Annotated in this window: 62 protein-coding genes (1 of these 62 only partly in view); 35 read left to right on the top strand and 27 right to left on the bottom strand. The window is 37.5% G+C overall.

Going from position 1 to position 57,458, the window contains the following annotated elements:
* Nucleotides 1-137: 137 nt before the first annotated feature.
* The 5 genes from modA (at nucleotide 138) to OC457_RS16075 (ending at nucleotide 4,247) form a co-directional block, all read left to right on the top strand.
* A complete protein-coding gene (modA, locus tag OC457_RS16095; RefSeq protein ID WP_080175634.1) occupies nucleotides 138-911 on the top strand; it encodes a molybdate ABC transporter substrate-binding protein in 774 nt (257 codons plus the stop codon).
* Nucleotides 912-1,116: 205 nt separating this feature from the next.
* The gene (gene modB / locus OC457_RS16090) at nucleotides 1,117-1,806 is read left to right on the top strand and encodes a molybdate ABC transporter permease subunit (RefSeq protein ID WP_080175665.1); all 690 of its coding nucleotides are present in this window, start codon (nucleotides 1,117-1,119) and stop codon (nucleotides 1,804-1,806) included.
* Nucleotides 1,806-2,906, top strand: coding sequence for a molybdenum ABC transporter ATP-binding protein ModC (modC, locus tag OC457_RS16085; RefSeq protein WP_080175635.1), 1,101 nt, complete (start codon nucleotides 1,806-1,808; stop codon nucleotides 2,904-2,906). The genes modB and modC overlap by 1 nt, the downstream gene beginning before the upstream one ends.
* Nucleotides 2,907-3,396: 490 nt before the next feature.
* Complete coding sequence (locus OC457_RS16080; protein WP_080175636.1) at nucleotides 3,397-3,753, top strand: type II toxin-antitoxin system HigB family toxin; 357 nt, start codon at nucleotides 3,397-3,399, stop codon at nucleotides 3,751-3,753.
* 26 nt (nucleotides 3,754-3,779) lie between these two features.
* A complete protein-coding gene (locus OC457_RS16075; protein ID WP_096777858.1) occupies nucleotides 3,780-4,247 on the top strand; it encodes a helix-turn-helix domain-containing protein in 468 nt (155 codons plus the stop codon).
* A 565-nt stretch (nucleotides 4,248-4,812) separates the two neighbouring features.
* On the opposite strand, the gene OC457_RS16070 is transcribed toward OC457_RS16075, so the two are convergent.
* The 4 genes from OC457_RS16070 to OC457_RS16055 form a co-directional block, all read right to left on the bottom strand.
* Complete coding sequence (locus OC457_RS16070) at nucleotides 4,813-5,568, bottom strand: hypothetical protein (protein WP_080175637.1); 756 nt, start codon at nucleotides 5,566-5,568, stop codon at nucleotides 4,813-4,815.
* Nucleotides 5,568-6,134, bottom strand: coding sequence for a ComF family protein (locus OC457_RS16065; RefSeq protein WP_080175638.1), 567 nt, complete (start codon nucleotides 6,132-6,134; stop codon nucleotides 5,568-5,570). The genes OC457_RS16070 and OC457_RS16065 overlap by 1 nt, the downstream gene beginning before the upstream one ends.
* Before the next feature lie 369 nt (nucleotides 6,135-6,503).
* Nucleotides 6,504-7,532: a DUF2955 domain-containing protein gene (locus tag OC457_RS16060; RefSeq protein ID WP_080175639.1), complete on the bottom strand. Its 1,029-nt coding sequence runs from the start codon at nucleotides 7,530-7,532 to the stop codon at nucleotides 6,504-6,506.
* A gap of 51 nt (nucleotides 7,533-7,583) precedes the next feature.
* A complete protein-coding gene (locus OC457_RS16055) occupies nucleotides 7,584-8,651 on the bottom strand; it encodes an HlyD family secretion protein (RefSeq protein WP_080175640.1) in 1,068 nt (355 codons plus the stop codon).
* A gap of 115 nt (nucleotides 8,652-8,766) precedes the next feature.
* On the opposite strand from OC457_RS16055, the gene OC457_RS16050 reads away from it, so the two are divergent.
* Nucleotides 8,767-9,636: a LysR family transcriptional regulator gene (locus OC457_RS16050; protein ID WP_080175641.1), complete on the top strand. Its 870-nt coding sequence runs from the start codon at nucleotides 8,767-8,769 to the stop codon at nucleotides 9,634-9,636.
* Between the two features lie 83 nt (nucleotides 9,637-9,719).
* Here OC457_RS16050 and OC457_RS16045 read toward each other — a convergent pair whose 3' ends face one another.
* The 4 genes from OC457_RS16045 to OC457_RS16030 form a co-directional block, all read right to left on the bottom strand.
* The gene (locus tag OC457_RS16045) at nucleotides 9,720-9,986 is read right to left on the bottom strand and encodes a hypothetical protein (RefSeq protein ID WP_080175642.1); all 267 of its coding nucleotides are present in this window, start codon (nucleotides 9,984-9,986) and stop codon (nucleotides 9,720-9,722) included.
* A gap of 166 nt (nucleotides 9,987-10,152) precedes the next feature.
* The gene (locus OC457_RS16040; protein ID WP_080175667.1) at nucleotides 10,153-10,878 is read right to left on the bottom strand and encodes a DUF4336 domain-containing protein; all 726 of its coding nucleotides are present in this window, start codon (nucleotides 10,876-10,878) and stop codon (nucleotides 10,153-10,155) included.
* Nucleotides 10,879-11,048: 170 nt separating this feature from the next.
* Entirely contained in the window at nucleotides 11,049-12,374 is a 1,326-nt protein-coding gene (locus OC457_RS16035; RefSeq protein ID WP_080175643.1) for a cation:proton antiporter, read from the bottom strand.
* Nucleotides 12,375-12,721: 347 nt separating this feature from the next.
* Nucleotides 12,722-13,444, bottom strand: coding sequence for a glycerophosphodiester phosphodiesterase family protein (locus OC457_RS16030; protein WP_080175668.1), 723 nt, complete (start codon nucleotides 13,442-13,444; stop codon nucleotides 12,722-12,724).
* A 304-nt stretch (nucleotides 13,445-13,748) separates the two neighbouring features.
* Between OC457_RS16030 and OC457_RS16025 the strand changes: the two genes are divergently transcribed.
* The 3 genes from OC457_RS16025 (at nucleotide 13,749) to OC457_RS16015 (ending at nucleotide 16,733) form a co-directional block, all read left to right on the top strand.
* Nucleotides 13,749-14,327, top strand: coding sequence for a nucleoside triphosphate pyrophosphohydrolase family protein (locus OC457_RS16025; protein WP_080175644.1), 579 nt, complete (start codon nucleotides 13,749-13,751; stop codon nucleotides 14,325-14,327).
* 113 nt (nucleotides 14,328-14,440) lie between these two features.
* Complete coding sequence (locus tag OC457_RS16020; protein ID WP_080175645.1) at nucleotides 14,441-15,793, top strand: MATE family efflux transporter; 1,353 nt, start codon at nucleotides 14,441-14,443, stop codon at nucleotides 15,791-15,793.
* Between the two features lie 121 nt (nucleotides 15,794-15,914).
* Nucleotides 15,915-16,733, top strand: a complete 819-nt coding sequence (locus tag OC457_RS16015) for an alpha/beta fold hydrolase (RefSeq protein ID WP_080175646.1) — start codon at nucleotides 15,915-15,917, stop codon at nucleotides 16,731-16,733.
* Between the two features lie 83 nt (nucleotides 16,734-16,816).
* Here OC457_RS16015 and OC457_RS16010 read toward each other — a convergent pair whose 3' ends face one another.
* The 3 genes from OC457_RS16010 to OC457_RS16000 form a co-directional block, all read right to left on the bottom strand.
* Entirely contained in the window at nucleotides 16,817-17,617 is an 801-nt protein-coding gene (locus tag OC457_RS16010; protein WP_096777859.1) for an alpha/beta fold hydrolase, read from the bottom strand.
* A 114-nt stretch (nucleotides 17,618-17,731) separates the two neighbouring features.
* A complete protein-coding gene (locus tag OC457_RS16005) occupies nucleotides 17,732-18,823 on the bottom strand; it encodes a nucleotidyltransferase family protein (RefSeq protein ID WP_080175648.1) in 1,092 nt (363 codons plus the stop codon).
* A 90-nt stretch (nucleotides 18,824-18,913) separates the two neighbouring features.
* Nucleotides 18,914-19,753 carry a CPBP family intramembrane glutamic endopeptidase gene (locus OC457_RS16000; RefSeq protein ID WP_235866974.1) on the bottom strand — a complete coding sequence of 280 codons (840 nt, stop codon included), beginning with the start codon at nucleotides 19,751-19,753 and terminating at the stop codon, nucleotides 18,914-18,916.
* Between the two features lie 187 nt (nucleotides 19,754-19,940).
* On the opposite strand from OC457_RS16000, the gene OC457_RS15995 reads away from it, so the two are divergent.
* On the top strand, nucleotides 19,941-21,449 hold the full coding sequence (locus OC457_RS15995) for a cobyric acid synthase (RefSeq protein WP_080175650.1): 1,509 nt from the start codon (nucleotides 19,941-19,943) through the stop codon (nucleotides 21,447-21,449).
* 180 nt (nucleotides 21,450-21,629) lie between these two features.
* On the opposite strand, the gene OC457_RS15990 is transcribed toward OC457_RS15995, so the two are convergent.
* From OC457_RS15990 to OC457_RS15980, 3 genes are all read right to left on the bottom strand, one after another.
* Nucleotides 21,630-22,322 carry a DUF305 domain-containing protein gene (locus tag OC457_RS15990; protein ID WP_159447866.1) on the bottom strand — a complete coding sequence of 231 codons (693 nt, stop codon included), beginning with the start codon at nucleotides 22,320-22,322 and terminating at the stop codon, nucleotides 21,630-21,632.
* A 181-nt stretch (nucleotides 22,323-22,503) separates the two neighbouring features.
* Entirely contained in the window at nucleotides 22,504-23,043 is a 540-nt protein-coding gene (locus OC457_RS15985) for a GNAT family N-acetyltransferase (RefSeq protein WP_080175652.1), read from the bottom strand.
* A gap of 10 nt (nucleotides 23,044-23,053) precedes the next feature.
* Nucleotides 23,054-24,232 carry a MerR family transcriptional regulator gene (locus tag OC457_RS15980; protein ID WP_080175653.1) on the bottom strand — a complete coding sequence of 393 codons (1,179 nt, stop codon included), beginning with the start codon at nucleotides 24,230-24,232 and terminating at the stop codon, nucleotides 23,054-23,056.
* Between the two features lie 233 nt (nucleotides 24,233-24,465).
* Between OC457_RS15980 and OC457_RS15975 the strand changes: the two genes are divergently transcribed.
* A complete protein-coding gene (locus OC457_RS15975; RefSeq protein ID WP_080175654.1) occupies nucleotides 24,466-25,497 on the top strand; it encodes a cytosolic protein in 1,032 nt (343 codons plus the stop codon).
* Between the two features lie 108 nt (nucleotides 25,498-25,605).
* Here the strand turns inward: OC457_RS15975 and OC457_RS15970 are convergent, their stop codons facing one another.
* On the bottom strand, nucleotides 25,606-26,220 hold the full coding sequence (locus tag OC457_RS15970) for a hypothetical protein (protein WP_144379600.1): 615 nt from the start codon (nucleotides 26,218-26,220) through the stop codon (nucleotides 25,606-25,608).
* A gap of 935 nt (nucleotides 26,221-27,155) precedes the next feature.
* Nucleotides 27,156-27,806, bottom strand: a complete 651-nt coding sequence (locus OC457_RS15965) for an HAD-IA family hydrolase (protein WP_080175657.1) — start codon at nucleotides 27,804-27,806, stop codon at nucleotides 27,156-27,158.
* A gap of 473 nt (nucleotides 27,807-28,279) precedes the next feature.
* On the opposite strand from OC457_RS15965, the gene OC457_RS15960 reads away from it, so the two are divergent.
* The 5 genes from OC457_RS15960 (at nucleotide 28,280) to OC457_RS15940 (ending at nucleotide 31,290) form a co-directional block, all read left to right on the top strand.
* On the top strand, nucleotides 28,280-28,966 hold the full coding sequence (locus tag OC457_RS15960; RefSeq protein ID WP_080175658.1) for a hypothetical protein: 687 nt from the start codon (nucleotides 28,280-28,282) through the stop codon (nucleotides 28,964-28,966).
* Nucleotides 28,967-29,299: 333 nt separating this feature from the next.
* On the top strand, nucleotides 29,300-29,794 hold the full coding sequence (msrA, locus tag OC457_RS15955) for a peptide-methionine (S)-S-oxide reductase MsrA (protein ID WP_080175659.1): 495 nt from the start codon (nucleotides 29,300-29,302) through the stop codon (nucleotides 29,792-29,794).
* Between the two features lie 148 nt (nucleotides 29,795-29,942).
* Nucleotides 29,943-30,254 carry a type II toxin-antitoxin system RelE/ParE family toxin gene (locus OC457_RS15950; RefSeq protein ID WP_235866975.1) on the top strand — a complete coding sequence of 104 codons (312 nt, stop codon included), beginning with the start codon at nucleotides 29,943-29,945 and terminating at the stop codon, nucleotides 30,252-30,254.
* Nucleotides 30,255-30,341: 87 nt separating this feature from the next.
* The gene (locus OC457_RS15945; RefSeq protein ID WP_080175660.1) at nucleotides 30,342-30,908 is read left to right on the top strand and encodes a sugar O-acetyltransferase; all 567 of its coding nucleotides are present in this window, start codon (nucleotides 30,342-30,344) and stop codon (nucleotides 30,906-30,908) included.
* A gap of 133 nt (nucleotides 30,909-31,041) precedes the next feature.
* On the top strand, nucleotides 31,042-31,290 hold the full coding sequence (locus OC457_RS15940; protein WP_080175661.1) for a DUF3297 family protein: 249 nt from the start codon (nucleotides 31,042-31,044) through the stop codon (nucleotides 31,288-31,290).
* Between the two features lie 155 nt (nucleotides 31,291-31,445).
* Here the strand turns inward: OC457_RS15940 and OC457_RS15935 are convergent, their stop codons facing one another.
* Complete coding sequence (locus OC457_RS15935; protein WP_080176628.1) at nucleotides 31,446-32,390, bottom strand: IS1595-like element ISPma1 family transposase; 945 nt, start codon at nucleotides 32,388-32,390, stop codon at nucleotides 31,446-31,448.
* Nucleotides 32,391-32,620: 230 nt separating this feature from the next.
* Between OC457_RS15935 and OC457_RS15930 the strand changes: the two genes are divergently transcribed.
* The 4 genes from OC457_RS15930 to OC457_RS15915 all read left to right on the top strand — a co-directional run bounded on the left by OC457_RS15930 (nucleotide 32,621) and on the right by OC457_RS15915 (nucleotide 35,338).
* Nucleotides 32,621-33,097 (top strand): prolyl-tRNA synthetase associated domain-containing protein, encoded by a 477-nt coding sequence (locus tag OC457_RS15930; protein ID WP_080176542.1) that lies wholly within the window; start codon nucleotides 32,621-32,623, stop codon nucleotides 33,095-33,097.
* A gap of 61 nt (nucleotides 33,098-33,158) precedes the next feature.
* Nucleotides 33,159-33,629, top strand: a complete 471-nt coding sequence (locus OC457_RS15925) for a pyrimidine dimer DNA glycosylase/endonuclease V (protein ID WP_080176543.1) — start codon at nucleotides 33,159-33,161, stop codon at nucleotides 33,627-33,629.
* Between the two features lie 89 nt (nucleotides 33,630-33,718).
* On the top strand, nucleotides 33,719-34,000 hold the full coding sequence (locus OC457_RS15920; protein WP_080176548.1) for a hypothetical protein: 282 nt from the start codon (nucleotides 33,719-33,721) through the stop codon (nucleotides 33,998-34,000).
* 225 nt (nucleotides 34,001-34,225) lie between these two features.
* Nucleotides 34,226-35,338: an NADH:flavin oxidoreductase gene (locus OC457_RS15915; protein ID WP_080176544.1), complete on the top strand. Its 1,113-nt coding sequence runs from the start codon at nucleotides 34,226-34,228 to the stop codon at nucleotides 35,336-35,338.
* Between the two features lie 64 nt (nucleotides 35,339-35,402).
* Here OC457_RS15915 and OC457_RS15910 read toward each other — a convergent pair whose 3' ends face one another.
* The gene (locus OC457_RS15910; RefSeq protein WP_080176545.1) at nucleotides 35,403-36,536 is read right to left on the bottom strand and encodes a ribosomal protein uL16 3-hydroxylase; all 1,134 of its coding nucleotides are present in this window, start codon (nucleotides 36,534-36,536) and stop codon (nucleotides 35,403-35,405) included.
* A gap of 223 nt (nucleotides 36,537-36,759) precedes the next feature.
* On the opposite strand from OC457_RS15910, the gene OC457_RS15905 reads away from it, so the two are divergent.
* Nucleotides 36,760-37,659, top strand: coding sequence for a DMT family transporter (locus tag OC457_RS15905; RefSeq protein WP_080176546.1), 900 nt, complete (start codon nucleotides 36,760-36,762; stop codon nucleotides 37,657-37,659).
* Nucleotides 37,660-37,720: 61 nt separating this feature from the next.
* Here OC457_RS15905 and OC457_RS15900 read toward each other — a convergent pair whose 3' ends face one another.
* On the bottom strand, nucleotides 37,721-38,842 hold the full coding sequence (locus OC457_RS15900) for a TDT family transporter (RefSeq protein WP_080176547.1): 1,122 nt from the start codon (nucleotides 38,840-38,842) through the stop codon (nucleotides 37,721-37,723).
* A 239-nt stretch (nucleotides 38,843-39,081) separates the two neighbouring features.
* Here OC457_RS15900 and OC457_RS15895 point away from each other — a divergent pair, with 239 nt between their 5' ends.
* The 5 genes from OC457_RS15895 (at nucleotide 39,082) to OC457_RS15875 (ending at nucleotide 41,818) form a co-directional block, all read left to right on the top strand.
* Nucleotides 39,082-40,026 carry an IS1595-like element ISPma1 family transposase gene (locus OC457_RS15895; protein ID WP_262054059.1) on the top strand — a complete coding sequence of 315 codons (945 nt, stop codon included), beginning with the start codon at nucleotides 39,082-39,084 and terminating at the stop codon, nucleotides 40,024-40,026.
* A gap of 200 nt (nucleotides 40,027-40,226) precedes the next feature.
* Complete coding sequence (locus OC457_RS15890; RefSeq protein ID WP_080176565.1) at nucleotides 40,227-40,547, top strand: hypothetical protein; 321 nt, start codon at nucleotides 40,227-40,229, stop codon at nucleotides 40,545-40,547.
* A 136-nt stretch (nucleotides 40,548-40,683) separates the two neighbouring features.
* A complete protein-coding gene (locus tag OC457_RS15885) occupies nucleotides 40,684-40,965 on the top strand; it encodes a hypothetical protein (RefSeq protein ID WP_080176566.1) in 282 nt (93 codons plus the stop codon).
* 91 nt (nucleotides 40,966-41,056) lie between these two features.
* Nucleotides 41,057-41,395, top strand: coding sequence for a heavy metal-binding domain-containing protein (locus OC457_RS15880; protein WP_080176567.1), 339 nt, complete (start codon nucleotides 41,057-41,059; stop codon nucleotides 41,393-41,395).
* Nucleotides 41,396-41,446: 51 nt separating this feature from the next.
* Nucleotides 41,447-41,818: a DUF3703 domain-containing protein gene (locus tag OC457_RS15875; RefSeq protein ID WP_080176572.1), complete on the top strand. Its 372-nt coding sequence runs from the start codon at nucleotides 41,447-41,449 to the stop codon at nucleotides 41,816-41,818.
* A gap of 85 nt (nucleotides 41,819-41,903) precedes the next feature.
* Here the strand turns inward: OC457_RS15875 and OC457_RS15870 are convergent, their stop codons facing one another.
* From OC457_RS15870 to OC457_RS15860, 3 genes are all read right to left on the bottom strand, one after another.
* Entirely contained in the window at nucleotides 41,904-42,404 is a 501-nt protein-coding gene (locus OC457_RS15870) for a peptidylprolyl isomerase (protein WP_080176568.1), read from the bottom strand.
* Nucleotides 42,405-42,489: 85 nt separating this feature from the next.
* Nucleotides 42,490-44,094 carry an ABC-F family ATPase gene (locus tag OC457_RS15865; protein WP_080176569.1) on the bottom strand — a complete coding sequence of 535 codons (1,605 nt, stop codon included), beginning with the start codon at nucleotides 44,092-44,094 and terminating at the stop codon, nucleotides 42,490-42,492.
* Between the two features lie 208 nt (nucleotides 44,095-44,302).
* The gene (locus tag OC457_RS15860) at nucleotides 44,303-44,950 is read right to left on the bottom strand and encodes a MarC family protein (protein WP_080176570.1); all 648 of its coding nucleotides are present in this window, start codon (nucleotides 44,948-44,950) and stop codon (nucleotides 44,303-44,305) included.
* A 240-nt stretch (nucleotides 44,951-45,190) separates the two neighbouring features.
* Between OC457_RS15860 and OC457_RS15855 the strand changes: the two genes are divergently transcribed.
* The 4 genes from OC457_RS15855 to OC457_RS15840 all read left to right on the top strand — a co-directional run bounded on the left by OC457_RS15855 (nucleotide 45,191) and on the right by OC457_RS15840 (nucleotide 48,510).
* Nucleotides 45,191-45,499: a YkgJ family cysteine cluster protein gene (locus OC457_RS15855; protein ID WP_080176571.1), complete on the top strand. Its 309-nt coding sequence runs from the start codon at nucleotides 45,191-45,193 to the stop codon at nucleotides 45,497-45,499.
* 149 nt (nucleotides 45,500-45,648) lie between these two features.
* The gene (locus tag OC457_RS15850; protein ID WP_080176628.1) at nucleotides 45,649-46,593 is read left to right on the top strand and encodes an IS1595-like element ISPma1 family transposase; all 945 of its coding nucleotides are present in this window, start codon (nucleotides 45,649-45,651) and stop codon (nucleotides 46,591-46,593) included.
* Complete coding sequence (locus OC457_RS15845; protein WP_306341392.1) at nucleotides 46,577-47,350, top strand: transposase; 774 nt, start codon at nucleotides 46,577-46,579, stop codon at nucleotides 47,348-47,350. Before OC457_RS15850 ends, OC457_RS15845 begins: the two co-directional genes overlap by 17 nt.
* 113 nt (nucleotides 47,351-47,463) lie before the next feature.
* Nucleotides 47,464-48,510, top strand: a complete 1,047-nt coding sequence (locus tag OC457_RS15840; RefSeq protein WP_080175328.1) for an FUSC family protein — start codon at nucleotides 47,464-47,466, stop codon at nucleotides 48,508-48,510.
* A gap of 16 nt (nucleotides 48,511-48,526) precedes the next feature.
* On the opposite strand, the gene OC457_RS15835 is transcribed toward OC457_RS15840, so the two are convergent.
* Nucleotides 48,527-48,805: a c-type cytochrome gene (locus tag OC457_RS15835; RefSeq protein WP_370737971.1), complete on the bottom strand. Its 279-nt coding sequence runs from the start codon at nucleotides 48,803-48,805 to the stop codon at nucleotides 48,527-48,529.
* Between the two features lie 198 nt (nucleotides 48,806-49,003).
* Complete coding sequence (locus OC457_RS15830; RefSeq protein WP_096777854.1) at nucleotides 49,004-49,975, bottom strand: DNA ligase; 972 nt, start codon at nucleotides 49,973-49,975, stop codon at nucleotides 49,004-49,006.
* Between the two features lie 287 nt (nucleotides 49,976-50,262).
* On the opposite strand from OC457_RS15830, the gene OC457_RS15825 reads away from it, so the two are divergent.
* The gene (locus OC457_RS15825; RefSeq protein WP_080175326.1) at nucleotides 50,263-51,321 is read left to right on the top strand and encodes a PTS transporter subunit IIC; all 1,059 of its coding nucleotides are present in this window, start codon (nucleotides 50,263-50,265) and stop codon (nucleotides 51,319-51,321) included.
* Nucleotides 51,322-51,366: 45 nt separating this feature from the next.
* Here the strand turns inward: OC457_RS15825 and OC457_RS15820 are convergent, their stop codons facing one another.
* The gene (locus OC457_RS15820; protein WP_080175325.1) at nucleotides 51,367-51,879 is read right to left on the bottom strand and encodes a hypothetical protein; all 513 of its coding nucleotides are present in this window, start codon (nucleotides 51,877-51,879) and stop codon (nucleotides 51,367-51,369) included.
* A 288-nt stretch (nucleotides 51,880-52,167) separates the two neighbouring features.
* Here OC457_RS15820 and OC457_RS15815 point away from each other — a divergent pair, with 288 nt between their 5' ends.
* Complete coding sequence (locus tag OC457_RS15815; RefSeq protein ID WP_080175324.1) at nucleotides 52,168-52,866, top strand: hypothetical protein; 699 nt, start codon at nucleotides 52,168-52,170, stop codon at nucleotides 52,864-52,866.
* A gap of 84 nt (nucleotides 52,867-52,950) precedes the next feature.
* On the opposite strand, the gene OC457_RS15810 is transcribed toward OC457_RS15815, so the two are convergent.
* Nucleotides 52,951-54,438, bottom strand: a complete 1,488-nt coding sequence (locus OC457_RS15810) for an NAD(P)-binding protein (protein WP_080175343.1) — start codon at nucleotides 54,436-54,438, stop codon at nucleotides 52,951-52,953.
* Between the two features lie 178 nt (nucleotides 54,439-54,616).
* Between OC457_RS15810 and OC457_RS15805 the strand changes: the two genes are divergently transcribed.
* The 3 genes from OC457_RS15805 to OC457_RS15795 all read left to right on the top strand — a co-directional run bounded on the left by OC457_RS15805 (nucleotide 54,617) and on the right by OC457_RS15795 (nucleotide 56,471).
* Nucleotides 54,617-55,045, top strand: a complete 429-nt coding sequence (locus OC457_RS15805) for a hotdog fold thioesterase (protein ID WP_080175323.1) — start codon at nucleotides 54,617-54,619, stop codon at nucleotides 55,043-55,045.
* A 5-nt stretch (nucleotides 55,046-55,050) separates the two neighbouring features.
* Complete coding sequence (locus OC457_RS15800; RefSeq protein ID WP_080175322.1) at nucleotides 55,051-55,287, top strand: DUF3389 domain-containing protein; 237 nt, start codon at nucleotides 55,051-55,053, stop codon at nucleotides 55,285-55,287.
* Between the two features lie 185 nt (nucleotides 55,288-55,472).
* Complete coding sequence (locus OC457_RS15795; RefSeq protein ID WP_080175321.1) at nucleotides 55,473-56,471, top strand: outer membrane beta-barrel protein; 999 nt, start codon at nucleotides 55,473-55,475, stop codon at nucleotides 56,469-56,471.
* A gap of 113 nt (nucleotides 56,472-56,584) precedes the next feature.
* Here the strand turns inward: OC457_RS15795 and rodA are convergent, their stop codons facing one another.
* Nucleotides 56,585-57,458: the 3' portion of a rod shape-determining protein RodA gene (rodA, locus tag OC457_RS15790; protein WP_080175320.1), read on the bottom strand. 218 nt of this gene lie beyond the right edge of the window; the window shows 874 of its 1,092 coding nt (coding positions 219-1,092); the start codon falls outside the window, past its right edge; the stop codon is at nucleotides 56,585-56,587.

The following is a 57,458-nucleotide window of genomic DNA, read 5'->3' as shown; positions in this document are numbered from 1 at the left end:
TAAGAAACTTATTTTGTGAAATTCTACAAAGTGGTTATCTCATGGCTGTATGATGAACTTTTATAATTAGGTTAAATTTATTCTTGGTAATTCTCGATATATACATTACTATATATCGAAATATTATGGAGTCTGTTATGTCTTTAAAATCTGCTGTTATCACTGCTGCTGTATTATCTTTGTTTGCGCAACCCGCTTTAGCAGCTGAAAAAGTGACGGTATTTGCAGCATCGTCACTTACGAATGCACTCAATGCTATTGCTGCTAAGTATCAACAAAAAACAGGCGTGGAAACAACATTATCATTTGCATCGTCATCAGCGTTAGCGCGTCAGGTAAGCCAAGGTGCACCCGCTAATATTTATTTATCAGCAAATGAAAAATGGATGGATTATGCTGAAAAGCAGGGAGCAATAGCGGCTAATACTCGTAAAGACATCGTTAAGAATAGCTTAGTGATGGTTGCTCCTTTGGCTTATCCACAAAATAAAATTGAAGTAAACGCGAGTTGGAACTTAGCCAAAGCATTAGATGGCACTCGTTTAGCGGTAGGTGATCCTAATTATGTGCCTGCTGGTATTTATGCGAAACAAGCATTAGAATTTTTAGGGTTATGGAAACAAGCACAACCGCTATTAGCTAGCGCAAATAATGTTCGTTCAGCATTAGTGCTCGTTGAGCGTGGTGAAGCTCAGTTAGGTATTGTTTATAAAACGGATGCTGAAATTTCTAAAAAAGTTAAAACAGTCTACCAATTCCCAGCGGATTCACATAAACCTATCGTGTACCCAATGGCACTAGTGAAAGGTAATGTTACTCCTGCCGCACAAGGCTTTTATCAGTATTTACAACAACCTCAAGCAGCTGCGATTTTTAAATCTTATGGTTTTGATTCGGTAACAAAGTCGTAGTTTGTTAAATACACCGTATATAAATAATCAATAAATAGATTAAGCCGAAGGTACTGAGTGAAAGCTTAGTACCTTTTATGTTTTATTCGGTATTATGGTTAAAAACAGCGAATAAAAGCATAGCGGTTAAATCGTTGCTGACGACCAGTGAATGATTATCTATGCTGTTGCTATAACGAGTAAAAGTTTTACAGGATTGTTGTTAGTGCTAACTGAATATGAATTAGAAGCGTTATTTTTAAGTTTGAAAATTGCCAGTGTGGCAGTGATCTTCAGTTTACCATTGGGAATTGGGTGTGCGTGGTTATTGGCTCGACGTCAATTTTGGGGTAAATCATTATTAGATGGATTGATTCATTTACCGTTAGTGCTTCCTCCCGTGGTTATTGGGTATTTATTGTTAATAACGATGGGACGCCAAGGTTTAGTTGGAAAGTGGTTATATGAATGGTTTGGTTTTACCTTTAGTTTTAGTTGGCGTGGAGCAGCCTTAGCTGTCGCTGTGGTGTCATTTCCATTAATGGTGCGGTCAATTCGATTAGCGTTGGAAGGCGTAGATAAAAAACTTGAACAGGCTGCGCGTACTTTAGGTGCATCATCAGTTCGAGTATTTATTACCATTACTTTACCGTTAATGATCCCCGGTATTCTTACTGGTACTATTCTCGCTTTTGCTCGTGCGCTGGGTGAATTTGGTGCGACTATTACGTTTGTGTCTAACATTCCGGGTCAAACTCAAACCATTCCATTGGCTATGTACTCTTTTATTGAAACGCCTGGCGCTGAAAGTGAAGCGGCACGATTGTGTATTGTCGCTATTGTGATCGCATTATTATCATTATTTGCTTCTGAATGGTTAACCCGTGTGGCGAGAAAACGATTGGGGGCAGCATAATGAGCACTAAAGCTGCGCAAAAACGATTGAAAATGTGCTTTACTCAACAATTAGGTGATCTCGCTTTAGCGATTGATCTTGATGTGCCTATGCAGGGAATTACCGCTATTTTTGGTCGTTCTGGTGCAGGAAAAACTTCATTAGTGAATGTACTTAGTGGGTTAAGTCACCCTGATGATGGTTATATCCAGCTTGGTGAGCGCGTTTTATTTAATAGCCAACAAGGTGTCGCATTAAGTGCTGATAAACGTAATATTGGTTATGTTTTTCAAGATGCACGCTTGTTTCCGCATTATACCGTTAAAGGCAATTTAAATTATGGTGTTAAGAAGACTGACCAACAACATTTTGATGATGTGGTTAATCTATTAGGTATTGAGCCATTATTACAACGCTATCCCGCTTCGTTATCTGGCGGTGAAAAGCAACGAGTAGCAATAGGGCGAGCATTATTGACTAAGCCAGATATGTTACTAATGGATGAGCCTTTAGCGTCGTTAGATATGCCACGTAAACAAGAATTGATGCCTTATTTGGAAAAACTGGCCAAAGAAGTTAATACGCCGATTATTTATGTGACCCACAGTTTAGATGAAATCTTACGCTTAGCGGATTCAATGGTGATGCTAAACCAAGGCAAGGTGTTGATTTCTGGACATGTGAATTCTGTTTGGAGTTCTCCTGAAATGCGACCGTGGTTGCCAGTAAAAGAGCAGAGTTCGTTATTAAGTGCGCGCGTGAATATTAATCATCCTCGTTATGCATTAACGCAAGTGATGTTGAGTCATGATGCGTCATTGTGGGTAACACAGCTGCCTCATCAGCGAGGGGAATGGATCCGTGTGCGTATTTTTTCTAATGATGTATCAATTGCGCGTCATTATCCTCAAACAAGCAGTATTCGTAATATACTTGCAGCTAGGATAGATAAAATTCATTATGCTGACAAAGAGCGTGTGGAAGTAAAACTGCGTATTGGCGAAACCCATTTATGGGCTAATATTACTGCATGGGCGGCAGATGAATTAGCACTTAAAGTCGGTGATCAGGTCTTTGCTCAAATCAAAGGTGTGAGTGTCACTAAAGATGATTTAGCTTAAAATATTATAAATAAGCTTATGATTTATAATGTTATTATATTATTTTGAGTAAAAAGTAAGCATAAGGTGTATGGAAATGAGTTTTCGTTACAATTATGCCTTAAAAGAATATGTTAACGATTATTTATATAATACCAAGCCTCCCGCAGTGGAGGCTTTTTGCGTTTAAAGAGTTTATTTGTAATCTTTATTGATACAACTATATAAGTTGATAATTTTGTAGGTTCATCACTATGCATTAAGACTGAGTGTAAGAAAGTTACTTACATGTTTTTTATTGTTATATTTATGTGCAGTAGTTACCACATAAATTAAATCATTACATTTAATTTAACGGAGCAATAGCATTAGTATTCGATTTATCTTAGCTGATAGCTGCTTTTTTCTTTCCTGTTGCATCTCACTTCTGAAAATAAACCATATCGCATATTGCTATATATCGCACTTTGCGATAATCTGACCTAAAATTCATAGCAAAGGGTTAATATGCGTGCGGATCATCACTACAACTCGAATTAAACAGGCAATGTTGATGTACCCACAGTGGCGGGTTGGGTTGACTCTCTGGCAACAGACATTCAATCGAACAGGCTTAAAGTTTGAATCTTTTGCTCAAATTAAAGCGCTTTGGCGTACACAAAGTGGCTGGAATGTTGATCGTGTCCCTGCACGTAAAGTAGGTGAAACGGCTTTTAACGGTAACAATTACGACCTTTACATTTTTGACGTTCATAAGAACGACTGTCGCATTTTGGCTCGTATTGATAGTACTCGCAGTAAGATTTTTATTCGTGAGATTTTATCTCATGCAGATTATGACAAATGGATTAAAAGTCATATTAAGTAATCACCTCCGTATATTTTGGAGCAGTTATGATTAAACACCATGAAAATGTTGGATTGAACACCGCAAATCTAAGCGGCATGTTTGAGGCAATGTCAGATGTCCTAAGTGACTACGCACAGAATGCCCTAATTTTATTTAACTATTCAACGAAACCAATTGAAACTGAAGCGGAAGTGCTAGAACGCGCTGAATTAATGGATGAGCTAATGGATATGGCGACCTCTGAAACTGATGTTTGTATGGTTTATGTCCATGCAATTTCAGACCGCATCGAAGAATTTGAAACGAACCATTTAATTATGCCTAAAGTTCCCGCTGTAGAAATGCTAAAGGGCTTGATGGATATTAAGGAGCTTAAACAATCTGATTTAAAACATATCGCGCCTCAAAGCGTGATCAGCGATATTTTAAATGGAAAAAGAGCTATTAATTTAGCTCAAGCAAAAGGCTTCAGTGAGTATTTCAATTTACCTTTTGAAACCTTCATTGATTAATAACCGCCGTGCTATCGCTAATAAAACCGCCGAGCATGGCGGTTTTGTTTTATCTGGCCTTTAATCACCGTGCTGACTCTTGCCACTATCTCAATATTCTCGGTTAGCTGTCACCTGACAATATAGATTGATCGATCACAATAAAAATGATCCAGATACAAAAAGGTTTGATCAATTTTGGGATTTAAAGTCGCTTGGTAGTTAAGGTACGACAGAATCGCTTGGTGATCATAAGTGAGTTAGCTATTAAGCTAACTCATAATTGCCCCTTTATCATTCAGAGCAAATACTCATTCATATTGTATTGACGTGATTTTGGATTAGTTTTATTAACTGTATATATAAACAGTTATAATGAAAAATAGGTGATTTTAATTTTCTATATGTATTTAAGATTGATTAAATACATATATTACTTTCTACATCCTCTCAAAAAGCATTGGGTGTAAAAATCGCCACCAAGCTCATAATATATAAAGATGGTACCGATTATGACAAAGGTATCTTATGAGTGTATTTTTACACATAAAACAAGAATGTTTATTAATATTCTGTTATGCCACAATTACCCTCGTATTCCACCATAGGTGCCAACTTTACTTTTATCCTGAAACTTGTTCACGAGAGCCTGTACTAGCTCATATTTAAACTTCACTCCGCTATGTCTTCCTCGATAGAAGTTATCAAGTGCATATTCTGTGTTTAGAGTTCTATATACGTTAGATGACAAATCTAGCTTTTCGATATAGTTATTGTTCAAGAGGTAAGAGTATAGTTGTCTTACGTTATCAAACTCTTTAACTCCCTTCTTAAACAACTCATCTAATAGATCTTTCGCCACAAGTCCATTTGAATTGAAGTAGATCTTATTAATGCTATCGATATCAATATTATTTATCGGAGCGTCGTTTTTAGCAGAAAAGACTCTTACTTTCTTATCCTTATTAAAAGCTCTAATTATATTTGAGTAAGAACCTTTGCTTTTCTCATCCCAAACTACATAGCTAATGTTTGAGTCAAGAGTCATTTTTTCATCTTTGAATGTTTGGCGTTGTCTTCCTCCTCGAATGCCATCTGGAACTTTGACATGTTTTACATCAAAGGCTGCTTCATGGTTTCGTGGTACTTCGCTAATTGTATATACAGTAACATCGGTTAAACCGATTTTTGCGCAATACTTTTGTAAAAGAGAGTCGAATCCATTTGCATCACCGACCAAAATTCGATATTTCCCTTCGCTTTTTATTGCATCAAGGCTTTGCTTTATTCGCTCAGGCAAAGTATTGATACTGATTGACCCAGAAAAGAAAACATTATCCATTATCTATGTACTCTTGTTTTAGTCAAAGTCACAACATATACGTTGTCTACATTCCCTTGATTGTACATTGTTTTGGTCAATTCATTAAGAGTAGAACCTGAACGAAATAAGTCATCAATAATCAGTACCTTATCTGATGCGTAACGCAAGTCTACTTTAAATGCACCATTCAATATTTGCTGTCTTTCATTCGCATCTTCAATGGATTTTAACTCAGCGGTATTTTTTACTTTTTCGATATAGTTTTGGTCGTACTTGATACCTAAAGTTTCAGCAACTGCTTGCGCAATTGCATAAACAGGTTGCAAGTCTCGTTGTTTGGAGGCTGGAGCTGGAACAATGACTTCAATATAAGGAGTTACTAGACGAGTTCTCAAAAAAGCAACAAGCTCAGCTACAAGATACTCGATATTTTCTTCTTCCCCTGAGTACTTTAGGCGATTGAGTGCCTTACCAACATTAGAATATGTATTTTGAAATGAGCCATCATCAAGCCTGATACTACTTGTTGTGTGTAAATCTAATGCCCAACCAGCTTTCCAATTTCCTTCAATGTTGTGGCTCATGATTCATACCTTTTGAAATAGCGTTTTATGAAGCTAAAAATGGTATAGCATTCCAATTTTTGTGTGTTGATGCATATCAACTGATATTAGAATAGTGGCATAACACAGAGAAGAATAAGTGTCGTGTAGCCGACACTTATCTGAAATGCTGGACAAATCTAAACCACCTAATATAAGCAAATATTGATGGAACGTTGGGTGGCGATGCTGAAGTATCCCATTACTTTTGCTAATAACTACCAGCAGGAATGCGGCTAATACTCTAAATGATTCCTGTCCAACATTGAGCTAGCTCGAATGGCTAGCTCAAATTTATCCACTGCAGATATAAAAAGAGCCAATATCAAGTTATGGTTGTTTCAACAAATCTTAGCCGTGACTAAAATGTTCATTGGGTGATTTGATTACCCGCACTAGAAAGTGATGAATAATCCAAATCATCATTGACGTTAAAATGACAGCAATAAGAATCGAACTAAAGCGATAAAAAATAGCGAATACCGCATCTTTTTGATCGGGAATAAGGGATGTTGTTAGAGGAACCGTTAATGCTGACATTGCCGAAAAAGCAATGCTAGATTTGATAGTACCAAGAGCAAGCCAAGAGCAAAAAAATCCTGCAGCAATCGCATAAGCCAGAATAAATAGCACTCCATTATCAGCCCATGAATAGAGTCCTATTTGAATAAATAACCCCGCTAAACACCCTAGAAATGTTCCTATAATACGTATCTTTGATGCAGCGAGTGATCCAATTAATGTCATTGGTGAAAGTACGATTAATATGGATGCTTGCGCCGATAATGAATCATTTAGATCGCCAAATTGAAACACCAAAAACGCAAGCATCGCGATGATCCAACCTAGTGCGGTTTGTCTTATCATGCCAATATGATCGTAACGTTGCACATTGTTGGTGGTATCACTGATCGCGTCAGCACTTGGCTCAGTATTCGGTTCAGGGAATAAATAATAAGCTAGCGCACAGATAGGCACTGTCACAATCGCACTACACCATAACGTTATTGAAAAGTCTTCTAAATCAAAATTACTGTAACTGGCAAAGTTAAGCGCAATCGAGCCAACAAGTAGCCCGATAAAGCCAAACAAATAACTACTTTTGTGGCTCATCGCAACACATTTTTCAAGGAAGAATATGCCGACTATAATGGTTAACAGCAAGGGTGATGACTGAAAAAAACCATGAATAAAACTGACTTCAAGTGTAACCCATACCACTCCAACCACTAATTGGACATAGCTATTCCAGTGCCAACGATCTGAATTCATCATGATATTAATGGGTAATAAGGCAATAAAAAAACCATACGACCACCCAAAGATCATACTGACAGCTAAGCCTACGACACAACCAAACCAAAGGCGCATAGTTTTCATAAGTTATAACTCCGAATATTAATAATTAATCGCTTTAACTTATTGTTGACATTAGTAAATATAATGCAGCACGCTGGCTAAATGGATTTCTATTTTTGCTAATAATTGCCATAGCGAACTGTTTTGTGGATAGACAACAACGGTTGCGCGTGAACCCACAAATAATTGCGGAGGTAAGAGCTGTTGGCTGATGAAATTGACGCGCACTCGCTGTGCATCTCGCACCCAACGGTTACTGGTTTCAATGGTTGTTAGATGCCCATTTGCTACTTGTTGTGCAGCAGCAACACCAAAATCACGATTATTAATAGTTAATGGGAATACTTGACCGGGTAAAGCATCATAAGCAACATAAGCCTTTGACTTAGAATGAAAGTTTGCGATTGATTTTTCTCTGAAATCGGCTGCGACCCACATAGAATCGGTTGGAATAAAGGTCAATATTGGTTGATTAGTGTTTGCCATTGTACCGACATCAACTTGTAGGTTGGTGATCACGCCATTAGAGGGGGCAATGACCTTGGTATGCGCTAGATTAAGCTTGGCTTGTGCAAGGGCATTTTTAGCGGCGAGGACGATAGTGCTTTGACCGTATTTAGCCCCTAATTGGGTTTGGATAACAATTGCCTGTTGCTTAGCTGCGGCTAAATTAGCTTGAGTTGTTTGATTTTTAGTATAGGCATTATCACGCATTGATACTGAAACCAGTTTCTTTTTAGCTAATTTACTTATTCGGTTAAAGTCATTATGTGCATTATTATAATTAGCTTGGCTGGTGGCAATATTAGCTTGAGCGACACTGGCTTGAGCATACAGAGCTTGTTCTTGTTGATGTGCTTGTTCTAAAGCGACTTGCGCTTTATCTACCGCGAGACGGTATTTTTGGTCATCAATACTAAACAGTAATTCACCTTTAACGACAGACTGATTATTTTTAATATCAACGTGTGTGATTGTTCCTGATACTTCAGGTGCAATTTGTACGACGTACCCTTGTACTCGACTTTCACTGGTTAGTGGTACATACCTGTCAGCAATAACGATATAGGCCATGAGTAAAATAAAAATAACAATTAGGCATCGCATCCAACGTTGAAAAGTAGTGTGAGAATTAGGCATGAAATATTCCAGTGATCATAATCAAGTTGACGAGTATAAAAATAATTGGCTTGATTGAATACTGCGACAAATGTCACACTTATGCGTTAAATATAGAACAATGAGGAAGAGCTTAATGAAAGCATCAATGGATGATTTGTATTTATTTATGCTAACAGTACGTCATGGTGGAATAAGTGCCGCAGCAACAGCACATGGATTGCAACGTTCAAAAATTAGTCGTCGTTTACAAGAGTTAGAAAAAGCACTTCATTGTCAGTTATTGATTCGTACAACACGACATATAGAATTAACTGAAAATGGACGTTTATTATATCAACATATTAATCAGCCATTAACGGAAGTAAACCACGCAGTTAACTTACTTGAAAGCCAGCAAAATAGTTTTCAAGGTGTTTTACGGTTAGCTGCAACCGCATCGTTTATTGCATCATCGATATTTGCAGAAGTGTTAGATAATTATGCTAATCAGTTTCCATTGGTTCGAATAGAATTATTGTACTTACAAAAAAGTGTTGATTTAGAAAGAGAAAATATTGATTTACAGTTATTACCTAATATGGCTGAAATTATTAATTCAGATTATGTGCAGCAAACATTTTTGACTTCCAGTAATGGTTTATTTGCTTCACCTGAGTATTTAAAACAGCATGCGGAACCTCAATCAACCGCTGAATTGCCGCAACATTGGTTATTAGCAAGTCGTTATAATTCCACACTGCTACAAGAGGGAACACGATTACGATTAGTGTCTGAAGATATTAATATCATTCAACAAATGGCTATTTTAGGACAAGGAATAGCGTTACTCCCTAACATTTTAATGCAAGAATCTTTGCAGCAAGGTAAGTTAGTACAAGTGTTAACAGATGCTAATTATTCCGATATTATGATGACTGTTGTGTACCCATCGCGGCGTTTCTTACCTAAAAAAACGCGCGCAATGGTAACGTTATTACGAGAGCGATTTGCAGACCAACAATAAATAGAATGATGAGTATGTTTAATATTATTCGTGTCATTGTCTTTTAATGATCATGTCTTTTCGTGATCATTATCTTTTAGTGATCACTGTATTTCACGTGCAAATTTAATTTTATCAACCTCTGCTATCCAACTTGGACGGTTGATATAATGACCAATAATTAATGCGGGAATGACAAAGATAATATGCGATACAGCAAGGTGTACATTGGATGCCGCCAATACCGTATTACCACTGGTATAATTAAACAGTGCAATGACACCAAAAATAACACCGAGAATACTTAATATAAAAAATCCAACGACACCAAGACCAAGAATATCTCGAGAATAAAGTTTAAAAAGGTTCATTAATTAACTCCTAACCTCGACGGTTTGTTATTGCTCAAAGAGTAAATAAAGGCGTGTTTCTACAGTTCTTTTATTACTATGCGCCTTCAAAATAGAAGCAATATTGATCTTGCACATAAAATAATACTTATATATTTAAATCATTGTTAAATGTGTTTGCTATTGCTTATTTGACGGTTGTTATTTTTAGTTTATTTGGCATTACCCATTGAAATGCAGCGGAAAAATAAGCCTTAGCATTATTATCTATGACTTTTCCATGAGACAAAATTATACGTTCAAAAGGCCATGTGAGGATCTCTTGAATCGATTGTCGTAGTTGAGCATGATGGCTAAAAGTCATTCGCCAATACCAAGGCATGGCGGGTTTAAAATAACAACCATTAATAACAGCAAGGGCAAAAGTAAGAGGGTGGTGGCTGTCTATCATCCAAGCCAATGCATCACCGACAATCAGTGTCTTTGATAGCGGATCACAAAATGCAATTTCTTCCATACTATCGCTTCCTCTAATCACTGTTTGTAGTAATTGTCCTCGCCAGTGAGGAGGGGTTTGATTGCCAAGCGCACCATCAAAAGTAAGATCACTTCGTTTATGGATTAGCCCTGGCGGAGCATAAAAATATGCTTGAGGATAGGCTAACCACCAATCAGAAAGATAAATATTATGACTTTTGTTGGGTGTTACCACATAGCTAATCTCACCCAGTTGGCTAATTTGTTGTTGCAAAGGGGCTGTTATTTCAATGGGGGAATGGATGAAGAGTTTATTGTTATCTAATCGAATAATCGTCATTCGGTGACCCATAGGCGCACCTGCCACTCGGTATGGCATATCACAATACCAGATACGATTTGTCGCCCATTCAATGAGTGTGCAATCCTTGCTCATAAGCATCTACTATTTATCAATAGGTAATTCATCATATGATTAATTTAGTAACGGTCAATACTTTTGTTACATATTTGTTGATTATCAATAATAAGATAAAAAAATAGCTACCGTGATAAGTGGCAGCTATTAAAAGGGATCGCTTAGCGAAATGTTCGGCAGCTCATTAATTATTGGTGAGTATCTGTTTTTGACACTGGATCAATTGTTGCTTGATCCATTTTTTCTTGTTCTGCCTTAGCTTCATGAATCATCGGAGTAATGGTTGAGCCTTGAACGATTATTGAGAAAATAACGACAGCATAAGTCATTAAGACAATAATTTCTTTCACATCAATATCAGGGCTAAAACCAATTGGAAGTCCACTCGGGATTGCCATTGCCATTGCAAGCGCTAATCCGCCGCGTAATCCACCCCACGTTAATATTTTAATTGATAATGGGTTATAACGACGGTAACGATTGAAGAGTTTGTAAGCATATTTCACGCTCAAGTAGCGGCTTAGTAATACCAGTGGTATAGCAATTACAACTGCAACAATATCAATTGCATGAAAAGTGAAAGTCACCATCATTAAGCCGATTAATAAGAATAAAATCGCATTTAAAATCTCATCAGCAAGTTCCCATAAATGTGATATTTGATGAGAGGCTTCGGTTGAAATTGAATTACGAGTCCAATTACCAATAATAATACCCGCAACAACCATTGCTAATGGTGCTGAAACTTCAATATGTTCACTTACCACATAACCAAATGTTGGTATTAAGATGGTTAAAATTAAGCGGAACATATTGTCATGAGAGCTTTTAATTAAGAAGTGGAACACTACGCCAATGATCGCACCAAATGCGATACCGCCTAATGCTTCACGTACAAATAAGAGTATTGTTCCTGAGACTGTCGGTGCTGTTTTGCTAAATGCAATTTCAAATAGGGTAACAAAAATGACCAAGCCAACACCATCATTAAACAGTGATTCGCCTTCTATTTGGGTTGAAATACGTTGTGGTGCATTGAGTTTTTTAACAATAGCTAATACTGCAATTGGATCGGTTGGTGAAATTAAGGCACCAAATAAACAGCAATAAATAAAATCTACATCAATAGTACAAATTTTGAATAGTGCCCATAATACAATCCCAATAAAGAAGGTTGAAAATAGAGTACCGATTAGTGCTAAAAAGGTAATTTCAAATTTTTGATCTTTAAGGTGGGGAAGTTTAATGTTTAACGCACCAGCGAAAAGGAGAAAACCTAAAACACCTTTGAGTAAAAAGTCATCAAAGTTGACACCTTGTATCATCTGAATTACTTCATGTTCTTCATTACTAGGAAGATAGCCAAGCTTACTTAAAACTAATAAAACCAAAGAGATGACTATTGACCAACCAGTGATGGCTATGGTCGGTTGGAATTTACCAATACGATGATTAATCATTGAAATAAAAACAGCAATAGCTGCCATTATACAGACGGTGTCATAAGCTGACATGAATACAGTGCTCCACTAGATATCAAATAAGTTGTTGAGTGACTATCGTTGGCATCATTATTTGATGTTATGTTATGTGTAATAAAAGAGAGTTATAAATAAACAAATAATAAATTATATTCTCTATAAATATATTTCTATATTTTGATAATATCAAACATAAATTATTTATATTGTTTTGAAATATTAAAATCCGTTTTTAGTGTTTATAAATGCATCAATTAATGGAGGGAAATATAGTGTGAAGTGTCTACAAATATAATCAAAAAAGGCATGTAATGACAGTTTTACGAGTCAATATAAGATAAGCAATTAACTCGTAAACCAAGCAGTTAAATGAATGAATATTATTTTTTTGCTGCTGATATTAATAAACCAGGATTATCACTAATAATCGTACTAACACCCCAACGGGTAAATTTTGCTACTTGTTGAGGATCATTCATGGTCCATATCTGAAGCACTTTGCCCGCATCAGTAATTTCTTTTGCTAACTTCTCATTGAGTAGGTGATGATCTAAATGGATACTGTAGAGGTTAAGTTTGGCATCTAAACGCTCGATATCTGGCACCCAGTCTTCAATGATTAATCCACGGCGCACTTCAGGCCATAGTTTTAAGCAGTGTTTAACCGCATTATAAGAAAAACTTGAAAGAATCAGTTTATTCGTATCAAAACCATAATCTTTAATTGTTTCAATAGTTTTAAGTACTTGAAGTTCAACTTCTTCTTCATAATGGACTTTGATTTCAAGATTGAGGCTTAATCCATACTCATCACAAGCTTGCAGTAATTCCACCAATGTTGGAATAGTTGCATCTGCAAATTCAGTTGCAAACCAGCTTCCTGCATCTAATTGTTTTAATTCACTGAGTGATTTATGACGTACGCTTCCTGAACCATTAGTACAACGGCGGACACTTTTATCATGAATAATAACAGGGATTAAATCATCGCAAAGTTGAGTATCTGTTTCAATCCATGTAGCACCAGCATCAGCGGCTGCTTTCATGGATATTAATGTATTTTCTGGGGCGACTGCGCGCGCGCCACGGTGACCTGCAATCATCACTTCTCCAACATGCATATTATTATCTTAATATAGAACGTTATCGTGAAATTTTATTGGCTTTGCTTTAATTCGCAAGTGATTAAATGCGAATAATGATATCTCAATTGTTGTGTTTTAGCATAGCCCAACAATGGTGAAGTCTATTTTGTCACCAAGCTAACTGTTTTTAGATAATTGGTTTTGTATCTGATACTGGATTGGATTAGTATCTTTGCCCGTTACGTGATTATTATTGAGAATAACCGTTCGTTGGTGGATGATAAAATAACGTTTCCCCTTAACCCTGAAACAAGGATATTCGATGAAACTTTCTACGCTAGACCAACCCCTTTTTGATCATCTTTACAGCGATATTCGAGAGTTTCGTTCCACCTTCGATTTAGATATTGAAACTCCAGCCAGTTTAGATGCTCAAGCTGATGCGTTACATACCTCTTTAGCTGTTGAAAAAATGACAGAGCTTGCTGAAGCGGATTCATTGGTAGAACAAGCAGATGCTATTGTTGATTCTGTTTACGTTCTTATGGGACGTTTGGTTCATTTGGGTAATAAAAAGATAACGGATAATATTGGTATCAGTTACCTGATTGATATTTTATTGCAAATGTCTGAGCGTTTAGGGTTTACATTTATTGATTGTTGGAATGAAGTACATTCAAGCAACATGAGTAAAGTGTGCTGCAATCAACAGCAATATGATGAAACTGAAGCTTTTTATGCACAGCAAGGTGTTGCACTGATGGCAAGTACTAAAGGTGATTATATTATTGCAAAATGTGCGCAAGATGTTGAAGTTAATGGCAAGCTGATTCGTACTGGTAAAGTTTTAAAATCTGTTTATTATCGTCCGGCAGATCTTGTTAAATTAGTCATACGTTAATTTAACGAATAAAGATATTTTTTAATCCTCGCTACGGCGGGGATTTTTTATTGGTGTTAAGTACAAGGTTGTGGCTTAACACGCACTATTTTCTGTTTATTTAAGTTCTTATTATGAATATAAAAACAACCACTCCTTCTGACTCTCGCCATTTAGCTTACCAGTTGTTTACCATGACATGGCCAATGTTATTTGGGGTGTTATCGTTAATGAGTTTTCAATTAGTTGACAGTGCATTTATTGGTCAACTGGGTATGTTGCCATTGGCAGCTCAAGGCTTTACTTTACCAATGCAAATGTTAGTCATTGGTTTACAAGTCGGTTTAGGTATTGCTACTACTGCCTTAATTTCACGGGTATTAGGTAATCATGATTATCATCGAGCGCGGCAATTAGGTGGGGTCGTGGTGATCCTTGGTGATATTGGAATCATGGCATTGTGTGCGGCAATATGGTTTGGGCGTCATCAGTTATTATGGCTACTTGGTGCGCCTGATAATGTTTTTAGTGTTATCGATAGCTATTGGCCTGTATGGCTAACCAGTGCGTGGTGTGGCTCAATGGTGTACTTTGCCTATAGTATTTGTCGCGCTAACGGTAATACGTTACTACCCGGTATTATGATGGTGATCACTAGTGTATTTAATATCGGTTTAGACCCTCTGTTTATGTTTACTTTTAATATGGGTATTAATGGTGCGGCATGGGCGACCGTTGTCTCGTTTAGTATCGGTATGCTAGTGGTGTACCCATTATTATTTAAACGTCAATGGTTGAGTTTTGATTGGCGTGATTTTGCAGTTTATAAAGCCATTAAAGAATTAGTTCATATCATGGCTCCTGCAATGTTAAGCCAACTATTGCCTCCGGTTTCGGCTATTTTAGCGACAAAATTAGTTGCAGGTTTTGGTGCGGCAACCGTTGCAGCTTGGGCGTTAGGATCACGACTGGAGTTCTTTTCATTGGTTATCGTTTTAGCATTGACCATGTCGATGCCGCCGATGGTGGGACGTTTACTTGGCCATAAAGATATTGCCAGTATTGAAAAATTAATCATGCTAGCTGTACGGTTTGTATTGATATGGCAAGTGGCTATCGCTATCGTGCTCTTTTTAAGTGCGCAGCCGTTAACACAGTTATTAAGCAGTGATAGTTCGGTACAACAAATATTGATGATCCACTTAACGCGTGTGCCTATTAGTCTGGGAGCATTAGGTATTTGTATGTTGATGGTATCGGTTTGTAATGCGATGGGATTACCGATGCGGGCGCTGCTAATTTCTGCATTACGACTCTTTGTGTGTTATTTACCCGTATTATGGTTGGGTGCGCATGTCGCCGGTCTATCAGGATTATTCACTGGAGCTATGGTGGGTAATATTGCGGCAGGGCTTTGTGCATGGGTACTTTATCGCCAAGGGTTAGTCAATATTCGAAATAAGTATCAAGTTACATCAATGGCATAGTTGTTTATGATAATGGATGTGATAACCCAGATATAGAATCTCGGCTTAATACTAAAATAACGAACTCACGTTAATCCGTAAATATTAACTAAAATATGTTAACCAAGAAAGGATACTCGTAATGCAAACATTCGCTATTGATGGTCAACAAATGACTTATCGTGATCAAGGTACAGGTCCGGTGCTGGTTTTTGGTCATAGTTATTTATGGGATAGTGCAATGTGGGCACCGCAGATCGCGGTATTGAGCCAACATTATCGTTGTATTGTGCCAGACTTTTGGGCGCATGGTGGATCGGATAGTGCACCTTTAGCTACACGAACCTTACGTGATTATGCTGATAATGTGTTGGCATTACTGGATCACTTAGAAATTGATAAATTTGCGATTATTGGACTATCTGTTGGCGGTATGTGGGGAGCAGAATTAGCCCTTAAAGTCCCTGATCGTGTGACGGCATTAGTGCTAATGGATACATTCTTAGGCTATGAACCTGAAGTGTTACATGCGAGATATTTTGCAATGCTAGATACTTTACGCGACCAGCAACATGTTCCAGCACCATTGATCGATATGATTGCACCACTATTTTTCCGTCGTGATGGTCATCTGCATAATCCACAATTAGTGAGTGAATTCCGTGATTATCTGGCACAGCTACAAGGAGAACGCGCAGTGGCGGTGTCTGAGATGGGGCGAATGGTATTTGGACGTCGTGATACGTTTGACGATATCGAGCAGCTTACTGTTCCGACATTAATTATGTCAGGCTTAGAAGATAATCCGCGTCCGCCACTTGAAGCACAATTAATGCATGATGCGATTGATGGCAGTGAATATGTGTTAATTCCTGAAGCAGGACACATTAGTAACCTTGAGCAGCCACAATTTGTGACCGATCAATTACAGCGTTTTTTAACGAAAGTGGTGGTGATGTAAGCTCGGTTTATTTAACTAAAGCGTGTGTCAATACAGTATAAGTTAAGCCCAGTGTGATGTAATTCTCACTGGGCTTTATTATTTTAGTGTGCTGGTAATGGTTGGCAGTGCAATTGAATAAATTCAATCGAATGATAATTAAAGGCTTCTGGTTGCTCAACATTACACACATGACCACAATTAGATAGTTGCGTTAACATGCTATTTTTATGGCGTTTAATCATCTCTTTAACGGATTTAATAAACATATAATCATGTTCACCCATTAAATATAGAGTCGGAATGGCGAGTTCTTTCTCCTTAAAATATTTCATAATTGGATTTACATCTGTTGCTAATTTGAACCACCGTTTAAATTCTTGTTGGCAGAGCTTTTTAGCTTCACGAATAAATAAATGGCGTGATTGACGTTGATTTTTTTGTGGCATTACAACATAAGCAAATAAACGGTATAGCCACATATACGGCAGAATATGCTTACTAAGATTGCCCAAGCTAATTAGCACCTGAGAGCGCGTATTTAAGCGAGTGACTGCGCCACCTAATGTCATTGTTTGCACGCGTTCTGGTGCCAGTTCAGCCAGATGGCGAATAATGATTGTTCCTAGTGAGATTCCAACAAAATGCGCTGATTCAATTTTAAGATGATTAAGGACATCGATAATATCTTTGGTCACCATTTTAAAAGTATAGCGATTATCCATCACATCTTGAAACATAGTGTTAGATTTACCGTGGCCACGTAAATCTAAGAGCAATAAATTAAAATGCTGTTTATAGGCTTTTATTTGTTTAAACCAGATTGCAGAGCTTCCTCCTGCACCATGGACAAACACGACCCACTCTTTACTTTGTTTATGCGGGTATGTTTTGTAAAACAGCATGTTATTCAAGTTATTCTTCCTTCCTTGAGAATGACTTATCATAGTAACATGAGAATTCTTACGGGTGTCTGTCTATACGTATAAAGCAGTGGCAATATGAGAGATGGGTTGTGTTTAGTTGATAACTTCTTCATCATCATGGGGAATACTATTAATGATTAAGCGTTTAATAATATGCGGCACAATACAGTATATAGGCATCTGTTTTAAGCGACCTCGAAAACGTAGTGATTTTACTGCATCACGATAGCCAATGTTGCGGTGTAAAGGAAATTGGTACAGGAAAGCATTCATAAACTGTTGTTGATAGAGCCAGTAGGATAATCGGTTTAACTTATGCTGTTTAAAATATGCCCAGACATTATCTGGTACGGGTAAATCAAATAATCGATGACATAAACTGATCGCGAGGTAAAGGCTACTATCATTACCGACTTGTTGATGGAGTTGCATCAAATTATGCCAAAAAGTAGCGGCTTTACTAAAATAGACAAACTGTAAATATAAGTTGTAAATATCACGTAAGCCATAATGATAATCAATTTGATGAAATAACATAATCGCCTGATGAAGCACCATGGCATCGGGCGATAATAGTGTTGCAGGCTCGCACAATGGCGGTGATAAGTGGTGGTGTAATAAGGGGGCTGGGTCGAGTTTATTGATTAATGTCTTAGGTAATAATTGAAAGTGAATGGCAAGTTCAGTTCGCCGTTGTTTGTGGATCAATGGCGTGGTTTGTTGCGCCCAACGACGATAAAAGGTTTCTTCATAATCTGCGATATTTTTATAACGCCAGCCATTGTTTAACAGTACTTTTTCTACACTGGCAACATGCTGCTGCGGTACATAAATATCAATGTTATGTTTAATTCTTCCTGCAAACATAGCGTTATCAAGTAACTGCAGTGCGCTACCACGTAAGTAACGCCACGAACTAATGCCTTGTAAGTGTTGTGTGAGATGTTGATGCTCAATTAATAATTGTTGCTGTTGCTTTTGGTAGCTGTGAAATCCAGACATTAATTGTTGCTGAGTGTGCAGAGGAAGATCGTGTTCGATATTTGCGCGATCACAACACGCTTTTAATTGACCTAATAATGATAAGTGGCGTGCCTCGGTAATGATCTGATAACTACATTTGTGATCAGCATTCAATAATAACGTTGGATTATTGAGTACATCTATCAGCAATAATTTTGACATTCCATCTTATTCCTTATCCCTGTTTATGCGGTGAAGATATGTGGTGTAGCGCGTAACGAACGGATAATACTTCTTTTTATTTTGCATTAATTAGAGTGGCAATGGGTAAGTAAAAAAGAATAAATGCAGCACGTTAAATGCAAAATGAACCACAATAGCGACCGTTATCTTCTTAGTCCAATAATAGCTTAAACCATAAACTATGCCAGCCAGTGTCGCAATTATGATAAATAATGGCCCACCCGCAAAGTGTGCCAATCCAAATAAAATACTCGCAATAGTTATGGCTATCGTAGGAGCTAACTTTTTGCATAACAGCCCTTGAATATAACCACGAAAAAGCACTTCTTCAGCAACACAGGTAAAAATAAGATTATTAATCGCAAATATCCACCACCAAGATGGTAATGTGAGTTCAGGCTGTACCAGCTGTAATGCCCATGCAAGTAACGGTAAGCTGATTAATCCGCCACCAATAATAGTTTTTTGTCGCAGCGAGAGTGAAAGATGATGCCAGTTATATTCGTTATTGCTTACTATATTAGGCACGAGTAATAGCAGTGCAAAAATAAGCATGGGTTTATCGATGTTAAAGTAAAGTGTAAAAGGTCGGCTAAGTGGGCCGCTATTAACATGATCAAGTACTAATAAGTTATTGATACCAGGATATAAATGTAAAATTAGCCCGATGATCCACAATACAACAATGATATGCCCTGCATAAAGCAGCGGTTTCGCCTGTTGGCGAGCAGTAAAACTGGCAATAGCGATACCACTGATCATAATGGCTGCACCAATAACGGTTAAGACATTAAACGTAACGGCTGCAATCAATGTCAGTAATAGTGGTATACGCCAAGCAGTTGTTTTTGTTAAGACACAACCAATGCTGATCGCTAACAATAGCCATACTAACATTGCAGGTAGCATAAGATAATTCATAAAAAAGAATAGATAAAAAATGATAATCGTTATCGTATATAGTAAATCGATGCTTATTCAAACTAATTTTTTATGATTTATTACTAAGACAAGCAATAATCAAGATGATAAGTGACTTATAGATAACAATAATTTGTGGTGACTTTCTTTTATTATATCAACATGGAATTAGGAAATGACGGATACATTACAATCGACAACGCGTGCATTAATGGTACAAGGTACTACCTCTGATGCAGGTAAAAGTGTGCTGGTGGCAGGATTATGTCGCGTGTTGGCACGGCAAGGTATTCGTGTTGCACCGTTTAAATCACAAAATATGGCATTAAATAGCGCAGTAACCAAAGATGGTGGTGAGATAGGGCGAGCACAAGCAGTTCAAGCCCAAGCCTGCGGTATTGAGCCTAGTGTGCATATGAACCCGGTACTGCTTAAACCTAATACGGATGTTGGCGCTCAGGTGATAGTACAAGGTCACGCTTTAGCCGATATGAATGCCGTGGGTTATCATAACTACAAAAAAGTGGTGATGACGCCGATTATGGAATCTTTCACGCTACTACAACAACAGTACCAAACCATTATTATTGAAGGTGCGGGCAGCCCTGCTGAAATTAATCTACGTGAAAATGATGTGGCAAATATGGGCTTTGCTGAAAAAGCAGATGTGCCGGTGATTATTATTGCCGATATTGATCGTGGTGGAGTATTTGCGCATATTTATGGCACGCTAGCGTTATTGTCTGAGTCAGAACAAGCGCGTGTCAAAGGCTTTGTCATCAATCGTTTCCGTGGTGATATTAAGCTACTGGAATCAGGTTTAGAATGGTTAGAGCAAAAAACAGGCAAGCCCGTATTGGGAGTATTGCCTTATTTACATGGTTTAATGCTTGAAGCGGAAGATGCCATTAACTGTCAGCAAGTTGATGCTGCAGATCACCAATTAAAGGTCGTCGTGCCTGTTTTAACTCGAGTGAGTAACCATACTGATTTTGATCCTCTACGAATGCACCCTCAAGTTAACTTACAGTTTGTCGGCAAAGGTCAGCCTTTTCCCGCCGCAGATTTGATCATCATTCCCGGCACGAAAAGTGTTCGTAGTGATTTGGCATTTTTACGTGAGCAAGGTTGGGATAAACAGATTCAGCGTCATCTACGTCTAGGCGGCAAAGTGATGGGTATTTGTGGTGGTTATCAGATGTTAGGTGAAACCATTGCCGATCCCCATGCGATTGAAGGTGAGGCGGGTGTTAGTCAAGGCTTGGGTTATTTATCTATTGCTACCACCATTGAGAAAAACAAATGTTTGCAACAAACGGAAGGTACGCTAACCCTGCCTGATCAAGCGCCGGTGATTGTCAAAGGTTATGAGATCCATGCGGGTGTCACGCAAGGTGTGACTGCCCATGCACCATTGCAGTTAACCGATGGTCCTGATGGTCCTGATGGTCCTGATGGTCAATTAGGCTGTGATGATCACGTGTTTGGAACCTATTTGCATGGTATTTTTGAACAGCAAGCAGCGTGTGATGCAATTTTACGTTGGGCAGGTTTAGAAGCAACTCAAACCCCTGATTTTGATGAAATTCGTCAGCAAGGCATTGATCGTATAGCAGATACTATTGAAGCGCATATGGATCTCGCTGTGCTATGGCCGCAATGGGCTGATAAATTTAAGCGTTAATCGCGTTATTATTCGTCACTTATTTTAGAATGATAGGCGTAACTATAAGCCTATTGGCATTGTCGCACTACGCACTAATTGTAATGGAACGTGGTTAATATAACGCATGTTCTATTGAGTGAAGAGATCAAATAAATCCGACGTAAAAAACGTCGGGTTTATATTAATAGTCAAGATACATTAATGATGTGCGTGACTTGATGTAATAGCTTTGGTCGCTACAGCTACTGGTGCATTATCTTTTAACCACGTTTTCATAAAGCTAATTTGCTCTAATTGCGCTTTGATAATATTTTGTGCAAAAGTCTTAGTTGATTGATCTTTTAAGTAAGGCATGATGACTTCTGCCATTTCTACAGCTGCTTCATGGTGAGGGATCATACCCGCAACAAAATCAACATTTGGATGACCTGTTAACTTAACTTCCATCATATTGTGCATCACTTTCATTGATTTCATCATCATTTTTTGTGAATTAGCAATATCACGTTGCGCAAGCGGCAGTTCTTTATGTGTAGCTAACCAGTGCTTCATATAAATCACTTCTTCTTTTTGTGATTTAATAATATTAAGCGCTAATTTATGCACAGCAGGATTTGTCAGTGTAGGTAAAATTGATTCACTCATCACAATTGCCCCTTCATGGTGAGGCAGCATACCGGCTACAAAATCCAAATCAGGATCACCCGTTAATTTTAAGGTATGCATACCTGACATTGCCGCCATAGAGTCTTTCATCATCGTTTGTGAGGCTTGCAGACTTGTGATGGTTTTGGTTGGTATCGCATGACTGTGATCAATAATATTTTCACTTGCAAATGCTGTACTAGAAAGTAGTGCCGATAAAATAATAGCTAAAGATAATTTTTTCATGATGAGCTCGATATAATGGTTGTTATTAGAATGCCAGCGTAAAGCTTCCACCATAGGGAAGGTCAAGATGATTGTATTATTCTAAATCAACGTTCATTAGTGAGATCTTCATTATCAGCAGCGACAATGCTGTTGGCAAAATAAATGAAAACCTCAATCAACTCATGATGAATCGCTACTCTTACCAGTATATTGGATTATTGAGTGCATCTGCGCAGGTTGGTTTACCATCAATGGCTGGAATTTCTTCACCTATTAATGATTGAGCGATCCAACCTTCTGGGTATAACAACGTTAATGGAGCTTGAATAAGTGCTTCATTAATCGGTGTAAATCCTACTTTAGAATAAAAATTAATATCACCATATGTAACGGCAATTGTGACGCCTTTTTCTTTGAGTGTTTCAAGACCAAAACGGATTAATTTTTGTCCAATTCCTTTGCCCTGATATTCTGTTGCGACCGCAACCGGAGAGAGTAAAAAGACATTGTCGTTATTTGGAAACGTCAAACGCGATAGAATAATACCGCCAATAACCTGTGCGTTATTATTAGTAGAAACAAAAGTATATACATCATCTGTTGTGGGTTGGTTTAGAAAGTCGGTGACTAATTTAGCGATCATCGCACCTTCGTCTTTACCTTCTGAATCAGAAAAAGTGTTATTAAACAATGTAATAAAAGCTTCTTTTTGGTCTGTTTTATATAATGAATAATTCATTGCATAATCTCTATTTGTTTAGTTTTAAAATAAAATACTGATAGGTAAAGTCTTGAGTAACGCTTTTTTTATAAATATCAATTTCTTTTTGTACGTCCAATAATGCTTGAGAGTGTGGCATTGTTGATTGTAAGTCGTTGGCTCTATTTTTAAGTGGCAACCAGTAGTTTTTCCACGCTTTCATACCTAATGAAAAATGGTCAATAACTTCATAACCATGTGTTTTTAATTGCTGAAGTCTTACGGGAATAGATTGAATATCAGGATACTCGGCTAGCCAAAATTGTTTAACTTCGTCATTTGGAGTATCTGTAAGCCAAACCAAATCACTGACAACCAATATGCCGTTATCTTTGAGTAATGACTTCCATTGTGTAAGAGCATTTTCCATTCCCATGATATAAACACACCCTTCAGCCCAAATAGCATCAAAACTTTTAGCTTCAAAAGGTAAAGCTGTCATTGATGCACACACGGGTGAGATACGATCGCTCAGTTGTGAGTCTTTGATTTTTTGATAAAGTTGTTCTATTGCAACTGGTTCATTATCTACCGCTGTAATATGTGCCTGAGTATGGTTAGCCAGTAATACCGTTGATCCACCTTTCCCTGGGCCGATTTCTAAAATACGGTGCAGTTGCTGGGTTGGCAGTAGAGAGATTGCACGTAAAGTATCTTGTTTACTGCCGGGACCCCATCGTTCTAATGGTGTAAAGATGGTCATAAAATCTTTCATGTACGTATCATGATCATTCATATCTTTTGATAACCATTTCAGTCTGAGTGCTTCTTTTTCGTCATAACCTTGTGTATTGAGCCAGTGCAGGTGAACGTTTGGTGCGCTTTTACTTAAATAATCATGCAGTTCTCGTTGTGAACGCTCGCCAAGTAATCCTAATAGCAGTTCACGGGCTTGGGTCTTTGTTTGAATTTCTTCTGTCAGTTGAGTTAACCGCTCGGACAAAATACTTTTATCCAATTTAGCCTCTAAGCAACTTTGACACTCTTTCAATGTTAAGCCTGCACTTTGAAGTTGTTTAATTAACAATAACCGTTGTAGATCAGTATCACTGTAATAACGATACCCATTATCCAATCGATGTCCTTTAATCAGTCCTTGCTTCTCATAATAAAGTAGCGTGGTACGTGATATTCCGACTTTGGTCGCTAACTCTGAAATCAAATACATGATGAATCCGATGTGTGTATGTGTATTGCTACTATGTGGCTAGTATGAAGTGTAAAGCTATAGACAGGTCAAGATTATTTGGTATTTTTTGATTAAAAACTAAAAAAGAGTATAGAAAAATTTTTATATTTAAAATTAAGCTAGTTAACTTAAATAATTAGTGTTCTAACTAAAATTTTTGTTTAATGCATATCTTTGCTACAATCCCGCCGTTGTTTTTAAAGGTGAGTAAAATGAAATTATTGTATTGGTTAGATGAGTGGCTAACACACACTCGTTCGCAGCAGCAAGCACAACTACCCATGTCAGGAGGTGACTTACTTGACGATGTGTTTGTTAAGTATGAGTTTGTTGATGTGAACAAGCCACTACTGTTTACATTTTCACCTGCGGGAACTAACGTACAACAGCAAGATATTGATGAAAATTTTGCCCCTTGGGGATTTCACTTAGCCAAAAAACAGAGTGTGAATGTTATCTCTTTTCAACACTTAGGTAAGAGTAATTGGTTTCGTAGTCGTAACTTAATTTTCTTTCTTGAACAACTTACTACGTTGCTTGAACCGTTTAGCTATCGTTTAGGTTATGGTCTCAGTCGTGGTGGTTTTGCCGTGGGTGCTTTTGCTAATTTATTACAACTTGATCAAGTTTTGTTATTCCATCCAGTGAGTACTAAAAATAAAACCATTGCTCCGTGGGATAATCGCTCTAGCACTGAACTGGCGCAGCAATTTGATTGGGAAGGGGATTATCATGATCTTGATTTAGGCAAAGCCAAAGGCTATATCATTTACGATCCCACCAATAATATCGATCGCCTACATGCCAAACGTTATCCTGAACTGACCCATTTGCGAGTATTTGGTATGGGGCATGGCACGCATGCCACTTATCTTAATAAATTTGGTTTTTATAAACAGGTTGCTGTCGATTTTATTCGTTATCAGCAACTTGATATTGCTCAATTTCGTCAGCAAACAAAAACATTACGTTTTAAAGAAGATTATTATCAGAATTTAAGTAAGGCTAATGCGTATTCAGAGCACCGTTTAGGACTATTGAGTAAAGCACATAATATTCTGATTGATGAAAAAGAAGCGCATGTACAAGAGCATCAAGCTCAAATTGATGTACAGCCACTGATTGATATTGCGATCAAACATCAAGACGATTACCCGCAAGATGCGATTCAACTGCTAGAGATGGCGCAGCAATTGGTGCCTAACGATCCATTAGTTGAGCATAAACTCAGACAGCTTCTTTAATATTGTCATTTAAACGTTGTGATACTCAGACATATTTCTATTACCACATCATTCATAAATATTTAAAATAATGAATGATGTGGTGATTGATATCAGTGCCTATTTGGCTTATTTACCGTTAATCATTGCTTGGGTCGTGGTCGCGATTGTTTTGATATATAGCATGAATAAGAAAGAGATATTCTGTTGAATACGTTTAGTGATATTTTTTGAATCATCTATAGCATATCTGTGAAAACAAGGCGGAGTATTGCGGTATAAATAGTTAATATTATCAGTAATTAATAAATGGCGTAGCTGGTGTTTTAAATCGTTAATATCCAATAATTCAGTCATCAGATCATCGTAGATATAATGAATACTGATAGGATTAAAAGAGAGTTTTTTATTGGTGATATTCATAAATCCTTTTGTCATCACCATCACTTCTTCTGACCAGCGTGTAGGATCGTATTGACGTGCAAGATAATGCGCAAAAGCAAAATAGCTATAGTCACCCTCCAGATTTGCCAAAGTAACGTGATCACGATTAACCATATCAACCCAACCTTCAATAGATGGTGCTAATTTGGCATGAAAATAAGCAAAAAACTGCGAATATGAACCTTTTATTTTTATCAAATCAAGGGGATGTAACGTTAGTTCAGCATTTACTTGAGCAATAAGTAAAGGCGCTGTTAATGCTATTGTGGCTTGTGATGGTGCTGCCATTGTATTGTTCATATCTATCTTCGCTAGCTATCAATCGTATGATTATTAAAATAATTTTATAGGGTGAGATTAGACAACGATTAGATATGGGGTTTTGTAGCCTAGCTCGCAAAAATTTAAAATAATAAGGCTATTAAGTCGTGCTTTTCACTGAATGGTTAAGTTGTAATCTATAGGCAGGCTTAATATAAGGCATCCTTAGCGGTACGCTAACTGTTTGTGAGATAGAGGTCATCGATCTTAGGGGGCGGTAACTTAATGAGTTGACACAATTAGCGGTATGATTCAAATTTGAATAAATTGTCTTTCAATGAGATAGGATTTTATAGAATGGTTTTTACTCAAAAGATAAAGCGCATTATTGCTAAAGTAAGTGTATGCGCTGTCGCTATTATTTTACAGTTTAGTGCATACTTTACTCCAGAGAGAATCATTGGATTTCCGTTTAATTTTCTTTCTTATAATTTAAAATCAGATAGTTATTCCTTTTTCTGGTCTAGATGTTCTTACTCAGTCGTTTTTTTAGCTTTTATTATTTTTATCTGTTTTACAATCATTCAACAGTTTTTTTCTGACCACAAGGCATAGCCTCCTCTAGAAAAACAATAAAAATAATAAAGGACAATCTCAAGACGAAAATTGATAAAGCCTCAAATAACCCCTTTTGATCATGTGATTAATTGATGTGTACAGCGGGCATATTTATGCAGTGATGATCCGTATAACGGGAAAAAATAGTATCGTTATCGTGGTTGGATAGTAAATAAAATTAAACAATATACTAGTGGAATAGTTTGTTTTTTGGGGCTCTATTTAAGTAAATATATGGCTATCCATTGTTATTCCCTGTTATTGTAAAACTCCAATATCAATCATTGATGATATTTGAAAATATAATGGCTACTGATTAGATAGCCTTTATATTTTTAACGAATTAGCCGCGTTTTCTATAACAAGATAATGTGGATATTATCGTTTTCGATTTTAAAACTAATATCATTGAAATTATCAATGATAGTGTCCGCCGCGAGTAGTTCATGGTCTAAATGACTTGTTCGTAAAGCGATAGTGTAACACCCAGCAGCTTTTGCTGATTGAATTCCCACGGGAGAATCCTCAAATGCAATACACTGCTCTGGCGGTATTCCGAGTGCTTTGGCTGCAGCAAGAAAAGGTTCTGGATGCGGTTTTCCTTGAGTGACATCTTCCCCACAAATCATCACTTTCGGCAGCGTAAAACCCGACGCCGTTAAACTTGTTTTGGCTATATTATAAGGACCACTAGTAGCAATACTCCACATATTCGGTGGTATTTGTTCGACAAACTTAATCGCCCCCTCAATAGCAGTTGCAGATTTCATTTTTTCAAAAGCAATGGCTTTTATTTCGGCGATATCATCGTCATTGTTAAATTTAGGATCTACTGCGACCAGTGTTTCATTGATTTTTCTGCCATGAACATGTGGATATACATCAGAAAAATTAATATTTTTGATCTCTGCCCATGTTTTCCATATTTCATTGATAATAGAAATTGTATCGACGAGAGTGGCATCTACATCAAAAATAAAACCACGATGTAAAGCTGGAGTAGTCAAAATAAGAGCCTATGTAAATAATTTAAATAATGGCTAATTATACTGAAAATGGAGCAAGATAAATGAGAGGTATAATTATATTGTAATAAAGTTAATTCTTAAAATGAGAAATGACATATTACGATCTTGTCTGAGCTAGTCAGTCAATTAACGCATAATTGCTCCATTCCTACTTAGTGCTTTTACTCGTTCATATTACGTTAACGTGATTTGGATGAGTTTTATTTGCTGTATATAACCAGTAAAAATAAAAATGGTGATTTATCGCTTGAGTTCCGTTTTTAAAAAGACTGATTAAATACATTTCTTACGTTCTACACTACATTTCCTACAAACACTTTGAAACAAAATAATGCAATCGAGTTTATGAATTAAATTGATTATGATTGTGGGATTTTAGGGGCATTCTTTTGCGTGAAAGTAAGAATGCTTATTAATATAATGTTAAGTTTATTATTCGGACTATGTGCGATATGAAAAAAACAGAAAAAGTTGTTGAGTTAATTAAAGTTATCAAAAGAGATAAGGTAGTTCCTTTGAAGGTTCACTTAGCTTTTCGTCCGATTTTTAATATCGACTGTTATCGTGAGGCAGTTCTTCACCGATTTATAGACCTGTGTGAAGGTGCTCTAACGCTTTTAAAAAGCGGCAACCATGTTGCTGCTGTTGTATCCGCTAGAGCAGCACAAGAATCATTCGCGGTTATAGCATATTTGAGCTTTAAGTTAGAAGCTTTTGAAAAAGATCACGATTTAGCAGAGTTGCTCAATACAATGCACCGATTGAGTATTGGTTGGAAAGGAGATGAAGAGTTTCCTGAAATGATCAATGTATTAACGTGCATTGATAAGGTTTCAAAAACGCTCGATCCTGAATTTAGAAATATCTACAACATACTCTCTGAGTCTGCCCATCCAAATTATCAAGGCGTTCTCGGGGCATACTCAACTCCAAATCATGATACAAAAGAGGTGGTTATGGGCATATCACCTAAATCAGATGAAAGACTGAGCAACTTAGTCGTTACGACAATACAAGTATGCGCTTTATTATTTGAGCATATTCAAGAGGAATTTGAGACAAGAATGAACATTGCACTAGATATCTGTATTGATTTACATGAGCAAGGTAAATTGAGTGAAGTATTCTATGCAAAATAAATTTAACAAAGCGTTTAAGATGGATTCCCAATGCTCGGCATTTTTAGTTTGCGTCGGCTTTTGTGTTTACAGCACAATACTTTAAGCCCTGTGGTCTGCGTTGCTCACCACTTAACGCGCCGTGATCCTACTTACCAGCCAAAATAGAGCAAAGTGCGTAACACACTTTTGTCCAAAAATGAGTTAGCTATATAGCTAGCTCATTGATGATATTTATCGCCGCTATCACACCAATTGGTAAACGGTATTTTCACGTTCTAATTGCGATAAATATCAACTTATGGTTGTATGAAAACTCATAAGTTCACGCAATGTGGCAATAGGAGTAGTGATATGAGTATCGAAAAAGCAATACTGGCTGGTGGGTGTTTTTGGGGTATGCAAGATCTAATTCGTCGTCAACAGGGCGTGATCGCAACGCAGGTCGGTTATACGGGCGGTGATGTTGAAAATGCGACCTACCGCAATCATGGAACTCATGCCGAAGCGATTGAAATCCTCTTTGATACCACACAAACCAGTTTTACTAAAATCCTCGCTTACTTTTTTCAAATACATGATCCATCGACCATAAATCGTCAAGGTAATGACCTTGGTACATCTTATCGCTCAGCTATTTTTTATACCTCAAATGAGCAAAAAGCCATTGCTGAAGATCTGATTAAACGGATGGATGCTTCTCGTGTGTGGCCGGGACTAATCGTGACGGAAGTTGTGCCAGCGGGTGATTTTTGGCATGCAGAGTCTGAACATCAAGATTATTTATTACATCAACCTAATGGTTATACCTGCCATTTTCCTCGTCCTGATTGGGTACTGCCTGAGTAATAACAGCAATATTTGGCTTTTCATTGTTTGAGGAGCCTAATGTTATCCGTGTTAGATTAAGTTATTGATTAAAAATGAATATTTATAGCGTAAAAAAAGAAAATAGAACAACAGCCCTTTATGATTTTTTGATGAAATTTCAGAAAAGTTGCAGCTTAATATTGAGAATAAATTTAAGTCTTATCAGACCCATAATGATATTTATCATTGTAAAAGCTTAAAGCTGTTAAATCCCAAGATATGGAAATATAAAGGCTTAATATACAAACTCAGGGTCGATAATGGTAAGGAGTCTGCAAGGGTATTGTTCATTAAAACCAAAGAGAATGATGTTGTTATTATTCATGCCTTTTTAAAATCGACTCAGAAAACACCCAAAAAAGAAGCGAAGCAGGCGATCAGTGTTTATCAACAGCTTGACGATATAGATATTGAGGCTTGGACTAATCATGGTCAGTAGATGATTTTTCATAATTGAGTAATAGCACACATACTGCGATAGAGAAATGCACTTTAATAGTGGCTTTATTTTACTCTGGAAATCACAATGAACGAAAAAGACAAAATGTTAGCAGGTCTTGTTTATAACGCGAGTGATGAACAGCTTTTTGCTGAGCGTATGCATGCTAAATCTGTTTGTCATCGCTTTAATATGGCTGATCCAACGCAGCTTGAAGCACAAATGGCGATATTAAAAGGGTTACTTATCATCAAAGACCGAGCCCACATTGAGCCGAATTTCTTCTGTGATTATGGGTATAACATTGACGTTGGCAGTAACTTTTATTCCAATCATAATTTGACCATTCTTGATGTTTGCAAAGTAACGATTGGCGATAATGTGCTGATTGGCCCACATGTAATGATTTCAACGGCGACGCATCCTTTAGATCCCATCGAGCGTCAACATCAGGAATATGGTGCGAATGTCAGTATTGGTAACAATGTTTGGATCGGTGGTAATGTATCGATATTGCCTGGGGTGGCTATTGGCGATAATTGCGTGATAGGGGCGGGTAGTGTGGTAACGCGTGATATTCCTATTAATAGCGTAGCTGTTGGTAATCCTTGTCGAGTAACGAAAACACTTGCAACCAAAGTCAGTGCAATATAGGTGTATTTGTTGAGCATTAGCAATGATATTACAGGCATTGAGCACTTAGTTTTTACTTCTATTCATACAGCTCTTGAGCGTTAGTCCGAGATTGTCTACAATAGCGCACTTTTTATTTTCAACAGGCACCATCATGACCGATACTACATCACGACCAACTTTACCTGATCACCTTGCTGGTAATCCTCGTAGCCCATTCTTCCTAGAAGCTGCTTTTGAATTCGAAATTGGTATTCGACTAAATGGTAAAGAGCGTTTTGATGTTGAAGAATACTGCATCAGTGAAGGTTGGGTAAAAGTACCGTCACCTAAAGCATTAGATCGTCGCGGTAACCCAATGCTTATTACTCTAAAAGGCACTGTTGAAGCTTTTTATAAGTAAGATGCGTTATTGAGTTAATGGTTAACCGTTAACTGCATTACTATCATTGTTTATCGCTTAGGTAGCAATTGATATGATGATCTTAGGGTCTAATAATGATTAGGCCCTATTTGATTAACAATCCAGTGTCTATATTCCTGTTTAATTTTACCTGATTACCACCGAGACTCAGCCAGCGTTAATAATTTCTCTGGCATCGGTGGTGATTTTGCACCACATTTAATTAGCGTATTGAATATATCTTCAACTCGAAACCGATAATTAAATCGAAAACAGAATTCACCAAGATAACGAGGAATATGCTTTTCTCTAATTGCGTGATATGTCCCTTTTATCGAATTTTTAACGTTACCAATCATGGTATCGACCCAATAAAATGCAGCTTCATATTGGTGAAGTTCTTTACCATTTTTTGGTAATGAACCATGAATAATATCTGCTGCTAACAGACCATTAAAACAGGGTAAACCATCTGATATGACTAACGTTTTTTCTTGTAAATGCTTTTTAGCCCAATCTGTAATTTCTTGTTTTTTAAAACAAGAAACAACACTTAGCCGCATATAAATAGGATGACCTTCTTCATTCAAAGAGATCGCTGATACAAAAGGTGTTTTACCTTTGGCACCACGTCCTCGCTTTCCTTTTTGTTTACCTCCAATATATGCATCATCCAATTGCACGATATTGCCTAACTTTCGATTATCATCATGCTCTTTCATCACTTGCATGAGCTTATGTTTTATTCGCCATGCTGCGTTATAAGAAACCCCTAATTTACGCTTTAGCTCTAATGCTGAAATACTGTTTTTATCTTGTGTGATGAGATAAATAGCTAAAAACCAAGTAGTTAACGGTAATTTTGAATGGGAAAATAAAGTACCTGCCGTCAATGATGTCTGATGGTGACACTTATTACATTGATATAATGACCGCGATTTAAGTTCACAATAACTTTTAGAAGCACAGGTAGGGCAAACGTAACCATTTTTCCATCGAATATTAAATAAACGCTCTCTACATTGAATTTCTGTCCCATACATTTGCATAAATTCGGGTATAGAAAAGCCTTTCTGAAATTGGATTGAATTCTTAGGCATAACGTCACTCCTATACTTCAATATCTTAAAGTATAGGAGATAATTTAACAGTGGCTGTTAAATAGTGGTAATCAGGTAATTTTAAATCCCCGCATTATACAAAGCCATACTGTTGCTGACTTATCGCTATTCGTTCGATATTTATTATTGGTTATTATTGGTATTTACTTATAAAGTATTAAAAGAAAAAGTAATCAGCTATTTAAATATTCGCTAAAAGGAAGTTAAGCATGGATATCTATAAGATACTTGATGATCTTGATATTGATTATAAAAAATTTCTACATCCTGCAGTATTTAATTGTGAACAAGCGCACTTATTAGCGTTAGATATTGATGGGGTTGCAACTAAAAACCTGTTTATTAAAAATAAGAAAGGTGATCGTCATTTTTTAATTATCATGATGGATGATAAAACTATTGATTTTAAACGATTAAGTCAAAGATTGAATGTTTCAGGTTTAAGTTTTGCTTCTAGTCATCGCTTAGATAAGTATTTAGGAACGAGTACGGGTTCTGTTTCGCTTTTAGATATTATTAAAGATACACAGGCGGCTGTTGAGTTAATTATTGATAAAAGTATATTTAATTATTCTGCTATACAGTGTCATCCCTTTACCAATACTGCAACATTAGAGATTCCGATGACTGGAATACACCAGCTTTTAGCGCATTATCAACGTCAATACACTGAAATAGAGATATAAATTGAAGAGCAGGATTTTATATTGAGCTAAGCTATTAGTATGTTCAATAAGGGATGATGTGATGAATATTTTTATTTTAGATCACGATATTGAAAAATGTGCTCAATATCATTGTGATCAACATGTGGTTAAAATGATTTTAGAAAGTGTCCAACTTTTATGTACCGCGCTTAATAAAAAAGGCTTTACGACGCCGTATAAATCAACCCATATGAATCATCCCTGTGTACTCTGGGTTGAGCAATCTTATGATAATTTTCTTTGGTTAAAAGCATTAACGATAGCACTAAATAAAGAATATAAATTTAGGTACAACAAAACCACTGATCATAAATCCATTACTGTATTGGCTGAGATTGAACGTCATTCTTATGATGCTATAGGATTAACGCCATTTGCTCAGGCAATGCCTAATGATTATAAAGTGGAGGCTGATGCAATTGAGGCTTATCGTAATTTTTATCGAGGTGATAAGGCGGCCTTTGCTAAATGGACTAAACGATCCCCTCCAGAGTGGTTTTACGCTGTTTAGTGCATAATTTAAGTATTATCGTCGTTATAATCAACGTATTATGTTTTTGTACCATTTTGATTTTATTCGATAATAAGCAAGGGTTAATGATGAATGTAGATAAAGCTAAAAAACGTATCGCAAAGCAAGTTAAAAAAGGCTTTAAAGGTTACCCTCAGCTTTCTTTGGCCTATTTTGGTAAAACATCGAATATTGCAACGGAAGTGGTGGTTACTTTTACGCTTGCAGAAGGTGCTGAGCCGCAAGAGCAAAAGTTTGTGAGTGAAAATGATGTACGAGAAGATGAGACGATCCAATCTGTTATCGTTAAAATTATCGATCGCGCAGGTGCAAACAGTGTACTTGAAACAGAAGGTGTAACGGTTATTTAGTATTAAGCTGTAGCTATAAAAGTACCATTTCATGGCGGTATAGTTGATACAACTGGCATTATCTTAATCCAGATTAAAGATTTATAAATGCAGTCACGGTATTATTCACCTCAACTTAGCGTTTATGATAAAAATACATAAAAAAGAACAGCGCAATAATGCTGTTCTTTTTGTTTTTATGGCGTTGGTGAAGATAAGACGACATGATATTTAAGAGGATGTGATTTGAGTACTTTATTTACAGAAGCCCGTATTGGCAACATGGCATTAAAAAACCGCTTTGTTCGTAGTGCAACATGGGAAAATATGGCGACAGAAGATGGCCATATGACCGATAAACTTTATGCTATTTATGAAGAACTTGCGCAAGGGGAAGTGGGGCTGATCGTAACGGGTTATGCAAATATTGTCGAAGAAGAAAAACCCAATGCTGGCATGATGGGAATGTATAACGATTCGTTTATCGCAGAATATCAAAAATTGACGGATCTTGTTCATCAATATGATTCTAAAATCGTGATGCAATTGGCTTATGGTGGCACTAAAACAACCTACAATGTTGGCGAACGAGTGATCTTTGCTCCGAGTGCTGTGTGCGAGAAAGGTACTCAAACATTGGGTCAAGTAATGACGCAAGCTGACATCGATTATATTGTTGAAGCTTTTGCGTTAGCGACTAAACGTGCTCAAGATGCGGGTTTTGATGGCGTTGAAATTCATGCGGCACATACGTATTTAATTAACCAGTTTTTAAGCCCGTATTATAATCAGCGTGATGATCAGTATGGCGGTAGCCTTGATAACCGTATGCGATTTTTATTAGAGATTTACGCGAAAATTAGAACGCTAGTCGGTGATGATTTCCCTATTTTAGTGAAATTAACCGCTTCTGAGTTTTTTGATGGTGGATTAACATTTGCTGATACGCGCCTTATTTGTAAAAAGCTCGCAGCAGTGGGCGTGGATGCGATTATCATCTCTGGTAATGTACATGGTAAAGCAGACACCATGGTGGGTGAATCTTATGATGGTTATACTATTGAAGCTGAAGGTTATTTTCATCAATACGGTGATGTGATCAGCCAAGACGTTGATGTGCCTGTCATTACTGTTGGTGGCTTGAGTGAGTTTGATGCAATTGAAGCGATGGCGAATAATACTGGTATTGAATTTTTTGCATTATCACGTCCATTGTTGTCTGAGCCAAAGCTAATTAAACGTTGGTTAGATGGCTATAAAGCTGACGTTGAATGTGAACGTTGTTCAAAGTGTCGTACCCGCCGTGGTAACTTCTGTGTGACAAATAAAACCCGCAAAGCAGAATTAGCCCGTTTATAAATAATAACGTCATTTGAATAACGAGAAAGAGCTAACCTTTGTGTTAGCTCTTTTTTTTATTCAGTTATTCAACAGGGTACCAATAACCAAGATTAATTAGCTGCGTTAACATTGCTAAAAATGCAGGGTGATCAAGCTGTTTAGCTAATTGTGCATGGGTGATTTGTTCTTCATCACACAATAATTTAGCCGCATCAGCACATTCTGGCGGTAATTGATATTGCTCACCATTAATATAAACGATATGAGCTTGATCTGGATGATAAAACGCACGTAAACCACCAATACGTTTAAACGCTTCACCGTCTTCTAAAAACTGATAAGTCTCATTATTTTGCCATGGTGGCTCAGAAGGCATTATATCCAGCTCATGACGGTTTTGGGTTAAATGTTCACCCAACCATTGCTTTAATAGTTGTGGGTGATCAAGCAAGCTGCGCATCATATTTTCAAGATCTTTTGCTTCTTCAGCTAAGATAGCACCGTTGTTAGCACGGGCAGGCAACGCTGGATTATGATAATGCACATCACCAATATCATTCGCAATCACAAAGTCGGCATAGCTGCTCAATAATTCTTGTTTCTTTGGTGAGCGGAAACCGACTGAAAAACTCATTGAGGTCTCAATCGCGTAGCCATCATGCGGGAAACCTGGTGGAATATATAAAATATCACCGGGTTCTAAAATATCGTCAATAATGGGCTCAAAGCCTTTGATTTGACGTAAGGCAGGATGACGACACTCTTCTTCGTAATCATCTTTTTTAGGGCCTACGCGCCAATGACGTTTACCTGAACCTTGAGTAATAAATACATCATACTGATCGATATGAGGGCCAACACCGCCGCCAGGGGTCGAGTAGCTGATCATTAGATCGTCCAGTAACCAACCGGGTAACTGACGAAATGGTGTGATCAGTTGTGCTGCGCCTTCATGCCAATGGTTAGCGGCTTGAACGATGAATGACCAATTATCTGTGGGTGTATCATCAAAAGTCAGTGGTCCATGACGGACATCCCAAGTATCAGCTAATTTAGCGATATAACGCGAATCAACTTCTTCTTCCATTGCCAATCCAGCGAGTTCATCTGCTGAAATGGGATCGACAAAGTTTTTAAAACCGCCTTTGATAATAGTGGGTTTCTTTTGCCAAAACTCGGCAAGAAATTCTTCAAATGAAAACGTCAATTGGTACATATTATTCTATTTATTGTTGAGCTGAATGGCGATTATAACGTAAACCATTTTGAGGGATAGTATTTGTTTTTGTTAACGTCAGCGACATGAATGCTGGAAGTATTTTTCAGGTGGAATAGCGAAGATGATAATATAAATCATAAAACTAGCAGAGTAATATAACACTTGCGAGGTTGAGGTTTTTTTTCATAAAATAGTTGTTTATGTTAATGAATCGCCTCCTATGTCCAATTTTTCTTTGAATAAAATACCTATTGGCGTCAGATATATGCTGATGTCAGCACTTGCGTTTGCATTAATGTCGAGTTGTGTGAAATTAGTACATACTTATGGCATTCCTGTTTTTGAAATTGTTGCTGCGCGCGCAATTGTATCGTTGATTATTAGCTATGCTGATGTTAAACGTAAACGGATTGAGATCTGGGGTAATAACCGTAAGCTATTATTAACTCGTGGTATTACGGGGTCATTTTCATTAATTTGTGTTTATTATGCCGTCTCAACCTTACCTTTAGCCGAAGCGACTATTTTACAGTACCTTAATCCTGTTTTTACGGCAGTGTTAGCGATCCTTTTCCTCAAAGAAAAAGTCCATATAAGCACCATTATTTGTATTGTGTGCTCAATTTTGGGGTTATTGCTAATGGTGGGACCGGGGCTCTCATTTGATCACGTTCAGCAATTACCATTATTTAGTATTGGTATCGCACTGCTCGGCGCATTTGGTAGTGGCGTGTCTTATATTATTGTTAAGCGGTTGAGTAGCACTGAAGATAGTTCGGTCATTATTTTTTATTTTCCATTAATTGCGTTGCCATTGTCGGTGTTATTACTGGGTGATGGTTTTGTTATGCCAACCAAAGAAGCGCTGTTCTTACTGCTTTTTGTGGGTATTTTCACTCAGTTTGGTCAAGTGGGTTTAACCAAGGCAATGAAAGTCGAAGTGGCAAGTAAAGCAACCGCATACTCTTACATTCAAGTGGTATTTTCTATTATTCTAGGTTGGTTAGTTTTCAGCGAAGTACCATCTGCATGGACATTAGCTGGAGGATCAATGATAGTACTTGGCGCATTAGTGAACGTTATTGGCAGTCTACGTGCTAATAAGCTGACAACAGGTTAGGTTAGAGTGATTCAAAAGCCCCATAATATTGCATTAAGCAGTGTTATAGGGCTTATTTATATTAGTTATTACCTTTTTTTGATTTTATATGAACAACAGCGGTTGGATTATTAAAAATCTTCCCGTGTTTTAAGCCTTTAAATGTGCCTAATGTCGCGGTGATCCACGCCAAAATCAGGCAAGCGAACAGTATAATTGACGCCCACTGAAAAACAGGTAAACCGGTGTGGAGTGCCAATTGTGTTGTTCCTGTCACACATGTGCCAACGGGGAAGGTAAATGCCCACCAGGTTAACGCAAAAGGCATTTTACGACGTATGGCACGTAAGGTTAATAATGCGGCTACACAGAACCATAACATCGCAAAGCCCCAAATAGGTACACCATATAAAATCGCCATAACATTCATCGCACTGGCAATAGGCTCATTAACGGTAAATAGCGCGGCAGTACCTAAACCTCCCACGGCTGTAATTGATTGCCCTAAAGGACCTAATACAATCCATAGCGTTGGAACACGAGCACTGCCTGATGTACCTGCATGGGCTAAACGACTCCAAATTAATGTAATAATAATAATGGATGCCATTAAGCTCATACCAAAACAGGCGTACATGCCATAAAGTAGCGTTTGTTGACCCGTGGTGTGAGGCATATGAGAGAGGAACATAGAGCCGATAGTTGCCGATACCATCGGTGGCACTACAGGCATTAACCAACCGCCAAAAGCAGCATCATCATGCACTTCATTATGGGTAAATAAACGGTACGGAATAATAATGGCAGTGATAATGCCGCTGATTGTTCCAATCCAAAAAAGTGGCCAAGCAATATTTAATGCAAGAGGGTATCCAAAAAGGTGAGGGCCTAATAGGAGTGTACCGCCTGCAACGGTTAGAAATGCCATCGGTGGCGCACCAAAAAATTGGGACATAACAGGATCATTAAATTGGCGTTTAATAATATGGGGTTTAGTGATTGTTTGGTAAGTTTTTACGATGGTCATAAAGATCAGCATCGCAAAGGCAATTAACCAAACGACGGTTGAAAATCCGACTAAGTCTTTGCCTATAAAAGGTAAACCCACAGCGGCATTGGCGATAATACCCGTTCCCATGACAGATGCAAACCAATTAGGTCCCATCTCTTTTTGTAGTTCGATTTGTTGTTTATTTGTCGTCATAGCGATACTTTTTATGAAATATGCTTTTTAAGCAACATGTGAGATTGTGTTTTATATATGTTATCTTTAATTTTTAAATAAAGATTTCAATTTAGTTATTATATTTTATGCTTATTAAATACTATATAAACTATAGTGCTCATTTTTATTTTGTAAAATTTAACCTGATTACCACTATTTAACAGCCACTGTTAAATTATCTCCTATACTTTAAGATATTGAAGTATAGGAGTGACGTTATGCCTAAGAATTCAATCCAATTTCAGAAAGGCTTTTCTATACCCGAATTTATGCAAATGTATGGGACAGAAATTCAATGTAGAGAGCGTTTATTTAATATTCGATGGAAAAATGGTTACGTTTGCCCTACCTGTGCTTCTAAAAGTTATTGTGAACTTAAATCGCGGTCATTATATCAATGTAATAAGTGTCACCATCAGACATCATTGACGGCAGGTACTTTATTTTCCCATTCAAAATTACCGTTAACTACTTGGTTTTTAGCTATTTATCTCATCACACAAGATAAAAACAGTATTTCAGCATTAGAGCTAAAGCGTAAATTAGGGGTTTCTTATAACGCAGCATGGCGAATAAAACATAAGCTCATGCAAGTGATGAAAGAGCATGATGATAATCGAAAGTTAGGCAATATCGTGCAATTGGATGATGCATATATTGGAGGTAAACAAAAAGGAAAGCGAGGACGTGGTGCCAAAGGTAAAACACCTTTTGTATCAGCGATCTCTTTGAATGAAGAAGGTCATCCTATTTATATGCGGCTAAGTGTTGTTTCTTGTTTTAAAAAACAAGAAATTATAGATTGGGCTAAAAAGCATTTACAAGAAAAAACGTTAGTCATATCAGATGGTTTACCCTGTTTTAATGGTCTGTTAGCAGCAGATATTATTCATGGTTCATTACCAAAAAATGGTAAAGAACTTCACCAATATGAAGCTGCATTTTATTGGGTCGATACCATGATTGGTAACGTTAAAAATTCGATAAAAGGGACATATCACGCAATTAGAGAAAAGCATATTCCTCGTTATCTTGGTGAATTCTGTTTTCGATTTAATTATCGGTTTCGAGTTGAAGATATATTCAATACGCTAATTAAATGTGGTGCAAAATCACCACCGATGCCAGAGAAATTATTAACGCTGGCTGAGTCTCGGTGGTAATCAGGAAATTTAATGTAAGCAATATTAGGTCGAGTTTTATTTAGTTAATTGTTATTAGGTTAAGTGTTATCTGAAATTTATAATCATTTTTGCATACTTATAAATTGAATGTTTTTACAATATTTATATGTAAAGTCTTTTATTATAAAAAGAGATATTCGCGTTAATGATATTTTTAATAAGAAAAGAAGGTCAATATAATGATTAAAATAAATAATGAAAACTATTGTGGTGTAATTGATATTGACTCTAAAGTAATAGGATATGGGGAAGTACAAGGGTATGCGTGGTGTTTATCATCAACATCAACCACTATTATTATAGAAATCGCTGAAGATCAGACGATAGACCGTCATAGTTTACCTCTCGTCGGATATGGCTGTAGTGGTTGGGTTTATGAGCAGCCATTCACTTACAATGAGAATCAAATTTTAGCGATAATTAATACAGCAATGTTGTTATTTCGAGAGAATAAACTGACTTATCTTCCGGCAGTGACGTGCAGTTGTAGTGATTTATAAAAATGCCGAGTGGATGGCTTAATTTATAGATAAATATTTTTTGTGATATAAATCAAAATAGTGCAAGTAGAAATACGTTATAAGTCATAAAAATATGCTATTAATGAATAATTAATAATAATCGTGAATATATATTATGGCTAAATATCAATTTTTTTGCTTGCCGGGTTCGAATCGTAAAAAATTCACTTACTTGAACATGGAAGATTTGCAATTTATAGAGCAGAAAAAGCAATTATTGGATGCTGGTTTTGAGATTGAGGATGATGTTATTTTTGCTGAAAATAGCGCTGAAGCCGTTGAACATTTTAAGTCAAACTTTATTTATGTAATGGAAGAATATAATAATTCTAATGTTATTACAGCATTGGTTAATCTTATCATGACGGGCTATAAAAGTATTTTTAACAAAAAATAATATAATCGTTATGAGAATAAGACGCTCTTAATATTAAGATGTTATTTATTAATGAGTATTTAGTCTATTATTTTAAGAGGAGTTTCACAAAATGATTTTTTCAACAACAGAAACCGTTCCGGGGCATGATATTATCGCTATACTTGGTGTAGTCACTGGCAATGTTGTGCAATCTAAACATATTGGCCGTGATATTATGGCAAGTCTAAAAGGAATTGTTGGCGGAGAGCTAAAAGGGTATACCGAAATGTTTAATGAGGCTCGTAGTCAAGCGATGGCAAGGTTAGAAGCTGATGCTTTAGACTTGGGTGCTGATGCTGTTGTTGGTATTCGTTTTACGACCAGTGCAATTATGGATGGTTCATGTGAGTTATTAGCATTTGGTACTGCAGTTACCTTATTGCCGTCACAACAGCTATTACAACAATAGAAGAACGATTGTAAGTTAATTATTTAAGGATGAATAATGACTCGATGGAGAATGAGTAATTTTAGTCATAAAATAGCGCCCTATATTAAAAGAGAACTGTTGCGATCATATAAAGCACAAAAAAAAGGTGATTCCGTAATGGCGTTTCGATTTTTGGAAAATGCACACGTGCTTGGGCAAGAATCGACATATTGGCATGTTAAGGTGCATTTTTTTATGTTGCGATGGGCGTTAAAACAGGGTGATATTAAAGAAATTAATGGTCAGATTATGCGTATTATTGGGGCTGCATTATTAACAGCCATTGACGGAGTACCTATAGGGAATACTGGTGGCAGTAATGTACATGCTTTAAAAGTAATGCCAATATCGGCAGAACATGCAGAAATTATTATTAAAACAAAGCATTATAAAAACAATTAATTAGAGTGTAGATGGAGCGATGATAATCATTCACTCGCTCTCTATCTATTTAATATAAGCCGTCAATTAGACAAAAAGTCACTGACTATTCGTTAATAATCACTTGATTAATAACGATAGCTTCACATGGAACATTCTCATAACCTTGTATCGTTGCAGTTTTTACCTGAGCGATATGATTAACGACGTCTATTCCTGCTGTTACATTGCCAAAAACAGTATATCCCCAACCATTGTTGGTTGTGGCTGTGTAATCAAGAAAATCATTATCAGCAAGATTAATAAAAAATTGTGCAGTTGCTGAATGTGGCGCGTCTGTACGTGCCATCGCAATTGTTCCCTGTATATTTTTAAGACCACGGTTGGCTTCATTAACAATAGGATCACGCGTCGGCTTTTCGGCTAAATCTTCAGTGTGACCACCACCTTGAATCATAAAACCGTTAATCACACGGTGAAAAATCGTATCGTCATAAAAGCCATCACGACAATATTGAATAAAGTTACGTACCGTGACAGGCGCTTTTTGTTTATTAAGGCAGATATCAATATTGCCGACATTGGTGATAAAAGTAATGGTTGTCATGATGATGATTCATTGTTTGGTGAGGTATGAATTGCAGAAGATGCAGCAAGTTATACACAATAGTATAACTTGCTGATTTGCGTGATTAAGCGACCTTACCTTCAAGGGCAAGGTTTGACATGTATTCGTCAAATGTACCGTGGAAGTTAACGACTTTTTTATCACGGATATCAATAATACGTGTTGCTAGCGATGATACGAATTCACGGTCATGACTAACAAAAATTAACGTACCTTCATACACTTTTAAGGCATTATTAAGCGCTTCGATCGCTTCCATATCCATGTGGTTTGTTGGTTCGTCCATGACCAATACGTTAATATTTAGCATCATCAACTTACCAAATAACAAACGGTTTTTCTCACCACCAGAACAGTTTCTTACTTTTTTGTTGATATCATCAGCAGTAAACAGTAAGCGACCTAGGATACTACGTACGGCTAGATCATCATGATCTTTAGTTCGCCATTGTGAAATCCAGTCAAAGATACCTAAATCGTTATCAAAATCGGCAGAACTATCTTGAGGACAGTAACCAATCGATGCATTTTCAGACCACTTGATCACGCCATGGTTGTGTTTTAGTTCATTAACTAGACAACGTAACATGGTTGTTTTACCAACACCATTTTCACCGATGATCGCTAGTTTAGAGCCTGCATCTAGGATTAAATCGCCACCTTCAAATAAGGTTTCACCATCAAAGCCATGAGCCAGCTCTTCTAGAATCAATGCTTGACGGTAAAGTGCTTTACCCGGCTTGAACTGTAATGATGGCTTTAAACGGCTTGAAGATTTCACTTCATCAAGCTTGATTTTATCCATTTTTTTAGCACGAGAACTTGCTTGTTTTGCTTTAGATGCATTGGCACCGAAACGGTTTACGAAATCTTGTAGTTCATTAATTTCAGCACTTTTCTTCGCATTTTCAGACAATAGTTGCTCTTGAATTAGCGTTGATGCTTCAATAAATTTCTCGTAGTTACCTGGGTAAATACGTAGCTCACCGTAGTCGATATCTGCCATGTGAGTACATACAGAGTTTAGGAAGTGACGGTCATGAGAAATAATGATCATGGTACATTTACGCAAGTTCAACTCACCAGCAAGCCAGTTGATTGTGTGAATGTCCAAGTTGTTGGTTGGTTCGTCTAGCAACAGAATATCAGGGTTAGAGAACAGTGCTTGCGCTAGTAACACACGCAATTTCCAACCTGGTGCCACTTGTGACATTAAACCGTAATGCAATTCTTCATCAATACCAGCATCAATAAGTAACTGTCCAGCACGACTTTCTGCACTGTAGCCATCCATTTCAGCAAATTCGCTTTCAAGTTCAGCAACAGCCATTCCATCTTCTTCTGTCATTTCTGGCAGAGAATAAATACGGTCACGTTCTTGTTTTACTTTCCATAATGCAGCATCACCCATGATCACAGCATCAACAACGGTGTATTGTTCAAAGGCAAACTGGTCTTGGCTTAGGGTACCTAAACGTTGTCCTTGAGAGATCGACACGTTACCCGAACTTGGTGTAAGTGCGCCGCTAAGAATTTTCATAAAGGTTGATTTGCCGCAACCATTAGCACCGATAAGGCCATAGCGGTTACCGTTACCAAATTTAGCTGAAATGTTTTCAAATAATGGCTCAGCACCAAATTGCATTGTAATGTTTGCGGTAGATATCAAGAGGTATTCCTAGCAGTTTTATTCGATGATTTTTTGGCAGTAACAGCCAAAAGAAGATGCACGAAAACAGAGATGATGTAAAGGGGGCGCATTATACAGAAGTTTGTTTGTAAATGTCGAGGCGAAAATGTAACCAATGTAAGATAACAGCCTTGTAAAAAGAAAGACTAAGGCTGTTATCAGAGGGCGATGGGGGAATTTGAGGGGATTATTTTGCTAAGTTAGCCGTATCAAATAACAAGAAAGCATCATGTACGCCTTGAATTAACATTTGCATACCGATAACGGTTAAAATTAATCCCATTAGGCGTGTCGTAATTGTGATCCCTGCTTCACCGACTTTATCGACGAGTTTAGGACCATACAGAAAACACACAAGGGTGATTAAACATAAGGTAGCAAAAGCAATAATTGTAATAATTGTATGTAGAAATGAGCCGGATGCTGAGTAGTTCATTGCCGTAGCTATCGTACCAGGGCCAGCCAGAATCGGTAATGCTAACGGTGAAATAGAAATGTCTTTTTCATCGCCAACGTTATCTGCTTTAGACTCTGAATGCATTTTTGAACTATCACCTTGTAACATATGATAGCCAACTAAAAAGACGAGAATACCACCTGATAATCGTAGTGCAGGCAGCGTAATACTGAATAATTCAAAAATCCCTTTACCTAAAAGACAGAAGGTAGCGATGATAAAAAAAGCGGCGGTAAGGGCTTTGTAAGCGGTTTTTTTACGTTGTTCGGGAGTCTGACTTCCTGTCATTCCGACAAAAACAGCGGTATTAGCAATAGGGTTCATCATCGCAAAGAAGCCCATAAATACAGTGACTGTCATTGTTGTAATATCGTGCATAACCATCCTTTTGGTTAAATTTTTGTTATTTATTTTATTACAATAGCATGAATTTTTAGGATATGAACGTAAATCTATATAGGAAGTGAACAATATAAAAAGTAATTCATAAACTAAGGATCGTATTTATTTTTAAAATATCGGTTGGATTAATCGCGAGATAAGTCGTTGTAATGATGTCCGTGTTTTTAATAGAGGTTTGCGTTACTATGCGCGCAAGAAAACATGGCGATGATAAATATGACCATTGATATAACCAATATAAGCACAGAACCTGATCCAACCATGACTTGCAGTACTTGCCAAGCATGTTGTTGCCGTTTAGAAGTAATGATTATTACTGATACGGGTGTACCTGAAGAATACATTGATATTGATGAGTGGGGCGGTGAAGTAATGCTACGCCTTGATGATGGCTGGTGTGCAGCAGTTGATCGCGATACTTTACTCTGTACTATTTATGAAAATCGACCGTGGATTTGCCGTGAGTTTGAAATGGGCTCGTATGAGTGCAGTATTGAGCGAGCAACAATGCCACCTCGAAATTAGACTAAATAGAATAAAGATCAAATAACAAGCTATATTATTTATAAATTAATATGGTTTGTTATGTTAATTTTTTCCTGATTACCACTATTTAACAGCCACTGTTAAATTATCTCCTATACTTTAAGATATTGAAGTATAGGAGTGACGTTATGCCTAAGAATTCAATCCAATTTCAGAAAGGCTTTTCTATACCCGAATTTATGCAAATGTATGGGACAGAAATTCAATGTAGAGAGCGTTTATTTAATATTCGATGGAAAAATGGTTACGTTTGCCCTACCTGTGCTTCTAAAAGTTATTGTGAACTTAAATCGCGGTCATTATATCAATGTAATAAGTGTCACCATCAGACATCATTGACGGCAGGTACTTTATTTTCCCATTCAAAATTACCGTTAACTACTTGGTTTTTAGCTATTTATCTCATCACACAAGATAAAAACAGTATTTCAGCATTAGAGCTAAAGCGTAAATTAGGGGTTTCTTATAACGCAGCATGGCGAATAAAACATAAGCTCATGCAAGTGATGAAAGAGCATGATGATAATCGAAAGTTAGGCAATATCGTGCAATTGGATGATGCATATATTGGAGGTAAACAAAAAGGAAAGCGAGGACGTGGTGCCAAAGGTAAAACACCTTTTGTATCAGCGATCTCTTTGAATGAAGAAGGTCATCCTATTTATATGCGGCTAAGTGTTGTTTCTTGTTTTAAAAAACAAGAAATTACAGATTGGGCTAAAAAGCATTTACAAGAAAAAACGTTAGTCATATCAGATGGTTTACCCTGTTTTAATGGTCTGTTAGCAGCAGATATTATTCATGGTTCATTACCAAAAAATGGTAAAGAACTTCACCAATATGAAGCTGCATTTTATTGGGTCGATACCATGATTGGTAACGTTAAAAATTCGATAAAAGGGACATATCACGCAATTAGAGAAAAGCATATTCCTCGTTATCTTGGTGAATTCTGTTTTCGATTTAATTATCGGTTTCGAGTTGAAGATATATTCAATACGCTAATTAAATGTGGTGCAAAATCACCACCGATGCCAGAGAAATTATTAACGCTGGCTGAGTCTCGGTGGTAATCAGGTAACGGAAAGCATACCAAACGAAGCCATTGGTAAAAGTTGTATTATTACTTATGACAAAGGGCGTTGGTTCATTCAAGTTCAACAACACATTGACATTCAAACCGAGATCCAAGGTGACGTTAAATGTGTGGGTGTTGATCAAGGCGTACGAACGTTTGCAACCTGTTTTAGCAAAGATGATGCCCTGATTGTTGGTGATAATTTCGCTAAAGAAAAACTGTTTCCACTCATGAAACGTGTAGATAAACTCATCAGTCAAAAGCAACGAGTCTTAAACACACAACAAGGCATTAAATTCAAAGAGATGTCTCAGTGGGCTAGAGATCGTATTGTGTATTTTAATAAAGAAATTAATCGCTTAAAGTGTAAAAAAGACGATGTGATTTTAGATTTACACAATCGGTTAGCGAATGAATTAGTCACTCATTACGATGTCATTTTTCTTCCAACGTTTGAGACAAAACAAATGGTACGAAGAAAAGGTAAAGTGCGTACAATTAGACGTAACACTTGCCGTCAGATGCTTGATTTAAATCACTATGGTTTTAAGTTGCGCCTAAAGTGGTACGCGCGTAAGCATGGAAAAATCGTTGTTGATTGTAATGAGGCATACACCTCAAAGACGCGTTCTTGGGATGGTTCGATTGATGAAAAGCTAGGTTCATCAAAAATTATTAAAGGCGATGGTTTCACCGTTGACCGTGACATCAACGGTGCGAGAGGAATACTTCTTAAAAATTTAACAAGGTAGCTTGAACCTTATTCATAACAACGGACGAATGTTGCGTTCGTTGCGGATTTAATCAAGAGCGTGTGTTATTTGTATCTTCTGTTAAGATTAAATTTTTGTGGTTACAACACTAAATGAAAGCCATCCACCAACAGATTATTAAGCATATGCGCTTATTTCATGTGCTGCGCATTATTATCGCCTGTATTATTGCATTTTCAGTCGATATTATATTTAAACTGCCATACGGTACATGGGCACCAATTACCATTATTGTGGTGATGTCAGCTAAGTATTCAGGTGAAGTGTCAGATAAAGCCAGTCAGCGGATATTAGGCACGACAATCGGGGCCATCTTAGGACTGTCCTTGTATTTTTTCCCCGTTGATAGTGTTTATTGGCACTATGGCTTATTAGTCGTAATGCTTTGTGTATCATTGTATTTTACATTTGGTAAATATTCATACAGTGCCATTTTAACCTCAGTGACATTAGTGCTTGTTGCGGGTAGTGGTCCTGGGGATTTACATATCGCGTTATGGCGTACAACGAATGTGTTATGGGGCGGATTAGTCGCGATTATTGCAAGCCAATACCTATTTCCAGCCAAAGCGACTGATCATTTCAAATTAGCCTGTGGTGATTTTTTGCGTCTATTTCATCAAAACTATTCTGAGCATAATGCGCTCGTTAATAGTGATGATGCTTACCGTGAAATTCAGCTATCTCAATTACGACAAACGCTTAATAAACTTACGGCATTAGAATCAAGTATTGGTCATGAATCACCTAAAATGAAAGTACCTGTTAAAAAGGCAATTGCTTGTCAGGTGAGAATGTTTAATTTATTAGAAAATATTATTCAAACCCAGTGGCGTCATCAATACAGTAAAGAAAAAGTACAAGAAATACGGGCGTTGTCACAAGCAAAAGAACAGCTATCACTGATGTGTGAATTATTGGGGCAGGACTTATTAGCGCCACAAAAGCCATTAATGATACTTAATAAAAACCAACTTGATATTTTGGCGCTATACCCAAAATTAGCGCCATGTGCCGATAGCCGAACTGACATTAGTTATTACGGCTATTTGTGGCTTAATCGAGAATTGGCTCGTCAGGTTGCAGATCTTTCTGAATCACTATGTCAATTTGAAACGATTAAGAATGATGCCCTTTAGGGGGAAGCTGTCACGACTATTTCATTTTAGAATAATAAGCCGCAATATCGGCAAGGTCTTGTGGGCTTAAATTTTGTAACTGACCTTTCATCATCGTTGCCATTGGTCCAAGACGCATATCATTGGTGTAAGCTAGCATCGCATCATACAGGTATTGCTGTTGTTGACCTGCAAGGTTGGGATAGCTTGGTTGTGGTGCAATACCATTATCGCCATGACAAAAACGGCAACTGGGGGTTTTTATTTCCCCTTTGCTTGCGTCACCTTGAGGCATAGCATAAACATTACTGCTCATGGTCACAGTAAGCAGTATTGCGGCTGTTAGGGGATAAGAGCGATTAAATAAGTTGGTCATTATTAGTCGTTATGTTAAAAGAATGTGGCGATTATAGTAAAGTTATACCAAAACTAATCAACGACTTAATCTATATTTGTCTTAAAAGAGTGTAACAATAAATGTCATGTGCCAATGACATTTGTTGTGATTTTGATATTAACTGTCAGGATTATTACGTACTCGAATAAAACGAGCAAAACGGGGGATTCCATTGTTGGTATAGCCGTTATAGCGATATTGAATGGTGCTGCCTATCGCAGGGGGAGATTTTCGTTGTTGATCATTAAAGCCTGATCCTATTTTAAACGTATTATTGGTAGCTGTTTTTACCCAAACGGATCCCATCATGCCTTGATATTTACCATTGCCTTCTTCATAGCCAATAATAATAGCTTCTGCATCGTGATGATTTTTTAGTTTTAATAAATGTTCCGTTCTGCCAGAAGTATAGTTATTGGATTTGTGGTGCAGCATTAGGCCTTCACCATCATGACTACTAATAATATCTAACCACTGGACTAAAATAGCCAAGTTATCAAGTGACTTGTGCTCAACCCACTGTAAGTGTTTTAGTGGTTGATTGTTTTGATCCCGTTGTTGCTCAATTAATGCTTGCAATTGAAGGTAACGGTCGCTAAATGGTGCGCTGTTATGAGGAAGATCAAACACCATATAATTAACATTTTTCCATGCCTGATGATCAGGTTTATTATCCAGCACAATACGTGTTAATGCTTGAAATTGACCGCGCTCAATCCACAGTTCGCCATCTAAAGGTGTGTTTGGAAAATTAGCATAAAACCATGTTGGTGCATGAATAATATTGCCGGTTTTGGTTAGCAACTGTTGCCCATTCCAATAGGCGCGAATACCGTCTAATTTCTCACTTACCAAATAATCAGTTACCGTAAAAATATCGTGAATTTGATTATCATCACTATAATGTGCAGCATTTAATTGATCGCTAGGTAAACTTTTGGCAAGCATTAATGGTGGTTGTGCAGCCGCAAGAGGAAAGCTCAAAGCGAGGCTAATTAACGCGGCAATCGGCGTTAATTGTTTACTAACATTTTGATTTTTAAAACTATCATTGAAATATGATAGTGGCTGGTAATGTATTAATGACATGATGTTTATTCCTAGTAAGCACATGAGCCATAACAGTAAATAAACACCACGGGTGGGTAAATTATTATGCTCTATTTTTAGTTATGTTTGTGTTGATGTTAGGGTTACCCAATGTGAATCAGGTTACGGTTACATAATTAATGTGTTAAAGGTGCTGCATAGGGATTAATTATGTTGAGTATTAATATAGTCTAAATGATAAAAAAAGTAACTTAATGACTGTATTTATAGACAGTCTAAGGTAAAATTCTGCCATTATTCAGCTCTTTTATGTGGTTTTTGTTGTAATGCAGCTTCCTTGGTCGCGTTTTCTTGCCCGTGTTAATCGTTTTCTCGTTTCTAAAAATATCATTATCTCTTGTCATTGCTATTTTATACATGCAATGAGTTTTATGGCGTTAGGCTTATTTTCGTCATTACTGATTGGTTCGATTTTAAATACAATTGGCATTAAATTTTCAATACCACTCTTGAGTGATGTTTTGTGGCCACTAGCAAAGCAAATGACCGGACCTGCAATTGGTGTCGCGATTGCTTATGCATTAAAAGCGCCACCATTAGTTTTATTTTCATCGACCATTGCTGGTGCTGCGGGGGCGGCAATGGGAGGGCCTGTTGGTGCTTATGTCGCCAGTATTTGTGCTGCTGAATGCGGTAAATTGGTTGCGGGTGAAACCAAGGTTGATATTTTAGTGACGCCGGCTGTTACTGTCTTAGTTGGTGTCATGGTTGGTAGTTGGATTGGACCGCTGGTCGGCGCATTAATGACCCAGTTTGGACAATTGATTATGTCGACGACGCAATTACAACCATTATTGATGGGAGCAGTAGTGGCAGTATTGATGGGAATGGCACTAACACTACCGATTAGCAGTGCTGCGATTGCTATTATGCTGAGTTTAAATGGGTTAGCGGCGGGGGCTGCAACAGTCGGGTGTGCGGCGCAAATGGTGGGCTTTGCCGTTATGAGTTATCGAGTTAATGGCTGGGCAGGTATTTTTGCTCAAGGACTCGGTACTTCAATGTTACAAATGCCAAATATTGTTAAAAATTATAAAATTTGGATTCCACCGATTGTGGCATCTGCAATACTTGGCCCTATAGCAACGGTGGTATTTCATATGCAAAATACTCCTTTGGGGGCAGGAATGGGAACATCAGGATTAGTAGGGCAAATTCAAACGCTGATCGCAATGGAGCAACCGGGTATAAGCAGTGGCTATATCTATGGGTTAATTGTGTTAATGCACTTTATTTTACCTGCACTGATCACTATTGCTGTTGCGTATATCATGCGCCGTCAGGGGTGGATTCAAGACAGTGATTTAGTCCTGAAATTAAGCTAATAGCGGTTATTATTTTTTACTTGTTATTATCAATAATATCAATTATTAACGCTTAGCCAATGTTGTTATTTGTTGCTGTTCAGCACAGCGAAAAAAAGCGTCGGCTTGGCGTTGACTAGCAATAAATGCGAGAGGGTTAAGCCCTTCAATATGTAATTTTGTACGGTAGCTATGCGCTTTGAAAGCCTGAGTAAATTGTTGTGGGCTGATATTGTTACTGTCATTTGCAATAGTGGTAGTATAAATAACGGTTTCATCATCGATACGTTTAAATAGGTTGTGATCAACGACGTAATTAAGTTGCTGATGTTGTTTGGTATTATCAATTGAATGTTGGGTTAACTCGCCACGAGAAGGTGCTTGAAGATCATGTAAATGATAGATTTTAACATCATAGTGATTATTTCGGTTCGTTGACATTGTTAACACAATATTATCTTGTAGACGTTCTTCTTTTACTGTGAGAGTGCAATGGGTATCAGTTTGGCTGTAGGTTGAGTTTTCAAGCAAAGGGATTGAAAATGCCGATACAGTTAAAAAAAACAGTGGTGTGATCATAAAAGTACCATTAGTTATAGTGTGAATTGAAATCGATTAAATTAATTCTAGTTTGCTTGCACCGAATTTATTGATTAATCTCACTAGATATTATGGTTGAAACACATTATTAAAATTGAGAATTGAGCGATAATTTAGCCGAATTTATTCATTATTAACGTTTTTTTCTAAAGGCATAACATTATTTGATACGGTGTTAACAATCGATCACTACCAAAGTGTTAACCTCATCAACAGGTAAATGTATTAGTTGTTCCTAGTCCGAAAAATAAAATGGAGAAAGTGATTATGTCTACTATAACGACAAGTAAAACCCCTTTGTTATTCTCTCTTTTAGCACTTATTGCAGGTGGCGTCATTGGCTATGGTGTCGGAATGAAAGTAGAAAAAAAGACTAACGCTCCTACTCTTGTTCGTTGCCAACAACTTGTGCAGTCTCAAACTGAGCAACTTGATCGTAACTCGGCACAATATCAAGTATTAGTGGCAAGTAATGAAAAACAAAGTCGACAATTAGAACAAACAACCAAAGAGTTAACAATGATGACGCAATTGGTTGAGAAACAAAAAGCGGATTTCTCAGCGCAATTAGCCTTATTAACACAGAAAAGGCAGCAGTTAGCGGCAAATCAACAACAATTAGAAGTAACAAAAAAGAAATTAAATACTGAGGTTGTTAAGTTACAAACAACAACCAATAAGCAGCAAGTCGTGATTGATAAATCGCAGCAATATTTTAAACGTCAAGCTGAAATGCAAGCCAATGTGACGGCAACCCAAGCGGATGTGATTCAAATAAAGCAAGCGGCAAAAGACTTCAAAAAAGCATGTGATGAATTTAAATCTGGCAATAGCTGGAATTGGGTATCACAAAAAGATTGCGATAAGTATGATCAACAATTAGGGCTACTAAAAAATAAACAAGCGTTATTAGTGTCGCAGCAGCAAGCGTTAGCCGTTATTAATGCTGAAATAGGCAAGCAATAAAGCGTTTTTTATTTAGATTAGTATTAACGATATTGTGTTGAACAAAGTAGCTGTGATTTCAGCTACTTTGTTGTTATTTAATGACTATTTTGTATTATGACCAATAGGGCTAGCGAGTGAGATTGGAAAACCACGCTCTGCGGCTAATTGTTCAGCATAACTGACAATATCGTTGAGACTTAATTGTTGGGCAATAGGAAACGCATCTTCACGAGTTTGGGATACTGGTGTTTGAATTAAATGCAATGCTGCGAGTTGATCCATTATCGCATCAGCAACTGATAACGCAGAGGATGCTTTGACAATTTCAGAACGCGCATAACGTTGGTGAGAATAAGAGACATCAGCGGCACGTAATGTTGGATCATTTCCCGGTATTTGTTGAGCACCAAATAAAGGTTTACCGCCAACAGTTGCTTGTTCAAACTTCCCTACAAATTGTGCCATATGGTTAATAGCACGCTGTGTACGTTGCTCAATTTCTTGTTGTGACCAGTGTTGTTGTAACTTTTCTTTAAAAGCCGCATTTAACTGTGGTTGCGCACTGGTCGCATTTGATGCAACTAAGCCATTTTTAAACAGTGTAATGTCTTGTGTCATACCATGGAGTTGGAAAAAACCATTAGGATAAGGCGTTAATTGTGCCATACCATTTGGTGTACCGCGTTCACCATGGAAGATCACTTCAGGCCATTGTGCATCACATTGTGCCCAATGAGTAATATAAGCGGCTTTAAATTCAACCATTCGTTGACGTGGAATATGCGCTAGGTCATCAATTGTTCCTGTTTGATAACCCCCTGCATTTACGAGGTAGTCCACATTGATTTGATGGTATTGGTTGCTTGCATCTTGATAATTAACTTGCCAGCCAGTACCTTGCACAGATTCGACTAAAGAGGTTACTTTAGCACTCGTATGAACATGACATTGAGTTAATTTGTTTAATGCAAGTGTTAAGGTCGCTGCAATTCTAAACACACTTAAACCATATTCTTGCACCATGACTAATGGGTATTTGAATTGATCTAAATTGATGGATTTGGCTACTGGGATCATCCATTGATCAGGCGTTAACGGTTGCTGAGGATTATCTTGTGAGGCGAGATATTCCAAATCACTACGTTGGTATAGTGTAAAGTAATCTTTTGGCTCACCAAGCACACGGTTTTTAGGATCTTGTTCAACAAGTGTTTGATAAGTTTGTTGCAATAACGTTAGACGCGGTAATAAATCATTGGGATCACCTGCATCACTGCAAGGTATCGCAATAACCGTTGGTCTAATATTTGAGGTATGGCGATAAACACGTAATGTATCAATAGATTGCTTGAGTAAGGTTATGCATTGTTGATCTGAAATCTCACGATACAGATTCCCGCCAGCATGTAAGTGACAAATTGGAGGGCCATTAACTAAGCTTTTACCTTCCTCAAAGAGCTGAACATTAATACCTTGTTCGGCTAATCGAAGGGCAATAGTTGATCCTGCGATACCACCACCAATAATACCTACAGATAGTGGTAAATCAGTGTGTGGCAGCGATGTTGTTTTACTTTTAATTAAATTCATCATACTTGAACACGTAAATCAGCTAAAAACAAAAAAGACGTTTATTAAAGAAATGTATCTGTAACAAATACCTTAAATGCGTGAATTTAGCTATTTTACGTTGTAATAAGATAAAGAGAAACAGTGTTATCATTGTTGATTCATAAATGGCATAACACACTCATGACGGGAGAATATGATGGCAATTTGGCAACGACCATTTACGTTAGCACTTTTTAATCAAACCTCTAAAAATACATTAGTTGAACATTTAGGGATTGAATATGTGGCTGTTGATGATTCGTCATTATCTGCAACGATGCCTGTCGATTCGCGTACCCATCAACCATTAGGGATGTTGCATGGTGGCGCTTCTGTCGTCTTAGCTGAAACGTTAGGATCATTGGCTGCAAATTTTGCTGTTACTAGTGATTATTATTGTGTGGGGTTAGATATTAATGCTAATCACATTCGTGCCGTTCGCAGTGGTCTTGTGACAGGAAAAGCGACCCCGTTACATATTGGGGCGACAACACAGGTATGGCAGATTGAAATTCGTGATGAACGTCAGCGCCTCGTTTGTACCAGCCGTTTGACGATGGCCGTTTTAAAACATAAAAAGCAGTAAATATAATGATCATTACTTTCTCTCAAGGCAAAATTATAGCGACACAACATGAAGTTGTGATTCGTATTGATGGTAATTGCCGAATTATGATGCAAGCACAAGTCGACGAACTGACATTAATTGGCGGCGCAAATGTGATCACCGCTGTGGGCAGTGGTTTAAATTGGACGGTTAAATTAGATACAGATGAGCAATTGCAGCAATTAGCTACTGAGATCGGTATTGCAATTACACACTATTAATGACGCTAAGTGTTAGGTGTGAATGTTTGGCTATATTTTATAAGCAGATCTTGATACTGCTTGTAAGCGAGTGATTTTATTTTTATTTAGCTATGACAAAGAAATGCTATTTTGGCATTATTATGATTCTGCAGATAATTACATTCAAAAACTTATCTAATTTTAATCACTATAAAGTAAATAGTATGTCTAATAAATATTTTGCACTGTTACCGCTTGCTATCCTTATTTCTGGTGTTGCTCAAGCAGCACCGGCTAATCCTTATTATGTTGGTGTGCGTTTAGGCGATGCTAACTATTCTCATTTTGAGCAGAATGGTCATGCCTCTAACCTTGGTCTGAAACAAAACGATCTGGGTGCAGGTATCTTTGCGGGTTATAACATTACCCCATGGTTTGCGGTTGAGACTGGCTATACTTGGTTAGGTGATGCACAAGTTAATCATCAGAATATTAAGCAACATGCTTTTGATTTAACAGGTAAAGCGACATGGCATGTTAATGATAGCTGGGGCTTATTCGCTAAAGCGGGTGGCAGTTATATGCTGACGGCTTACCATGGTAATGGCGTGAGTGATACAGACGATCATCTTGTTGGTACTGTCGGTGCAGGTGTTGAATATCAATTAACCGATCATCTCTCAACTCGCCTTGAGTATCAGTATTATCATGATCTATCGTCAAAACCTCGTGGTACTGATTTAGATTATAAGTTTGATACTAATTTCTACGGTTTAAGCCTTGTTTATAACTGGGGAGCCGCACCTGTAGTGGTTGATACGATCGCGCCAGCAATGGCACAAACAGTGACTATTGAGCCATCAACATTAGCATTAGACTACGGTGTTAATCAGTATAAATTAACCGCTGCAAATGAAAGAGCACTCCAGCCAATGGCTAAACGCTTAACGCGTTACCCAAGTGCTACGATTGTTGTGACAGGCTATACCTCAAATACAGGTCCAGCGGCTTATAACCAAACACTGTCTGAAAAACGTGCTCATGCAGTGGCTACTGAGTTAACAAAGTATGTAACAAATCCAGCACAGGTTACGGCACAAGGTATGGGTGAGCAACATCCAATCGCAACCAATGCAACAGCTGAAGGTCGTGCACAAAACCGCCGCGTAGAAATTACGTCACCAGCGTTAAAAATCGCTACAGAAGCCGCTTCTGAGCGTTAATCTGTTTGTGATTAAATGTCCTATCATTTAATTAAAGCGCAGTCATAAAAAGACCAGCCATATTTTGAAATACGGCTGGTCTTTTTTATGCGGTAATTTGAGTGTTAATGACTTTATTTACACGGCGCACAAATGGATTTTTTACGCAGGCAGAGTGACATGATCATGCCAAATATAGCCCCTTGCGTAATAATGGCTGAGCCACCATAACTAAAAAATGGCAGTGGACTTCCCATTACTGGCAATACGCCACTCACCATACCGATATTAATAAAACTATAAAGAAAGAAACTTAATGCAAAAGCGGCACTGACTAAACGCGCAAAAGGGGATTCTGATTGATTAGCCAACCAAATCACTCTAAAAGTCATAAAGGCATAGATCCCTAATAGTAATACGCTACCCCAATACCCCCATTCTTCTGCAAACGTTGAGAAGATAAAGTCAGTATGGCTTTCTGGTATAAAGCCTAAATTACCTTGGGTTGCATCTGTCCAGCCTTTACCGCGAATACCGCCAGAGCCTATAGCAATTTTTGACTGAATGATCTGATAGCCAGACCCGAGTGGGTCTGATTCAGGATCAAGAAATTGTAATACCCGCTTTTTCTGATAGGTTTCCATTACAAAATACCAAGCGAGCGGCACTGTTACGGCAATAATACCTAAAACAGTTGAAATTAACTTCCAGCTCATACCCGCATAATAAAGTACAAACAAGGCGTACAAAATGGTAAAAATGGCACCATCGAGATCTGGCTGAATGAAAATAAGTCCCGCAGGAATGGCGGTGATCATCAAGCAAATCAGAACTTTCTTGAGTGTTGGGCGTCCAGCCTCTGCGATTAATACCCACGCTATCATTAATGGCACAGCGACTTTAACCAGTTCAGATGGCTGAAAACGAATTGGACCGAGTGCTAACCAACGTCGAGAACCATTGGTACTATCGCCACTGACAAACACGCCAAGTAAAAAAATCACCGTG

Source organism: Photobacterium toruni (assembly GCF_024529955.1).
GTDB classification, from domain to species: domain Bacteria; phylum Pseudomonadota; class Gammaproteobacteria; order Enterobacterales; family Vibrionaceae; genus Photobacterium; species Photobacterium toruni.
This window is presented reverse-complemented; position numbering and strand designations above follow the sequence as displayed.

Bases quoted from the DNA above. Each gene is read 5' to 3' on its own strand.
- OC457_RS16040 (WP_080175667.1), bottom strand. From the start codon at position 10,878: ATGAGCAAGGATTGCACACTCATTGAATGGGCGACAAATCGTATCTGG.
- OC457_RS15995 (WP_080175650.1), top strand. From the start codon at position 19,941: ATGACGGATACATTACAATCGACAACGCGTGCATTAATGGTACAAGGT.
- OC457_RS16065 (WP_080175638.1), bottom strand. From the start codon at position 6,134: ATGAGCCACAACATTGAAGGAAATTGGAAAGCTGGTTGGGCATTAGAT.
- OC457_RS15890 (WP_080176565.1), top strand. From the start codon at position 40,227: ATGATTAAAATAAATAATGAAAACTATTGTGGTGTAATTGATATTGAC.
- OC457_RS15940 (WP_080175661.1), top strand. From the start codon at position 31,042: ATGACCGATACTACATCACGACCAACTTTACCTGATCACCTTGCTGGT.
- OC457_RS15795 (WP_080175321.1), top strand. From the start codon at position 55,473: ATGTCTAATAAATATTTTGCACTGTTACCGCTTGCTATCCTTATTTCT.
- OC457_RS16005 (WP_080175648.1), bottom strand. From the start codon at position 18,823: ATGTCAAAATTATTGCTGATAGATGTACTCAATAATCCAACGTTATTA.
- OC457_RS15880 (WP_080176567.1), top strand. From the start codon at position 41,057: ATGATTTTTTCAACAACAGAAACCGTTCCGGGGCATGATATTATCGCT.
- OC457_RS15810 (WP_080175343.1), bottom strand. From the start codon at position 54,438: ATGAATTTAATTAAAAGTAAAACAACATCGCTGCCACACACTGATTTA.
- OC457_RS15920 (WP_080176548.1), top strand. From the start codon at position 33,719: ATGAATGTAGATAAAGCTAAAAAACGTATCGCAAAGCAAGTTAAAAAA.
- OC457_RS15855 (WP_080176571.1), top strand. From the start codon at position 45,191: ATGACCATTGATATAACCAATATAAGCACAGAACCTGATCCAACCATG.
- OC457_RS15930 (WP_080176542.1), top strand. From the start codon at position 32,621: ATGGATATCTATAAGATACTTGATGATCTTGATATTGATTATAAAAAA.
- OC457_RS15820 (WP_080175325.1), bottom strand. From the start codon at position 51,879: ATGATCACACCACTGTTTTTTTTAACTGTATCGGCATTTTCAATCCCT.
- OC457_RS15935 (WP_080176628.1), bottom strand. From the start codon at position 32,390: ATGCCTAAGAATTCAATCCAATTTCAGAAAGGCTTTTCTATACCCGAA.
- OC457_RS16060 (WP_080175639.1), bottom strand. From the start codon at position 7,532: ATGAAAACTATGCGCCTTTGGTTTGGTTGTGTCGTAGGCTTAGCTGTC.
- OC457_RS15850 (WP_080176628.1), top strand. From the start codon at position 45,649: ATGCCTAAGAATTCAATCCAATTTCAGAAAGGCTTTTCTATACCCGAA.
- OC457_RS15895 (WP_262054059.1), top strand. From the start codon at position 39,082: ATGCCTAAGAATTCAATCCAATTTCAGAAAGGCTTTTCTATACCCGAA.
- OC457_RS16055 (WP_080175640.1), bottom strand. From the start codon at position 8,651: ATGCCTAATTCTCACACTACTTTTCAACGTTGGATGCGATGCCTAATT.
- OC457_RS15885 (WP_080176566.1), top strand. From the start codon at position 40,684: ATGGCTAAATATCAATTTTTTTGCTTGCCGGGTTCGAATCGTAAAAAA.
- OC457_RS15800 (WP_080175322.1), top strand. From the start codon at position 55,051: ATGATCATTACTTTCTCTCAAGGCAAAATTATAGCGACACAACATGAA.
- OC457_RS15815 (WP_080175324.1), top strand. From the start codon at position 52,168: ATGTCTACTATAACGACAAGTAAAACCCCTTTGTTATTCTCTCTTTTA.
- OC457_RS15910 (WP_080176545.1), bottom strand. From the start codon at position 36,536: ATGTACCAATTGACGTTTTCATTTGAAGAATTTCTTGCCGAGTTTTGG.
- modA (WP_080175634.1), top strand. From the start codon at position 138: ATGTCTTTAAAATCTGCTGTTATCACTGCTGCTGTATTATCTTTGTTT.
- OC457_RS15875 (WP_080176572.1), top strand. From the start codon at position 41,447: ATGAGTAATTTTAGTCATAAAATAGCGCCCTATATTAAAAGAGAACTG.
- OC457_RS16030 (WP_080175668.1), bottom strand. From the start codon at position 13,444: ATGATTGCAGGTCACCGTGGCGCGCGCGCAGTCGCCCCAGAAAATACA.
- OC457_RS15990 (WP_159447866.1), bottom strand. From the start codon at position 22,322: ATGAAAAAATTATCTTTAGCTATTATTTTATCGGCACTACTTTCTAGT.
- modC (WP_080175635.1), top strand. From the start codon at position 1,806: ATGAGCACTAAAGCTGCGCAAAAACGATTGAAAATGTGCTTTACTCAA.
- OC457_RS16070 (WP_080175637.1), bottom strand. From the start codon at position 5,568: ATGGATAATGTTTTCTTTTCTGGGTCAATCAGTATCAATACTTTGCCT.
- OC457_RS15980 (WP_080175653.1), bottom strand. From the start codon at position 24,232: ATGTATTTGATTTCAGAGTTAGCGACCAAAGTCGGAATATCACGTACC.
- OC457_RS15830 (WP_096777854.1), bottom strand. From the start codon at position 49,975: ATGTCATTAATACATTACCAGCCACTATCATATTTCAATGATAGTTTT.
- OC457_RS15945 (WP_080175660.1), top strand. From the start codon at position 30,342: ATGAACGAAAAAGACAAAATGTTAGCAGGTCTTGTTTATAACGCGAGT.
- OC457_RS15900 (WP_080176547.1), bottom strand. From the start codon at position 38,842: ATGACGACAAATAAACAACAAATCGAACTACAAAAAGAGATGGGACCT.
- OC457_RS15805 (WP_080175323.1), top strand. From the start codon at position 54,617: ATGGCAATTTGGCAACGACCATTTACGTTAGCACTTTTTAATCAAACC.
- msrA (WP_080175659.1), top strand. From the start codon at position 29,300: ATGAGTATCGAAAAAGCAATACTGGCTGGTGGGTGTTTTTGGGGTATG.
- OC457_RS15970 (WP_144379600.1), bottom strand. From the start codon at position 26,220: ATGAACAATACAATGGCAGCACCATCACAAGCCACAATAGCATTAACA.
- OC457_RS15925 (WP_080176543.1), top strand. From the start codon at position 33,159: ATGAATATTTTTATTTTAGATCACGATATTGAAAAATGTGCTCAATAT.
- OC457_RS15905 (WP_080176546.1), top strand. From the start codon at position 36,760: ATGTCCAATTTTTCTTTGAATAAAATACCTATTGGCGTCAGATATATG.
- OC457_RS15840 (WP_080175328.1), top strand. From the start codon at position 47,464: ATGAAAGCCATCCACCAACAGATTATTAAGCATATGCGCTTATTTCAT.
- OC457_RS16035 (WP_080175643.1), bottom strand. From the start codon at position 12,374: ATGTCAGCTTATGACACCGTCTGTATAATGGCAGCTATTGCTGTTTTT.
- OC457_RS15835 (WP_370737971.1), bottom strand. From the start codon at position 48,805: ATGAGCAGTAATGTTTATGCTATGCCTCAAGGTGACGCAAGCAAAGGG.
- OC457_RS16050 (WP_080175641.1), top strand. From the start codon at position 8,767: ATGAAAGCATCAATGGATGATTTGTATTTATTTATGCTAACAGTACGT.
- OC457_RS15825 (WP_080175326.1), top strand. From the start codon at position 50,263: ATGCAGCTTCCTTGGTCGCGTTTTCTTGCCCGTGTTAATCGTTTTCTC.
- OC457_RS16000 (WP_235866974.1), bottom strand. From the start codon at position 19,753: ATGCTACCTGCAATGTTAGTATGGCTATTGTTAGCGATCAGCATTGGT.
- OC457_RS15870 (WP_080176568.1), bottom strand. From the start codon at position 42,404: ATGACAACCATTACTTTTATCACCAATGTCGGCAATATTGATATCTGC.
- OC457_RS16075 (WP_096777858.1), top strand. From the start codon at position 3,780: ATGATTAAACACCATGAAAATGTTGGATTGAACACCGCAAATCTAAGC.
- OC457_RS16015 (WP_080175646.1), top strand. From the start codon at position 15,915: ATGCAAACATTCGCTATTGATGGTCAACAAATGACTTATCGTGATCAA.
- OC457_RS15960 (WP_080175658.1), top strand. From the start codon at position 28,280: ATGAAAAAAACAGAAAAAGTTGTTGAGTTAATTAAAGTTATCAAAAGA.
- OC457_RS16010 (WP_096777859.1), bottom strand. From the start codon at position 17,617: ATGCTGTTTTACAAAACATACCCGCATAAACAAAGTAAAGAGTGGGTC.
- OC457_RS16025 (WP_080175644.1), top strand. From the start codon at position 13,749: ATGAAACTTTCTACGCTAGACCAACCCCTTTTTGATCATCTTTACAGC.
- OC457_RS16045 (WP_080175642.1), bottom strand. From the start codon at position 9,986: ATGAACCTTTTTAAACTTTATTCTCGAGATATTCTTGGTCTTGGTGTC.
- OC457_RS16020 (WP_080175645.1), top strand. From the start codon at position 14,441: ATGAATATAAAAACAACCACTCCTTCTGACTCTCGCCATTTAGCTTAC.
- OC457_RS15985 (WP_080175652.1), bottom strand. From the start codon at position 23,043: ATGAATTATTCATTATATAAAACAGACCAAAAAGAAGCTTTTATTACA.
- OC457_RS15975 (WP_080175654.1), top strand. From the start codon at position 24,466: ATGAAATTATTGTATTGGTTAGATGAGTGGCTAACACACACTCGTTCG.
- OC457_RS15860 (WP_080176570.1), bottom strand. From the start codon at position 44,950: ATGCACGATATTACAACAATGACAGTCACTGTATTTATGGGCTTCTTT.